The organism is Gammaproteobacteria bacterium, assembly GCA_013214945.1.
In the GTDB taxonomy this organism is placed as follows: Bacteria; Pseudomonadota; Gammaproteobacteria; order Enterobacterales; family Psychrobiaceae; genus Psychrobium.
Window position 1 is genome coordinate 1 of the sequence record JABSRT010000003.1, and the last position, 57,671, is coordinate 57,671.

General features: G+C 41.2%; 31 protein-coding genes, 1 tRNA gene and 2 pseudogenes (1 of these 34 running past the window's edge). 4 read left to right on the forward strand and 30 right to left on the reverse strand.

Features of this window, described 5'->3' with window-relative positions; translation table 11 throughout:
• The 6 genes from HRU23_02115 to HRU23_02140 form a co-directional block, all read right to left on the reverse strand.
• A partial coding sequence (locus HRU23_02115; GenBank protein NRA52917.1) for a non-ribosomal peptide synthetase occupies nucleotides 1-1,599 on the reverse strand: 1,599 nt, incomplete at its 3' end.
• Between the two features lie 89 nt (nucleotides 1,600-1,688).
• The gene (locus HRU23_02120; GenBank protein NRA52918.1) at nucleotides 1,689-8,309 is read right to left on the reverse strand and encodes an amino acid adenylation domain-containing protein; all 6,621 of its coding nucleotides are present in this window, start codon (nucleotides 8,307-8,309) and stop codon (nucleotides 1,689-1,691) included.
• Nucleotides 8,310-8,588: 279 nt separating this feature from the next.
• Entirely contained in the window at nucleotides 8,589-9,332 is a 744-nt protein-coding gene (locus HRU23_02125; protein ID NRA52919.1) for a thioesterase, read from the reverse strand.
• Between the two features lie 2 nt (nucleotides 9,333-9,334).
• A complete protein-coding gene (locus HRU23_02130) occupies nucleotides 9,335-9,595 on the reverse strand; it encodes an MbtH family protein (GenBank protein NRA52920.1) in 261 nt (86 codons plus the stop codon).
• 111 nt (nucleotides 9,596-9,706) lie between these two features.
• Entirely contained in the window at nucleotides 9,707-11,104 is a 1,398-nt protein-coding gene (locus HRU23_02135) for an aspartate aminotransferase family protein (GenBank protein NRA52921.1), read from the reverse strand.
• A gap of 195 nt (nucleotides 11,105-11,299) precedes the next feature.
• Entirely contained in the window at nucleotides 11,300-24,847 is a 13,548-nt protein-coding gene (locus HRU23_02140; protein ID NRA52922.1) for a non-ribosomal peptide synthase/polyketide synthase, read from the reverse strand.
• A gap of 413 nt (nucleotides 24,848-25,260) precedes the next feature.
• On the opposite strand from HRU23_02140, the gene HRU23_02145 reads away from it, so the two are divergent.
• Nucleotides 25,261-25,776 (forward strand): sigma-70 family RNA polymerase sigma factor, encoded by a 516-nt coding sequence (locus tag HRU23_02145; protein ID NRA52923.1) that lies wholly within the window; start codon nucleotides 25,261-25,263, stop codon nucleotides 25,774-25,776.
• A 233-nt stretch (nucleotides 25,777-26,009) separates the two neighbouring features.
• On the opposite strand, the gene HRU23_02150 is transcribed toward HRU23_02145, so the two are convergent.
• From HRU23_02150 to HRU23_02180, 7 genes are all read right to left on the reverse strand, one after another.
• Nucleotides 26,010-26,867, reverse strand: coding sequence for a N(5)-hydroxyornithine transformylase PvdF (locus HRU23_02150; protein NRA52924.1), 858 nt, complete (start codon nucleotides 26,865-26,867; stop codon nucleotides 26,010-26,012).
• Between the two features lie 264 nt (nucleotides 26,868-27,131).
• Nucleotides 27,132-27,926, reverse strand: a complete 795-nt coding sequence (locus HRU23_02155) for an outer membrane lipoprotein-sorting protein (GenBank protein NRA52925.1) — start codon at nucleotides 27,924-27,926, stop codon at nucleotides 27,132-27,134.
• Nucleotides 27,927-27,957: 31 nt separating this feature from the next.
• Entirely contained in the window at nucleotides 27,958-28,584 is a 627-nt protein-coding gene (locus tag HRU23_02160; protein ID NRA52926.1) for a GNAT family N-acetyltransferase, read from the reverse strand.
• Nucleotides 28,585-28,686: 102 nt separating this feature from the next.
• Complete coding sequence (locus tag HRU23_02165; protein NRA52927.1) at nucleotides 28,687-30,975, reverse strand: MMPL family transporter; 2,289 nt, start codon at nucleotides 30,973-30,975, stop codon at nucleotides 28,687-28,689.
• Nucleotides 30,976-31,068: 93 nt separating this feature from the next.
• Nucleotides 31,069-33,768 (reverse strand): aminotransferase class III-fold pyridoxal phosphate-dependent enzyme, encoded by a 2,700-nt coding sequence (locus tag HRU23_02170; protein NRA52928.1) that lies wholly within the window; start codon nucleotides 33,766-33,768, stop codon nucleotides 31,069-31,071.
• A gap of 625 nt (nucleotides 33,769-34,393) precedes the next feature.
• Nucleotides 34,394-35,602, reverse strand: a complete 1,209-nt coding sequence (locus HRU23_02175; GenBank protein ID NRA52929.1) for a beta-ketoacyl-[acyl-carrier-protein] synthase family protein — start codon at nucleotides 35,600-35,602, stop codon at nucleotides 34,394-34,396.
• Entirely contained in the window at nucleotides 35,599-35,889 is a 291-nt protein-coding gene (locus HRU23_02180) for a hypothetical protein (protein ID NRA52930.1), read from the reverse strand. The genes HRU23_02175 and HRU23_02180 overlap by 4 nt, the downstream gene beginning before the upstream one ends.
• Before the next feature lie 766 nt (nucleotides 35,890-36,655).
• Between HRU23_02180 and HRU23_02185 the strand changes: the two genes are divergently transcribed.
• Complete coding sequence (locus HRU23_02185; protein NRA52931.1) at nucleotides 36,656-38,980, forward strand: hypothetical protein; 2,325 nt, start codon at nucleotides 36,656-36,658, stop codon at nucleotides 38,978-38,980.
• A 263-nt stretch (nucleotides 38,981-39,243) separates the two neighbouring features.
• On the opposite strand, the pseudogene HRU23_02190 reads toward HRU23_02185, so the two are convergent.
• Nucleotides 39,244-39,543 (reverse strand): annotated as a pseudogene (locus HRU23_02190) (hypothetical protein).
• Between the two features lie 211 nt (nucleotides 39,544-39,754).
• Between HRU23_02190 and HRU23_02195 the strand changes: the two are divergent.
• Together HRU23_02195 and HRU23_02200 are read left to right on the forward strand one after the other, a co-directional pair.
• Entirely contained in the window at nucleotides 39,755-41,299 is a 1,545-nt protein-coding gene (locus tag HRU23_02195; protein ID NRA52932.1) for an IS21 family transposase, read from the forward strand.
• An 11-nt stretch (nucleotides 41,300-41,310) separates the two neighbouring features.
• A complete protein-coding gene (locus HRU23_02200; protein NRA52933.1) occupies nucleotides 41,311-42,066 on the forward strand; it encodes an ATP-binding protein in 756 nt (251 codons plus the stop codon).
• Between the two features lie 80 nt (nucleotides 42,067-42,146).
• On the opposite strand, the pseudogene HRU23_02205 reads toward HRU23_02200, so the two are convergent.
• The 16 genes and pseudogenes from HRU23_02205 to HRU23_02280 all read right to left on the reverse strand — a co-directional run.
• A pseudogene (locus HRU23_02205) lies at nucleotides 42,147-42,329 on the reverse strand (hypothetical protein).
• Between the two features lie 476 nt (nucleotides 42,330-42,805).
• Entirely contained in the window at nucleotides 42,806-43,726 is a 921-nt protein-coding gene (locus HRU23_02210; GenBank protein NRA52934.1) for a hypothetical protein, read from the reverse strand.
• A gap of 65 nt (nucleotides 43,727-43,791) precedes the next feature.
• Nucleotides 43,792-44,445, reverse strand: a complete 654-nt coding sequence (locus HRU23_02215; GenBank protein ID NRA52935.1) for a hypothetical protein — start codon at nucleotides 44,443-44,445, stop codon at nucleotides 43,792-43,794.
• Between the two features lie 69 nt (nucleotides 44,446-44,514).
• The gene (locus HRU23_02220; GenBank protein ID NRA52936.1) at nucleotides 44,515-44,976 is read right to left on the reverse strand and encodes a hypothetical protein; all 462 of its coding nucleotides are present in this window, start codon (nucleotides 44,974-44,976) and stop codon (nucleotides 44,515-44,517) included.
• An 84-nt stretch (nucleotides 44,977-45,060) separates the two neighbouring features.
• Nucleotides 45,061-45,321, reverse strand: coding sequence for a DnaJ domain-containing protein (locus tag HRU23_02225; GenBank protein NRA52937.1), 261 nt, complete (start codon nucleotides 45,319-45,321; stop codon nucleotides 45,061-45,063).
• 870 nt (nucleotides 45,322-46,191) lie between these two features.
• Nucleotides 46,192-46,282 (reverse strand) — tRNA-Ser (locus HRU23_02230).
• A gap of 106 nt (nucleotides 46,283-46,388) precedes the next feature.
• Entirely contained in the window at nucleotides 46,389-46,823 is a 435-nt protein-coding gene (locus HRU23_02235; GenBank protein NRA52938.1) for a glyoxalase, read from the reverse strand.
• A gap of 42 nt (nucleotides 46,824-46,865) precedes the next feature.
• Entirely contained in the window at nucleotides 46,866-47,504 is a 639-nt protein-coding gene (locus HRU23_02240) for a LysE family transporter (protein NRA52939.1), read from the reverse strand.
• 23 nt (nucleotides 47,505-47,527) lie between these two features.
• Complete coding sequence (gene nlpI, locus HRU23_02245) at nucleotides 47,528-48,472, reverse strand: lipoprotein NlpI (GenBank protein ID NRA52940.1); 945 nt, start codon at nucleotides 48,470-48,472, stop codon at nucleotides 47,528-47,530.
• A 233-nt stretch (nucleotides 48,473-48,705) separates the two neighbouring features.
• Nucleotides 48,706-50,814: a polyribonucleotide nucleotidyltransferase gene (pnp, locus tag HRU23_02250; GenBank protein ID NRA52941.1), complete on the reverse strand. Its 2,109-nt coding sequence runs from the start codon at nucleotides 50,812-50,814 to the stop codon at nucleotides 48,706-48,708.
• A 226-nt stretch (nucleotides 50,815-51,040) separates the two neighbouring features.
• On the reverse strand, nucleotides 51,041-51,553 hold the full coding sequence (locus HRU23_02255) for a nitrous oxide reductase accessory protein NosL (protein ID NRA52942.1): 513 nt from the start codon (nucleotides 51,551-51,553) through the stop codon (nucleotides 51,041-51,043).
• A 10-nt stretch (nucleotides 51,554-51,563) separates the two neighbouring features.
• Nucleotides 51,564-52,382: an ABC transporter permease subunit gene (locus HRU23_02260; protein NRA52943.1), complete on the reverse strand. Its 819-nt coding sequence runs from the start codon at nucleotides 52,380-52,382 to the stop codon at nucleotides 51,564-51,566.
• Nucleotides 52,382-53,302 (reverse strand): ABC transporter ATP-binding protein, encoded by a 921-nt coding sequence (locus HRU23_02265; GenBank protein NRA52944.1) that lies wholly within the window; start codon nucleotides 53,300-53,302, stop codon nucleotides 52,382-52,384. The genes HRU23_02260 and HRU23_02265 overlap by 1 nt, the downstream gene beginning before the upstream one ends.
• The gene (locus tag HRU23_02270; GenBank protein ID NRA52945.1) at nucleotides 53,299-54,690 is read right to left on the reverse strand and encodes a nitrous oxide reductase family maturation protein NosD; all 1,392 of its coding nucleotides are present in this window, start codon (nucleotides 54,688-54,690) and stop codon (nucleotides 53,299-53,301) included. Before HRU23_02270 ends, HRU23_02265 begins: the two co-directional genes overlap by 4 nt.
• A 145-nt stretch (nucleotides 54,691-54,835) precedes the next feature.
• Complete coding sequence (locus HRU23_02275; protein NRA52946.1) at nucleotides 54,836-56,725, reverse strand: nitrous-oxide reductase; 1,890 nt, start codon at nucleotides 56,723-56,725, stop codon at nucleotides 54,836-54,838.
• 40 nt (nucleotides 56,726-56,765) lie between these two features.
• Nucleotides 56,766-57,671 carry the end of a regulatory protein NosR gene (locus tag HRU23_02280; GenBank protein NRA52947.1) on the reverse strand. Its footprint extends 1,224 nt past the window's final position, so the window shows 906 of its 2,130 coding nt (coding positions 1,225-2,130); the start codon falls outside the window, past its right edge; the stop codon is at nucleotides 56,766-56,768.

Here is a 57,671-nt window from a genome sequence, read left to right on the forward strand (position 1 = left end):
TGGCTGAGCTAGCACTTGTGCTTCAAAACGCTGCTGAATACTTAATTTAGCTGCTACATCTGGATAAGCAGGGTTTCTGTGAAAAATAAGCTGCTGGCTTTCTTCTTTACTTAGCATGCTTAACTCACCCAAAGCTGTAGTTGGGTTATTACATAACTCGCTAAGAAGCGTTAACCAATGTTTCGTCATTGATTCAATAGTATTAGTTTTAAATAGATCAGTGCTAAAAGTAAAACAAGCACTAATTCCTTGTTCATGTTCAGTTGTGTCAAGTGCAAGATCAAATTTTGCCGTTGCTGTTGAAGACTCCATTTGCTCGATGGCTAATCCGGATATTTCTGACAGGATGTTGTCATTAGCCTCTGTTTTCGCCTGATGATTAAACATTACTTGAAATATAGGACTACAGCTTAAATTACGTTCTGGTTGCAAAACTTCAACTAATTCTTCAAAAGGTAAGTCTTGATGTGCTTGTGCAGCAAAAACTTTATTTTTAACTTGCTTTAGTAAATATCTGCCATCTTTATCTGCATTAAGTTCGGTACGTAAAACTAACGTGTTAACAAAAAAACCAATCAAGTTTTCTACTTCTGTACGATCACGATTAGCTGAAGGGACACCAACACAAATATCCTTTTGTCCACTATAGCGTTGTAGCAATAATTGAAATGATGCCAACAACAACATAAACAAAGTACAACCTTCCCTTTTAGCTAATTGATTTAGTGTTACGACTAAATCGGCAGCCAACTCAAGATTGATTGATTGTCCATTTTGGCTAGGAATAGCTGAGCGAGTATGATCTGTAGGTAGCTCTAAGACTGGTAATGCGTCACTCAACTCACCTAGCCAATAATCTTTCTGTCGTTGACGTTCGCCGGAATCCATCCATTGCCGTTGCCAAGCCGCATAATCTTTATATTGTATGACTAAGTCTGGTAAGTTTTTCGAATTCGGAGCATCAAATTGATCCTCTTCATTTTTAATAGAAGCGGTATAGTTATGAATTAGTTCATTAACCATAATTTGCATTGACCAACCATCAGAAACTATATGGTGTTGCGTAATGATTAAGATCCACTCAGCATTAGGTTTCTGATCTTTGCTATTAGTTTTATTGTCTAATCTTAATAAACTTACCCGCAATAATGGCCCATGTTCTAAATCAAACTGCTGCTGGATTTCTCTATTAATAATGCAAGTAACGGCTTCATCATCGGTAGAACTTTCCACCTTTAATTCTTTTATAGATAATTCCATCGCCTCATGAATACATTGCTGGAGTACACCATCTTGCATTACAAAAGTAGTGCGTAATGTTTCATGGCGGATAATGAGCTGATTAAAACTGCGCTGTAAAGCGTCAACACTTAGATTGCCCGTAAGTCGTAACACCACCGGCATATTATAAGCAGTGGTGTCAGGATCTAATTGCCATAATATCCATTGTCGCTGCTGTGCATAAGACGTTATCGGAACCGTTTCTTTAGGCATTGGGACAACAGGTAAACTAGCAGGGTCTATGCCTTTAGCAGATAATAGTTCAAATAAGGCTTGACGTTTAGCTGCATTAAGCGGCTTTAAACGTTCAACTAACATTTGTTGATTGGGTTTATTTTTATTGACCATAGATTTAGTATTCTTTGATTTAGCGAGTTCGTTTTCATTCGATATTATTGACATGACGATTAATCCTCTTCGATTGCTGCAAGTTCGTCTAATGCTTCGAAAATCAAATCCAAGCCGCCTTCGTTTTGTTCTTGTTGTGTTTCGATCAATAACGTAATATTTTCTATTGTCACGTTAGTGGCATAGAAGTCTTTTACTGCTAATTCAACATTGAAATTGTGCTTGATCTGACTGACTAGTTGGATCATTAACAACGAATGTCCACCCAAGGCAAAGAAGTTATCGCTTAAACCAACTTGTTCAACACCCAGCACGTCTTGCCAAATTTGCGCTAATTGCTTTTCTAGCTCAGTAGTTGGCGCAACATAGGTTTGTTGCAGTTGGCTGGCATCAGCTTTGGGCAATGCTTTGCGGTCTAACTTGCCATTGGGCGTTAACGGGAATTGCTCAAGCAACAACATATGCGCTGGTACCATGTATTCAGGCAAGGCTTGTTGTAGTTGATTTTTAATATCGGCTCTAAAGCTGTTTTGTACTTCATTACCCGCTTCAATTAGTCCGCTATCATTGGGGATAACATAGGCGACTAACTGCTGACCCGCATTGCCTTCTTGGGCTAAGACCACCGCATCGCGGATAGCGTCATTACCTTGCAACTGTGATTCAATCTCACCCAGCTCAATACGGAAACCACGGATTTTAACTTGATGGTCAATTCGGCCAACATATTCGATGGTGCCGTCAATTCGGTAGCGTGCCAAATCGCCAGTGCGGTATAAGCGCCCGCCTGATTTATTGAATGGGTCGGCGATAAAGCGCTCGGCTGTTAATTCTGGACGACCGTAATAACCGCGAGCTAAACCAACTCCGCCAAGATATAACTCCCCAGCAACACCAACAGGAACAGGCAGTAAATCATCAGCTAGGATATACGTTTGCATATTGGCAATAGGATGCCCAATAGGCACACTATCAAGGCCTTCTTCAACACATGTCCAATGAGTAACATCGATTGCAGCCTCAGTTGGGCCATAAAGATTGTATAAATTAGCGTGCGGTAACGTTGTTAACGCTTGTGTTTGTAGCTCTGCAGATAACGCTTCTCCACTGCAAATAACACGTTGTAAACTTGTACAACCAACAACTGATTCATGCTGTATAAACACTTGCAGCATTGATGGCACAAAATGTAGCGTCGTTATATTTTCTTGTTTAATTAACGCAACGAGTCGCTCAGGGTCTTTTTGGTCATTCGGTAAAGCAACAACCAAACGAGCACCTGTCAATAATGGCCAGAAGAACTCCCAAACGGATACATCAAAGCTAAAGGGTGTTTTTTGTAATATGCGGTCTTCATCGGTTAGTTGATACGCTTGTTGCATCCAATTTAAACGATTATGTAATGCTTGATGCGTATTTCCCACCCCCTTTGGTTTCCCCGTCGAGCCCGAGGTATAAATCACGTAGGCTAAATTACTTGAATTATTGTGATTTAATACGTTGTCTATGCTGTAATCGCTTAAGGCGTCTTCAGTTAGAATGTTATCAAGCAGGACAACTTCAATACTATTCGCTATGGCTAGTTGTTGTTCGATATGGCTTTGCGATAACAGTAGCTTAATTCCACTCGCTTCAACCATATACGCCAAACGCTCTTGCGGGTAATCAGGGTCTAGCGGCACATAAGCACCGCCCGCTTTAAGAATAGCCAAAAGGCCAACAATCATTTCTAACGAACGTTCAACCGCGATACCCACTAACACATCAGGGCCAACACCTTGCGCGCGTAGTTTATGTGCTAGCTGATTAGCCTTTTGATTTAGTGTTTGATAACTCAGTTGCGTATCGTCAAAAACAAGCGCGGTGTTATCTGGATTGATTTTCGCTTGTTGCTCGAACAACTGATGAATACAAATCTCAGTATCGTAACTAACCGCTGTATCATTCCAGTCTTCAATAATGTGTTTTTTCTCAGCCTGGTCAAGCAAAGGTAATTCAGCAATGCGCTCATTCGGCTTAGCTACTATCCCCTGTAAAAGCTGCAGCCAATGTTTGGCTAATCGCTCAATCGTGGATGGCTCAAATAAGTCCGTCGCATAGTTGAATGATGCTGAAATACCGCCTTCGTACTCACTAATATCCAGCGTTAAATCAAATTTCGCCGTATGGCTGTCCCAGCTTACGCCTTCTACTTCTAGGCCTTCTACACTGGCCAGTTGGGACTCTTTATTTGAGCCTTTCTCACTCAGGTAGTTAAACATGGCTTGGAATAACGGCGTATGACTTAAACTACGTTCAACTTGTAACGCTTCAACCAATTGCTCAAAAGGTAAGTCTTGGTTGTCTTGCGCGTCTAACGTCGTTTGTTTAACTTGTTGTAAGAATTCATTAAAAGTTAAGTCATCTGAAAAGTCAGCACGTAACACTTGGGTATTAACAAAGAAACCAATTAAGTTTTCAGTTTCTAGTCGATTACGGTTTGCTATCGGTGTGCCTACCCGTATTTCTTCTTGACCACTGTAACGATGTAAAAGCGTTTGGAATGACGCAAGCAACAAGGTAAACAAGGTTGTGCTTTCTTGGTTTGCTAGCTGTGTCAGGTTATTGATGAGTTCGCTGTCTAGCGCTACGCTTTGACTTGCTCCGGCATAACTTGCTTGCATTGGACGTGCATGGTCTGTCGGTAATTCCAGTACCGGATGCTCTGTCCCTAATTTTTCACGCCAATACGTTAACTGACGTTCTCCTTCCTCGCCTTCTAAACGCTCACGTTGCCATACGGCATAATCGGCATATTGAATCGGTAAACTTGGTAGCTCTGGTGTTTGATGTTGGCTAAACGCACTATACGCTTGCACTAATTCACTCACCATTAACTGCATTGACCAAGCATCAGACACCACATGGTGCTGCACAAGTGCAAGTACATGCGCTTGCGCTGATAAACTAATGAGCTTAACCCGCAGTAGTGGCCCCTCGGCCAAGTCGAATACTTCATCACCTAACTGTTGCAATACTTGTTGTAACGCAGCGTCTTGTAATTGCTCTTTACTATCACCGTCAATAGTCTCTTGAGTAAACGATAACGCTTCTGCGTTCAACGTAATCGATACTGTATCTTTAATGACTTGGTGTAACTGACCTTCATCACCTTGGGCAAAGTGAGTACGCAACACTTCATGACGCGCAAACAGATAATCAAAACTGTCACGTAGTGCTTCAATATCCAGTTCACCCGTTAATCGAAGCGCTGAACTCATGTGATAAGCCGTGCTTTGTGGCTCTATCTGCCACAAGACCCACTGGCGCTGTTGCGCGTAAGAAAGAGGTAACTCTTGCTCACGTGATACAGGCAAGATAACTTCAGACACAACCCCTTCGCTTTGCGCGACGCGTACAGCAAAGTCACGCAAATCGCTCGCTTCAAACATCACTCGCATTGGAATTTCCGCTGACAATGCTTGCCTAACCCGAGAAACAACCTGAGTCAGTAATAGTGAATGTCCACCCAAGGCAAAGAAGTTATCACTTAAACCTACTTGCTCAACACCCAGCACGTCTTGCCAGATTTGCGCTAATTGCTTTTCTAGCTCGGTATTTGGCGCAACATACGTTTGTTGTAGTTGACTGGCATCAGCTTTGGGCAATGCTTTGCGGTCTAACTTGCCATTAGGGGTTAACGGGAATTGTTCAAGCAACAACATATGCGCCGGTACCATGTACTCAGGCAAGGCTTGTTGGAGTTGGTTTTTAATATCAGCTCTAAAGCTGTTTTGTGCTTCATTATCGGTTTGAATCAGACCGCTATCGTTAGGAATAACATAAGCGACTAACTGCTGACCGCCATTGCCTTCTTGGGCTAAGACCACCGCATCGCGGATAGCGTCATTGCCTTGCAACTGTGATTCAATCTCACCCAGTTCAATACGGAAACCACGGATTTTAACTTGGTGGTCAATCCGGCCAACATACTCGATGGTGCCATCCGCTTGGTAGCGTGCTAAGTCACCAGTGCGATATAAGCGGCCGCCTGATTTATTGAATGGGTCGGCGATAAATCGCTCGGCCGTTAATTCTGGACGACCGTAATAGCCGCGAGTTACTCCCTCACCACCAATAAAAAGTTCACCTATTACACCTGTTGGTTGTGGTGCAAACTCATCGTTCAGTATATGAATAACAGTATTGTCTATCGGCGCTCCTAAATAAGGTTTTTTATTGGCTTTATCAAGGCGGTAACTTGCTGACCAAACCGTTGTTTCGGTCGGCCCATAAACATTCCAAATACAGTCAGTGTGTTTAAGCATATCATTGGCTAATGAATCAGAAAGTGCTTCACCGCCTGATAATAATTTACAACGCTTAAGTAAGTCACAAGCGTCTGCCTCCATTAACATTTTCCATGTCGATGGCGTCGCTTGAACAACCGTAACACCTGCACGCTCGACAATTTCGCTTATTTCGTGTGGGTCTTTACTGGTTTTAGAACCCAATAAAACAATGCTCGCACCAGTATATAAAGGGAGGTAAAGCTCCAGTACTGCAATATCAAACGACAGTGAGGTTAAAGCCAGCACCCTGTCATTAGCATTAATGCCAGGCTGCTTTGCCATGCTCGATAAGAAGTTAATAACGCTTTGATGAGGAACTGCCACCCCCTTTGGTTTCCCCGTCGAGCCAGAGGTATAAATCACGTAGGCTAAATTACTTGAATTATTGTGATTTAATACGTTGCCTGTGCTGTAATCGCTTAAGGCACCTTCAGTTAGAATGTTATCAAGCAGGACTACTTCAATACTATTCGCTATGGCTAGTTGTTGTTCGATATGACTTTGCGATAACAGTAGCTTAATCCCACTGGCTTCAACCATATACGCCAAACGCTCTTGCGGATAATCAGGGTCTAGCGGCACATAAGCACCGCCCGCTTTAAGAATCGCTAAAAGACCAACAACCATTTCTAACGAACGTTCAACCGCGATACCCACTAACACATCAGGGCCAACACCTTGCGCGCGTAGTTTATGTGCTAGCTGATTAGCCTTTTGATTTAGTGTTTGATAACTCAGTTGCGTATCGTCAAAAACAAGCGCGGTGTTATCTGGATTGATTTTCGCTTGTTGCTCGAACAACTGATGAATACAAATCTCAGTATCGTAACTAACCGCTGTATCATTCCAGTCTTCAGTAATGTGTTTTTTCTCTGCCTGGTCAAGCAAAGGCAACTCGGCAATGCGCTCATTAGGCTTGGCTACAATCCCCTGTAAAAGCTGTTGCCAATGTTTGGCTAATCGCTCAATCGTTGATGGCTCAAATAAGTCAGTCGCATAAGTAAAAGCAGCATAGAGTTGACCGCCCTTTTCCCAAGTATCCAATTTCAAATCAAACTGTGTTACTTTTTTATCCCACTCAAGTGGCTGTAACCGTAAGCCTGAATCTGTCACGATTTCTTCAATATCGGTTATTTCAGCTTGATGATTTATCATCACCTGAAATAAGGCGTTATGGTTAAGGCTGCGCTCTAATTTAAGTGCGTCAACTAACTTTTCGTAAGGTAAATCTTGATGTGCTTGAGCATCTAGCGCCGTTTCTCGAACATCTTGTAGTAGCTCGCTCACCGTTTTTTGACCATCGATAACGGTACGTAATACTTGGGTATTAATGAAACAACCGATCAAGCCTTCAATTTCGCTACGATTCCGATTAGCAATAGGGGTGCCCACGCGAATATCTGCTTGGTTGCTATAACGATAAAGAAGAATTTTAAACGCGGTTAACAACACAACAAATAAAGTTGTATTGTTTTGTTGGGCAAATGTTTTTAAATTTGCGAACAAGGTCGCATCGATACCAAACTCACGCCGTGATCCAGCGTAACTCGGTGTTAATGGTCGCGGATAATCAGTGGGCAGTTCAAGGATCGGATGTTCGTTACCTAGCTTTTGTTGCCAGTAACTTAACTGTCGGTCTAATTCCCCAGCTTCAAGCCAGCTGCGTTGCCATAATGCATAATCACGATATTGAATAGGCAAAGGCGTTAACTGGGGTTTATCACCACGACTATATGCGTCATAAAAATGAATAAACTCTTCAATCATGACATTCATTGACCAGCCATCAGCAATAATATGATGCATCGTTAACAGCAATACATGCTGTTGGTCTGCTAATTTTAATAATTTAACCCTTAACAATGGCCCTTGGCTTAAATCAAAAGGCAGTAAAGATTCGTTAACGGCTTCGTCTTTAGCCATTTGTTCACGCGCTGCTACTGGAAAATCAATGAGATCTTGTTGAATAATTACCAGTGATTGTTCTTGAGCAATCTGTTGAGTGGGCTGTTCGTCTGCCGATAAACAAAAACGTGTTCTTAATGATTCATGACGTTCAATTAAGCTATTAAAGGCTTGGTTCAGTATGGATAAGTCTAAATGACCATTAAGACGAACAGCACTTGGTAAATTATACGTTGCACCTTGTGGCTCAAGTTGCCACAGAAACCACATTCGCTGCTGCGCATATGATAATGAAAACCGTTCTTCGACATCTGCATTAGCGATGATAGGGAAAAGGCTAAAATCTAAGCCCTGCTTTTGCAGCGCCGTCAAAAAGACCTTTCTTTTATCTTGCGGTAAACTTATAAAACGACTCGCTAACTTTTGGGTATCGCTAAGATTCATATCGACTATTGCATCCGGTTAAATAATAAAAAACTGAAGAATTAACCTCTATAAAACGAATGTAAACACGGATAATTTAAGAAAATTAAAATCTATTTTAAATACACAATTGTTGGTCGGATCTTTTTTGTACTAATTGTAATTTAAGAATTTTTTACTGGATAAATGAGCTGTAAATATACGGGAAGTGACTAAAAATACTTTAATGAAAGCTCAGTCGATTAGGCTGAGCATTTGAAACGAGATTAGTATTAGAAATTAAGTGCGTGGCATAAACTATCACGCATATTTGTAAGCACGTACATTAGGTAACGTGGTTAAAACAAGCTTAATGTGAGCCAGTACTTTGTCTTCATGCTGCTGGATAAAAAAGTGCCCGCCATCAAATTTGGTTAGGCTAAATTCAGCACTGGTTTCTTGCTGCCAAGCATTTAGCTGCTCATCCGTTGCTTTATCGGTACTGCCAGCCAAAACATGCAATGGGCAAACAAGCCTATCACTATGATGATAACGATAGCCGCCACAAAGAAGATAATCAGCGCGCATAACCGGTAAAATCAATGCCATTAATTCTTTATTGGCCAAAGCATCTTCTGATGTACCCTCTAGCGTACGAAGATCATCAATTAATTGCTCATCACTTTTCGGTTCGCTTAACTTTTCTTCATACTCTTCACGTCGAGTAGGGGCCGCTGTTCCTGATGCAAACAATACAACAGGCGCTGAACAGCCCTTTTTGACTAACGCATGTGCCAATTCAAATGCCAATAATGCGCCTAAACTATGGCCTAAAAATGCATAAGGTTGGCTTGGGTTTAAACTTATATCATGGCTAATTTCTGTTGCTAATTGCGCAACTAAAGCCGACATATCTTGCTGCAAGGGCTCAGCCATGCGCAGCCCGCGTCCTGGTAACTCAACCGGATGAATCGCTAACCATGCCGGTAATTTTCGACGCCAGCGACTATACACCATGGCGCTAGCGCCAGAATGGGGTAAACAATATAATTTTAAACCTAGCATCATTAACCTGCTACAAGCTGAGCGTCTTCAACTTCTTGCTCTGCTTTTTTCTCTTGTGCTGCCATATGTTTACGTAAACTTAGCGGGCGCATATCGGTCCATACTTCTTCAACGAATTCCAAACAGTCTTTTTTTAAGCCGCGTTTGCCCGCCTTGGTCCAACCTTTAGGAATTTCTTTATAAGCTGGCCAAATAGAATATTGCTCTTCATGGTTTAAAACCACCTCAAAATCAATGTCTTCACGATCAAATACTGATGTCATTTTTATCTCCTAAATTAGCGTCAATACGCTAATATAATTTTGTTATCAAAAATCAAAGTTATTTGCTACTTACAATAACGTTTGAAGCAGCAAAAAAGTTAAGCTAACTTATCAATTTGTTATGGCTACCGCCGCAGCAACTGCCCGAGCAAAAATTTCCGCCACGTCGTCTACTTGTTCAGCAGTAATAATTAACGGTGGCAGAAAACGAGCCACGCTGCCATAACGACCACCTAGCTCAACAATTAAGCCACGTTTGAGAGATTCTCGTTGCACTAAGCTGGCGAATTCGCCACAAGCTGGTGAGTGGCCAAGTTTGTCCGGCTGGCCATTAGGATCAACCAGCTCAATTCCTATCATTAGTCCACGACCACGCACATCACCTAGTTGCGGATACACACGTTGCAATGTATAAAAGTGCTCAAGTAATCGCTGGCCCATGTTGGCGGCATGATTTGCTAAGTCATTCTCTTTAATGTAATTAATTACCGCTGAACCGGCGGCCATCGCCATTTGATTGCCGCGGAATGTTCCTGCATGAGCCCCTGGCTGCCATGTATCTAACCAGTCTTGGTACAACATTACTGCCAACGGTAAACCGCCACCAAGTGCTTTAGACAACACCACCACATCAGGTATTATGCCGGCTTCTTCAAACGCAAACATTTTGCCACTACGGGCGAAACCACTTTGAATTTCATCAACAATTAAAGGCACTTTGGCTTTCTTGGTAATTTCACGTAAACCTTGCAACCATTTTATATCAGCGGGTATAACCCCACCCTCACCCTGAATAACTTCAACAATCACTGCGGCAGGTAACAACACGCCACTTTCAGGATCAGTTAATAGATTTTCTAAATAATTTAAATTAGCTTGTACACCTTGCTCTCCGCTTAAACCAAACGGACAACGATAATCATAAGGGTATGGTAAAAAGTGTACACCGCTATTTAGCAAGGCATCTAATGGCTCTTTCGGTGAATGGCTGCCCATCAGGCTAAGTGCCCCTTGGCTCATGCCATGATACGCGCCCTGAAAAGAAAGTATCGTGTTGCGACCAGTTGCCGTACGCACCAATTTTAATGCGGCTTCGACCGCATCAGTGCCAGTAGGACCGCAAAATTGTATTTTGGCTTGCTCTGAAAATTCACGAGGGAATATCGAGAATAAGTCTTGAACAAATTGATCTCGGGTTGGCGTGTTAATGTCTAGTGTTAATAGCGGCGCTTCGTCGGTTAACAGTTGTTGAATAACATTCGTTATCACCGGATGATTATGACCCAACACTAAGGCACCAGCCCCTGCTAAACAATCAATAAATTGTCGACCTTCAACATCTTCTACGTACACGCCTGACGCTTTTTTTAATACTAACGGCAAGCGACGCGAATAACTGCGAGCATTAGACTCTTGCTGTTTTTGTCTAGTCAATAAAGCACACTCGTTAAATTTGTAAAGTACTTCATTTTCAGAAATATGACTTTCAGAAACATCATTTCTGATCACCGATTGTTCTTTAACGTTTGCAATAGCTTCCACTTTAATCTTCCTCGAAAAAATATACAGTTTAGTCAATTTAAAGGTTAGGTTTTTAACCTCTAAAGTTATTATTAATAACGAAACCAATGCCGTTAAATTTAAGCCTTTAGAGATAAAAAATACCTTTTGTAGCGATTCCTTTCGCTACTTGTTAACAGCGTGCTAAGAATCCTCAAGCTCGGTCATAAAGTCATTTAGCCAAGCCGTTTTTTCTTCATCGATGGCAATGCTATTTAACGAATCAATTTGGATTGCTAATTGAGCTACGGTGCTACTTTCAAACATCGCGCGTAACGGAATATTACGTTGTAAGACTTGTTGTAAACGAGATGCTATTTGGGTAGCAAGTAATGAATGGCCGCCAAGCTCGAAGAAATTATCATTAACCCCAACCTGCTCAACTTTTAGAATGTCGATCCAGATGTTTGCAATCGTCTGCTCTAGCTCACTGCTTGGCGCAACATAAAGGGTACTTTGTTGCTGGCCTAGTTCAATATCAGGTAAGGCTTTACGATCAATTTTACCGTTAGCGTTACGTGGCATTTGTTCTAATATTTGCCAATGCAGCGGCACCATATAGTCTGGTAAGGCTTGCGCCAAACCTTGCTTTAATTGTGCAATCAAATCGGCTGAACTTGCCTGTGCGCTAGGGCCACAAGCTGTGATATAACCGACCAGGAAAAGACCGTTAGCGCCTTTTTTAGCCAGTACAACCGCTTCGAGCACTTCAGGTAATTGATGCAGTTGTGCTTCAATTTCGCCAAGTTCGATACGGTATCCGCGTATTTTAACTTGTTGATCAATTCGGCCCACGTACTCAAGCAAGCCATCGCTGCGTCGGCGCGCTAAATCACCACTGCGATACAAACGCTCGCCTTTATCACTAAATACATCGGGAATAAATGTTTGTGCGGTCCGTTTTGGATCAAAGCTATAACCTCGACCAACCCCCATACCTGCGACGCACAATTCGGCAATTGCACCGCTTGGTACCAGATCAAGACCGTCATCAAGCAGGTATAAGCGGTTATTGTCGGTCGGGCTACCAATCGGTAAATAATCGCTGGCTGTTGATGCTAAATCGATATTGAAAAACGCCACATCGTCAGAACATTCAGCAGGGCCATACGCATTAATTAAGCCGATATTCGGATAACTCTTTAACCATTGCGCTGCCAATACTGGAGGCATCGCTTCACCTGTTGGTAATAACCAACGTAAATTCGGCTGCAAGCTTAGCGCTTGATCTTGCGCTGCTTCATCTAATATTCCTTGGATTAATGACGGCACACTTTCTAATACGGTAATGCCTTGGTCTTGAATATGTTTAAGTAGTGCTTGTGGGTTCTGAGATATTTCATTGGGCACGATATCGACTCTGCCGCCAAATAGAGGCGCAGTTAAAAACTGCCATACTGAAATGTCAAAGCACTGTGAAGCGGTTTGTGCGATAACGTCATTTTCACCCAATTGCATGTAAGGTATTTTACTCAATTGATTATTAAGCATGCCTTGCTGCTCAACCATCACACCTTTTGGCACACCAGTAGAGCCTGATGTATAAATGACATAAGCAAGGCTATTGGCGTGGTTAAACCGATTAAGATGATTCAAGCTCGGGTTGAGAACATTCTGACTAGCATCAACAGGAAACTGATGATTGTCTTGTTGCACATCTTCCCATAACAACAATACTGGGCGATTATCACTCGACAATTGCGGCAGTAATGTCTGAGCTTGCTCATAACAAACCTTGTCGCAGACCAGTATCGAAATACGACTACTATTCATCATTTGCAGTAAGCGTTGTTCGGGATGGCTTGGATCAAGTGGTAAATAAGCGCTGCCCGATTTAAAGCACCCGATCATCATTGCTAATAAATTGAGCCCACGCTCTGCTAATAACGCGACTGGCTGATCAGTATTGTCGCCTTGTGCCAAGATGCGATGGCTTAAACGGTTAGCATATTGATTTAAATCGTGATAATTCCACTGCTGACTTAAACAACTTGCTGCAATGCGCTGTGGGGTAGCTGCAACTTGCCCCTCGAACAATTGCACATAACTTTGATATTCGGTATCGGGTGTTTGCTCGGTAACAGCAGCCTGGTTGCAATCTTTAACCAGAAACTGATGTTCACGATCACTCAATAATGGCAGCGCTGCAAAGGGTTGATCAATATTATCAACCAGTGCAATCAATAGTCGTTTAAATTCGCCGAGCATATGGTCAATGCTGGTTTTATCAAAATAACGTTGATCGTAAGAAATATGTAAACCTAAGCTATCGCCTGGATAACACACCGCCGTTAACGGGAAGTTCGTGTGGGTACGACCTGAATCTGAGCTGGCATTAAAATGGCGAGCACTGTCTAAAACTGAAGAGTCGACTGGCGCATTTTCAAAAACAAATAAACTGTCAAACAATGGCGCGCCCTTGGGCAATTCACTGCAATTTTGAATATCGACCAACGATAAATACTCGTGCTCACGTAAATCAAGATTGTGGGCCAGTAACTGCTGCAACCAATCTTTAACACTCGCATTTTCATCGAGTAATGGCGTAGGCACTCGCAAAGGAATACTGTTGATAAACAGTCCGACTGTGCGTTGCATTTCTGGTTTTTCAATCGGACGTCCCGCAACGGTTACGCCAAATAATACTTCCCTGTCACCACTTAGACGGCGTAACACCAATGACCAAGCCGCTTGGGCAAATGTATTTGCCGTGAGTTGATAACGTTGTGCCAACTCCTGCAAGCGAGTGCTGTCATTGCTATCTAGATTAGTATAGCTATCACCAACAACCATACCGCCACTGTCACCGGCATGCTCGCGTAGCAAGGGTCTATCACTGGCAATTGATGTTGCTTGCTCAAACCCTTGTAAATTATCTTGCCACCACTGACGCGAACCATCGGCATTTTGTTGTTGTAACCAAACTATATAATCGCGATAACTTGGCGGCACAGCCAACTGTGCCTCACGTTTTTCACTTAACGCGGTATAAATTTCAAAAAAATCATTCATTAATATCGAACGACACCAAGCATCAATAAGAATATGGTGATTGCTCATCATAAACCAGTATTCTTCATCGCCAAGGCAAATCAAACGCAGCTGAAAAGGTGGCGTATTTAACAAATCAAAGCCAGCTTCACGCTCTTCTTTAAGCATGGCTTGCAAGCGTTGCTCGTGCTGACTTGGATCTTCTTGTCGCCAATCTAGAAAATCTACTTCAATTAAGCTTGGTTTATGGATCACCTGCAACATCGCTTCACCAGCATTCCAATTAAAGGAAGCTCGCAATGCTTCATGGCGTGCAACAACACCTTGCCACGCTGTAGCAAAACGTTGTGGATCAATCGCACTATGAATACGATAACGATCTTGCATGTAATAAAGCCCGGTGCCCGGCTCTAATAACGTATGCAGTAATAGCCCTTCTTGCATTGACGTTAATGGGTAAATATCCGCTATATTTTGTGCCGGTACCGTTAGCGCATCAAGTTGCGTTTGTGCCAATTGTGCTAACGGAAAGTCTGACGGCGTTAGCCTGCTGATCTCACTAGCCGCTAATTCATCGCTTATGCAATGTTCAATTAAGCTTTCTAATTGCTGCAAGTAATCAGTGGCCAACGTATTAATTGTTTGCTCGTTATAGCGCTTAGTGCTGTAAGTCCAACGTAAAACCAACTCATTGTTATACACTTGGCTATCAACACTCAGTACATTTGGCAATGCTGCTTGTTCATCACGGCTAACGCCTGTTGGATCATTTGATGGCTGGAACAAAGCATCGTTACCAAAGCTTTGATCAAATTGACCAAGATAGTTAAAGGTAATTTGTGCTTGTGGTAGCTGTGCCATTGCCGCTTGGCAATTATCATCTGCAAGATAACGCAACACCCCGTAACTGATCCCTTTATGTGGCACGGCACGTAGTTGCTCTTTGATCGTTTTGATATCATCGGCCAAACATTCGATGGTGCTTTTGCTGTCACCTTGTTCATTTTTCAATGAAGACGGGGTTAATCGCAATGGATACGCACTGGTGAACCAACCTACGGTACGCGTGAGGTCAATATCATCAAATATTTCTTCGCGACCATGGCCTTCTAATTGCACAAGTACCGATAACTGCTCAGACCAACGACACAGCGTTCGTGTTAATGCCGTTAATAATAAATCGTTTACTTGGGTGCGATAAGCCGCAGGCGCTTGCTGTAATAATTGCTCCGTGTGTTTGCTGCTTAACCGCAAAGTGATGGTGTTGGCGTCACATTCTTTAGAATTATCACTCGCGCTACTCACAGGGTAATCACTCGGTAATTGCTCTGTTAGCTGCTGCTCAGGGCGAGTTAACTGCTGCTGCCACCAAGTTAAGTTGTCTGTCAGTGATTCACTATTTGCATAACGCTGCAAACGTTCAGTCCAATCTCTAAATGCCGATGTTTTTGGCGCAAACTGTGCTTTTTTACCACTCGCTAGCTGCTGATAACTCCGTTGTAAGTCTTCTAGAATTATCCGCCAAGAGACTCCGTCGACCACCAAGTGATGAATCACTAACAATAAACGCTGTTTACCCTGTTGCTCGTTACTGTCAGCTTCAGTCACTAACATCGCGCGCAGTAATGGTCCATCTTGTAAGTTTAAACTGCGTTGCATCGCGTCGAATAAATCCGAGCACTGTGATGTTGACTGGGCAATATCATTAACAGTCGCCGTTTGTAATATTGCGCCGCTGTGTCCGTCTAACGTCTGGTGCTGTGCTTGCGAAGCTGATTTTTGGTTAAAGACTAATCGCAAAGCATCATGGTGTTGCAAAATTTGCTGTAGTACTTGCTCTAATAACTCAGGATCTAAATGCTGAGTTGGCTGTAATAACACCGCTTGATTCCAATGATCTCGATTAGGCACTGGCAGAGAGTAGAACCAATGTTGGATCGGGGTTAAGGCAGATTCCCCCGCTATTAGCCCTTGCTCAGCAACATATTGAACAGCGGTGTTGTCATCTCCTTGCTGTTCGCATAGCGCTGCCAGTGCTTGAATACTTTGATGTTGAAATAAATCACGCGGGCTAAAATTCAAGCCTACTTGACGCGCACGACTCACTACCTGAATAGATAAAATAGAGTCACCACCGAGCTCGAAGAAGTTATCATTGATACCGATGTTTTCTACTGCCAGTATTTCAGCCCAAATTACCGCTAATAACTGCTCCTGTTCGGTCGAAGGCGCAATATACTCTTGTTTGTTTTGTTCAATATCTGGTAAAGGTAACGCCTTACGATCAAGCTTGCCATTGGGACCAAGTGGTAAAGCAGGTAAAACAACCCAGTGTGCGGGTACCATATAGTCTGGCAATTGCTGTTTAAGACTAAGCTTTAACTGATTGATTAACAGTTCATTATCTTGGCTTTTTGTGTTTTTCTCACTCGAATTAGAGCTAGAAACATAGGCCACCAGCTGTTTATTACCCGCTAAATCTATTGCTAAAACTACTGTTTCATCAACCGATTGATGCGCTAATATTTTCGCTTCAATTTCGCCAAGCTCAATCCTAAAACCACGAATTTTAACTTGATAATCGGCACGCCCCACATATTCGACAAGGCCATCGATGCCTTGGCGTACTAAGTCGCCCGTTCGATATAAGCGCCCCGCTAGCTCGTCTGGGTGCTGATCAACGGTGAAAGGATTAGGAATAAAGCGCTCAGCAGTTAAGCCTTTACGGGCATGATATCCACGGGCTAAGCCTTTACCGCCAACATATAACTCACCAACACTGCCTTGCGGTACCAGTGCTAAATCGGTATCAAGAATATAGGCAAGCCGATCGCCAACAAGTCGGCCAATAGGCACACTCGCTACCTGATCGCCTAATTGCTGCGGCGCTAAACTGGCTAGCGGCATAACCACGGTTTCAGTCGGGCCATAAGCATTAAAGAAATATTCTGGTTGAAATGCGCCGCGAATTCGCTGTAAATGTTCGGCGGTTAAGACTTCGCCTCCGGTAATACACAAGCGAATAGGCAACGTCTCTTGACGACTTGTTAACCACTGCGCTAATTGACTGCCATAACTCGGTGTTAAACCTAAGGTGTTGACATTGTATTGACGAATTAGCTGGCAGATCTCCTCTACACCCCATTGGTTTTGTCCACGTAACACAAGGTGTGAACCACACAGTAGCGGAGCTAATAATCGTTCTGTTGCGGCATCAAAGTTGATTGAATAAAAATGTAATTCGCAATCATCACTGCGCATATCAAAACGTTCAATCACCGCTTGGCAATGCATACTTATTTCGCCATGAGCAACCATTACACCTTTAGGCTTACCTGTAGAGCCTGAGGTATAAATTAAATAGGCTTGGTGCATCGGTTGGTTAATTGAAGGTAATGCTGCCGTTGAATAATTCGCTAGCGCAGGGCCATCTTGTTCTAAACACCACGATTTAACGTGTTTTGGTAACTCACCAAGCGCCTCGAATAACGCACCATGGCTCAGTAATAGACAAATACCACTGTCGGTAATCATGTCTTGCAATCGTTCTATCGGATATTCAGGATCTAATGGCACATACGCACCACCAGCTTTAAGGATAGCTAATAAGCCAATCACCATGTCTAACGAACGCTCTAACGCCAAACCGACATAGTCTTCGGCACCAATGCCTTGCTCGCGTAAATACCAAGCTAGCTGATTAGATTTTTCGTCTAATTGGGCATAAGTAAGGGTGTTACCTGCAAAACTTAATGCTGGTGCATTCGGGGTTGCTTGAACCTGCTGGCTAAATAAATCATGTAAACAAAATTGCTTAGCGTCAGCTTCAGTTTGGGTTAAATTAAAATGAGACAGGCATAAATTGTTCGCTTCATCCGTTAAGGCACCGTCAGCCTGATCTTCATTATTAAAAAGCGCCAACTCGGCAATGCGTTGGCCTGGGTTATTAACCATGGCCGTGAGTAAGTTATTCCAATGACGCGCCATATTAGCAATTCGCGCTTGATCAAATAAATCGCAACTGTACGTTAAACAGCAAGCTAATTGGTCATTAAGATCGGTAACTTCTAGGTTAAGGTCAAACTTAGTTGCTTTAGCATCGTTGACAATGTAATCAACTGTCATGCCCGCTAGCTCTCGGCTTTGTTGGAAATTCCAACGCTGCACATTACACATTACTTGGAATAATGGATTATACGCAGTGCTACGAGGTGGCTGCAGCGCATCCACAAGTTGCTCAAAAGGTAAATCTTGATGTGACTGCCCTTCAATGACGGTATCACGTAACTGGCTTAATAATGTCTCAACACTCATTTGCCCATCAAGCTGACAGCGTAATACTTGAGTATTTAAAAAGGCGCCGATCAAACCTTCACTTTCTGGCCTGATCCGGTTCGCGATAGGCGCGCCAATACGCAGGTCATTTTGACCACTGTAGCGGTAAAGTAATACCGACAACGCTGCTGTCATGGTCATAAACAAGGTTAAGCCATGCTCCGCATTAAAATGTCGTACTTTCTCGGCTAATTCGTCGGTTACAGCAAAGCGATACAAACCGCCATTGTAGCTTTGTACAGCTGGACGCGGCCGATCACTAGGTAACGCTAATACCGGATGTTCATTACCGAGCTTATTGGTCCAGTAATCAAGTTGACGCTGACCTTCGCCTGACGCTAACCACTGACGTTGCCAGACACTGTAATCAAGATATTGCACTGCTAACGGTTTTAGTGGTGAGGGTTTATTATCGATAAATGATTGATAAAGTTCGCCAATTTCACGAGCAAAAATATCCATCGCCCAACCTTCGGTAACGATGTGGTGCAATGTTAATGATAAAACATGTTCTTGCTCAGACACTTTGACCAAACTGGCTCGCAATAATGGCCCTTGTTCTAAGTCGAACGGTTGGTGTGCTTCATCATCGGCCAGTTGCTGTAAACGCTGCTGGCACTCGTCATCGTCAAGGTTAGAAAAGTCCTGTTGCTGTAATTGGACACTTGAAGTCGCTGCGACTTGTTGTACAGGTACCCCATCAATACTTGGAAAAGTTGTACGTAGCGTTTCATGTCGCTGGATCAATGCTTGTAACGCCGCGGCAAAATGTTCGACATAAAATGGCCCCGTTAATCGCGCCATACCACTGACATTATAGGCCGGGCTATTCGGATCTATCTGCCAAAGAAACCATAACCGCTGTTGCGAAGAAGATAACGCGACCGGCTTGCTGCGATCAATAAGCTCAATAGCAGGCATTTTATTAAAGCGACCTGCTTGTTGCGCCTGTAAAATCTGCGCAACAAATGCACTTAATTGGCTATGTTCAAACAAGACTTTTAACGGTAATTCAACGTTACACTGTAAGCGAATACGAGAAACAATTTGTGTCGCGAGCAAGGAATGACCACCACATTGGAAGAAATCATCCGCCAGGCTAAAACGAGCAACTCCCATCACTTCTTGCCAAATAGCAGCCACTTGCTTTTCTAAAGCGGTTTTAGGGGCAATATAAACACTATGCTCGGTAAGTGTTGTATTTGGCTCTGGCAACGCGCGGTGATCCACTTTGCCGTTCACTGTTAATGGTAAACTTGTCAGTGCAATAAATTGCGCGGGTATCATGTAGCTTGGCAGAATTTTTTCGAGTGTAAGTTTTAATTCATCAGCGTGTTCACTACTATTAACCGTTGCCTGATTATTTTCCTGTTCAAGTACGTAATAAGCAATGAGTTGCGCATTGGCCTTAGCTGGTACATTCTTAGACTCATGCACGACAACAACCGCTTGTTTAATTATTGTTTGAGCTAATAACTGCGCTTCAATTTCTTGTGGATCAATACGAAAGCCACGTAATTTAATTTGTTGGTCAACGCGGCCAAGGTAGTCTAATGAACCATTAATACCCCAACGTGATTTGTCACCACTGCGATATAAACGCGCACCACGTTTAGCGCCCCGTTGCGTAGAACAAGGATCTGGTACAAAACGTTCAGCGGTCAGCGCTGCTCGGCCCAAGCCATGATTAATCGTTTTACGGTCAGATTCTTCGTTAATAGCGTTAGCATTGGTGCCGTTAACATTGGTGTCGTTAGCACTTAAATAACCTCGTGCTAAACCAGCGCCACCAATATATAACTCACCGGGCACCCCAATAGGTGCGAGCATAAGATCTTCATCAAGCACTCGGCAAATAACATTATTTAACGGCTTACCAATCGGAGAACGATGCTCATCACTTGCCTTAGTGTGCCAATGAGTAACATTAATAGCGGTTTCGGTGGGCCCATAACGGTTATGTAATTCAACATTTGGCAGTTGGTTTAAGATCTCGTTCCGTAAATTCACCGACAAAGCTTCACCGCCTGAGAACAGGTAACGTAAACTCGTGCAGTTTGTTACTTGCACCTCTTCGATAAATAACTGCAACATCGGCGGCACAAAATGTAACACTGTTACACCGTATTCCTGCACTAATGCCACTAACCGCTGCGGATCTCGCTGCTCTCCAGGTGCTGCTAGAATTAAGCGACAACCGGTTATTAAAGGTAAGAAACATTCCCACACCGAAACATCGAAACTAATCGCGGCTTTTTGTAAAAAGACCGCTTGGTGATCAAATTGATACTCTTCTTTCATCCATTGCAGACGGTCTCGCAACGCCGCATGGCTAATACCTACGCCTTTAGGCAAGCCTGTAGAACCCGAGGTATAAATGATGTAAGCGATATTATCGCCATGGACATTAACTGTCGGCGCACTGCTAGGCAGAGGGTCAATGTCGAGTTTATCCATCGCTATCAGCTTGCGGTTTACTGATAACTCAGCCAATAGCTCACTGTCAAAACAACTGTCTTGTGTCAGTAATATTTGAGCCCCACTATCTGAAAGCATATAAGACAATCGTTCGGTCGGGTAATTTGGATCTAAGGGTAAATAAGCGCCGCCCGCTTTTATAATCGCCAGCAGTCCTATCATTAACAGTGGTGAACGCTGAGCCAAAATCGCCACTCGAACTTCGGGTTTCACTCCTTGCGCTTGTAAATAATGGGCCAGTTTATTGGCTTGGGTATTTAGTTGTTCATAAGTAAAACTACCACCCTGCCATTGCAAGGCGGTTTCATGTGGAGTCAGTAGTGCTTGCTTATTAAGACTAACCGCTAGGCATTCTATCGTTTGTGGCTTGTTTGCTTTAACTGCCACTTCGCCCCACCGCGTTAACCGCTTTTGTTCACTAGCTGCGAGTAATTGGATATCGCCAATGCAAAGGTCTGGTTGCTGAACAACATGCTGTAATAAGTTAGAGAAATGAGTCGACAAGCGTTCGATGGTGTCAGGTTTAAATAGCTCAGTGTTATAATCAAAACTAAGTAGCAACTGCCCTTGGTCATTTTCTTCACTGTGCAATTGCAGATCACATTTCGCTGTTCGGCTATGCCAAGACAATTCCTCAGCAGTCAAGCCAGGTAAGCATTGGGCGTTCAAACCACGTTGTTGATGGTTAAACATCACCTGAAATAGCGGCGACTCATCTTGGTTACGTCTATTTGACTGTTGCTCATTGTTAGATAACAGCGCTTCTAGCACTTCGTTGATGGGAATGTCTTGATGCATTTGCGCATCTAAGGTTGTCGATTTTACCTGCTGTAATAACTGTGAAAAGGGTAATCGCGTTGTTACATCGGCACGTAAAACTAAGGTATTAATAAAAAATCCGACGATATTTTGAATATCGGCACGTTGACGGTTAGCACTTGGCACACCAACACGAATATCATGCTGGCCTGTATAACGGTGTAACAAGCTTTGAAAGCCCGCCAGCAATAACATAAATAATGTACTGTCTTGGGTTTGTGAAAAGCTGCGTAATTTTTCAGTTAATTGATGATCTAACGAAAAACTAAAACGTGCGGCGTTACTTTGCCTTTGCTCTTTGCTTGTTAATTGCGGCGACGTGTCTGCGGTTTCATTGATAAGTGTGCGTGGATAATCAGTCGCTAATTGCAATATTGGCAATTCACCTGCTAGTTGTTTTGTCCAATAATTTAACTGCTGGTTCGCGTTATCTTCAGCTAACCACTGACGTTGCCAACTCGCATAATCAGCATACTGCAAGGTCATTGGCGCAAGCGCTAAACTAAGATTCTGACCTTGGCACGCGGCGGCATATAATTGCGTAAATTCAGCCATTAGGAGGTCTAACGACCAACCATCAGCAATGATATGATGCAAAGTGATCAGTAACAGATGCTCAGTTTTAGCAAGTCGAATCAATTTTACTTGCAATAGTTCGCCGGCGGCTAAATCAAATATTTGTTGCGCTTCTTGCTCGCGCAAAATTTCAGCCTGAGCCTTACGTTCGCCTGCCTTAAGCAGACTAATATCACGGTGTTGTATAACAAGTTCAAGTGACGGTTCAATAACTTGCAACGCTACGCCATCTTTCTCAACAAAACGAGTACGCAATGATTCATGACGTTTAACCAACTGTTGAAAACTCGCATTTAATGCGGTTTGATTTATTTCACCTTTTAAGTGCAAACCAGCAGGAATATTATAAGCAGTACTTTGTGGTTCAAGCTGCCACAGGAACCATAATCGGCTTTGCGCAGAAGATAAAGGCAAGCCTTGCTCTCTTGACTGCACCACCATTGACAGCGTGTTGTCGGTCGCAACGCTTGGGTTAGCAATGATTTTTTCTATCGCCGCCACAAATGCAGCCAACACTGGCGCGTCAAAGATCACGCGCAAATCAATGGCCGTATTAAAACATTCCCGACATTTAGCAATAACTTGCACCGCTAAGACCGAATTACCACCAGCGAGGAAAAAATGATCTGCTGGCGTTATCTGATCTATTTGTAAAGCTTCGCGCCAAATTTCACTAATATCGTCGGTTATCGTCGAAGTTAGTTCCGGTGTTAGTTCTGATACTTGCTCGGTGTTGCCAGCAGCTGTTATGTCTTGCGCCGGAAACATCGCATAAGCTTCAATACTGCCATCGTCAATCCCTTGGCGACAGGCCGAACGCTGTAATTTCCCACTCGATGTTTTAGGTAACGAACCAGGGTTTAATAAGGCAACTTGTTGAGGTGCTTCCTGAAAAATGTCAGCAACCACTTCGCGAATGCTTTTGATCAATAACTCTGCCGGTACCAACTTTTGTAATTTTTTTCCTACTTCAGCAGCAATACCAATCCGGTCTTTACCATCAACATTTATCGTATACGCGGCGACTCGGCCTTTACGTACAACTTCTACTTCATCTTCAACAACACGTTCAATATCTTGCGGGTATAGGTTCTGCCCTCGTATAATGAGCATGTCTTTGAGGCGTCCGGTGACAAACAACTCCTGATCGCGTACAAAACCTAAATCACCGGTACGTAACCAAGTACAACCATCTGACTCAACAAACGATTGTGCTGTCGCTTGTGGGTTACGCCAATATCCCCGTGCAATACTAGGGCCTGTCGCCCAAATTTCCCCAATGGCATTATCATTCAATACTTGCGCACTATTAGGTTCAACAATACGAATAGCATGGCCAGGTTGGCTAAAGCCACAGCTCATGACCGTGCTTTTAACCGTACTGTCCTGGGTAACCAGTTGGGCTTTATTTTTCGATAAAGCCTCACCATCGAGATGTAATGCTTTAATTCCTTGATTTCGAACACTACCAGTAACAAACAGTGTTGCTTCGGCCAAACCATAACAAGAAAAGATCTGGCTTTGGTTAAAACCACAGTCTGAAAACTTAGCGCTAAAGATATCTAAACTATCTTGTCTAATCGGCTCTGAGCCAGAAAATGCTATTTTCCAACTACTCAAATCTAAACTTTCTAGTTTAGATTCTGCTATTCGCTCGCTACATAAACGATAGGCAAAATCAGGACCACCACTAATCGTCCCTTTATATTTACTAATAGCTTCTAACCAACGCACTGGGCGCTCAAGAAAATAACGCGATGACATCAGTACACATAAAACACCACTATAGATCGATTGTAATAAGCAACCAATCAAGCCCATGTCATGATAAAGCGGCAACCAACTAACAATAACGTCGTTAGCGCCAATGCCGAAACCTTTACGAATTAACTCTGAATTAACAGTTAAATTATGATGACTAACTTGCACCCCTTTAGGGGTAGAAGTAGAGCCCGATGTATATTGTAAAAAAGCAATATCGCTGAGCTGTATTTCAGGTGCTTGCCAATTTTCAATATCATTGTTGTCTAACGCGTCCACACATAACAATTGGGGGAATACCCCCAGACCTTCACCAAAAGACAATTGCTTGATGACCTGTGAGAGAGGTTCATATAAAAATGTACAGGTGAGTAATACACGAGGTTTAGCATCAGCAATAATAGACAACAATCGTTCTTGATGTTGTTGGCGAGTTGACTCAGGTGGATATGCGGGTACCGCAATAACCCCAGCATACAAGCAACCATAAAAGGCAGCCACATAATCTAAGCCACTTGGAAATAGTAGAATAGCTCTATCACCAGGGTCTGTTTGTTGTTGTAATTTAACCGCTATCGCACGGGCGCGACGGTCCAATTCGCCATAACTAATCGTTTCATTGTTATGTTCTTCTTTACTGAGAAAACGTAATGCTAATTTATCAGGTTCCGCCATTGCACGTTGTTGCAATAAATGGACTAAGGTACTTGAGCGTTCAGATTCATTCATTATATATACTCGCTTACATTCATCACTATTTTGAAGTATTCAACATCATTGAAGTAAATAAAAATCCATCAGATTCAAGTGTTCGTTATGTCACGCAACTCATAAACTGAAGGGCAAATAAAATTGCTTAATTATTAATACCGATACAGTAGAAACGGATGAGCTGGATAAATAATTAATCAATTAGGAAACAAAAAAATGACGAGTATTAAACGGGCTAACAAATGAAATAAAACGCCCTAATAACCATATTTCAAACGGCATGAGATGGGGTAAATTAAACAAATATAAACAAATATTTTATATCTCATTGATTAATCTGAGATATACAAAATTCGTTGTTGATAATAGTTATCATTGGTATTAGTATACGCGACAGATTCAAGGCATTCATTATTTGAAAAAGGAAGACGCACATGTTGGAAACGGACACTACTTGCACCTATGAAACCCCTTTATTACAAGTATATGAGAAGAATATTCTTAATCTCACTAGGTTCGCTGTTCGTCTCACCGGGTGTTACTCATACGCCGAAGATATAGTTCAAGAAACATTCTTTAGATTGCCTTCTACGCCAAAAGCGACCTCTTCACCGAAGGCACAACTTAGCTATATTTTCCAAATCGTGCGTAATTTATCGATCGATCATCATCGCAAGCAGACTCTGATCAATAAAACTTTCGTGTTTAAAGAAGCTGATGTCGCAATCGATAAATCATCTCCTGAAGTAATACATAATGACAGCCAAGCGTTGAGTCAACTAGATGTTGCATTGGCACAATTACCCGCAAGAACCCGTTATGTATTTGAACAACATAGAATCTACGGCGTTGCACAAAAAGATATTGCCCTGGAACTTGGCGTTTCCAAGACCTTAGTTAATTTTATGGTGCGTGATGCATTGAGTCATTGTTGTAAATCGATGGGATAACTCCCCATTGGTCTAATTCCCCTTTGCCCTGGTATAACCAATAAAAATAACAGCAAAGGTCAGACTATAAAGCGTATCAGTTAAGAGCTGATGCGCCTTTTTTGGTTGCCGCTAAGTCTTTATTTCAGAATTTAAAACCATTTTATCGATTTGAAAATCGTATTAAATCATCGCTAAAAGGCATAAAAAACCGATGATTGCAATCATCGGTTTTTTATCTCATTTGCTAAAAATTAGGCTATTTCAGTTTCAAGTTGTTTATTTTTCTCTTTGTTAGCAAGAAATAACAAGCCCTGCTCAATAGCAGGAAATAAACTGAGATTAAAATTATTCCATCGTAATTCTAAGATAGTATCTTCTGGTTCAATGTCAGTTTTGAGTACATCAACGATCACTTCGCCTGAATCAATCCCATTATCGACATAATGGAACGACGCTCCGGTTTTTAATAGAGTGTCCACTGGCGTTGTTTCCATGGTATTCCAATTGATAACTTTTTTACCGCGAGCACCATACAACGAGTCTAATGTTCCATAGGCGCCACGACGTTCATAAGGCGACTCTAATCTGGTGATCCCGGGATGAATATTGACAACTTTTCGACAAAATAGGCTGCCAGGGCGGATCAGCTCATCAAGTATAATAAGCAGGCCATCCAACAGCACGACATCGGCCTTTAATTCAATGAGTTTATCTTGCAAACGCATTTCAAAATCACTTTTCCCACTAATACGCTGCGGCGCATCCATCGGAAAACGTCGATACGACGACGGCACTGAGTAGGTTATTTCTGCAAGTAGTTTTCCTTGAACCTTTAAATCGAGAGGATAAAACCAGTTTTTGTCTTGTTGAGGAGAAAATCCATAATCTTGGATCTTTTCACAATCGGTAGCTAAGTTTTCATCGTCGTCAAAAATGATACCTTCTAAAGAATACTCGTCTCCTAACGACGTTTGATTTAGCGATTCCACTAAATACTCAAGTGGCGACTTCATGTACCGTTGCTGTCCCTTGTAATCAATATGCTGCCCTGCTTTGTCTGCAGCAGCATTGCGTAAAGAGCCAATATAAACTAGTTTTCTTTTCGTCATGTCGAATCTACCTATCAATCAATATCGCTGAAATCGTACCCCATTTGACGCCTCGGTCATTTATAGGGCTGTTAAAGAAATAAACGAGTTCAAGCGACAATTATTTAGTCTGTATTATCAATTGATAGTAAAGTACCAGTGAAAGGCTGGCATCAAGTTATCAGTAATCCAACCCTTACCGATGCCTTAATCATATCGACTAAATGTTTAAATTCAGTAGTATGGCTAATGCAGCTAACACGATAGTGTATTTAGCGTTGATCATTAACGTGCTCTTTTTAGTGCGTTACGACTAAAATCGCTGTTTTTCAAACCAGTTTTAAAGGCATAGTTTGTCCATTTCAATTCTGTACTTTTTCCGGTTTGGTGGTTAACCATTACCATGCTATCAGCGCGCCAGAATTTCGATAAATACTGTTTATAACCTACGTAACTTAGGTTTTTTAACAGGCTATTTTTTCGATCGTAAAATTCTATTTTCTGGATGCGATGCGCTTGCTTGTCAATCCAGACGATGCGTTTGGTATAACCCGAATTTTCACCCCGCGGATATTGCTCCACTTTAAATGTCGCCACACTATTAAGCGACTCGTCGCCAACATATTTATAGCTATATTTTTCAACTTCAAAAGAGCTTAGATCTTCAAAGGCAAACTCTGATCCCATAAATGGGCCTGATTTGTTACGCGAAGATATGCGTTTTACGCGTTTTAAAGCGGGTAAGTATAACCATTGATCGTCGTTGGCCTTGGGGTGGGAAAAAGTCAAAAAAGTGGTTCCCTTAACATCTTTTGGTTTGTTGAAAATGATTAGACTTTTATCACCATCGTTAAGCTGTTCTAATGACTTCATCTTAATTTTCCGAATGCTTTTTTGACCTTGATTATTTCGTAAAATCATTAGCATGTCGGCGGTAGAATCAATCCAGCCTAAGTCGTTTAGCTTTACTTGTTGCGATATTTCCAGCCCTTTTTCTTCAGCTGTTTGTGCCGCAACAACCTGACTGACTAAGGTCAGTGCAGCGGTGAGAACTAGGGTCGTTATAGACCTGTTTAACATGTATTTTCTCCATTATTTTGGCTGACCAAATTTATAGGCCACTGCTAACATTCATTATTTTTCGGTTATTTGGTTCTCTAACCATAGCTGTCAATCGTGGGGCATTTCTACCAAGTTTAATCTCATGAATTATCACAAATCCAAAACGTTGATAAAATAATTCGTTATCCGGATTACTATTCTCTAGATATATAGGTAAACCCTGTTGGTCGCATTCTTCAATCATATTAGAAAGCAAGTTACTGCCAACTCCTTTTCCTTGTGCGTTCGGGTTAACACCAATAAATAACAGGTACATATGTGGTCTTGTGATATGTACTTTATTCATTTGATATAACCCGTTAATCACTTTAGGTAATTGCTTTATTCCTGAAACTCTGCAAATAGAGCTAAAAAACCTCAATTGCTTGAAAAGCCCTATGGCCCAGCTTTCTGATGGTACAGGAAGCACTACTCCCTCATATTCAGTTATGTGATGAACTTTTTTGTATGGTAAAGCCATTACTAGTAATGATTTTTCAAAAAACTCCCGAATAGCATCATCCCTATATAAATCTTGTCTAATAAACCAATTTACAACAGGATCATCATTGAATGATTTGCATAGTGTTTTAATGATAAATTCACAATCTGATTGTTTAGAGTTTATAATTTCCATTTATTACCTTAAATTTAATGCATGAGTTGTATTAAAAAAATCAACGTAAGCTGAATAAAAAGTTATCTTATTGAAGATAAATAATAACAAACCAAATATATATTATTTTTCTGTAACAATATTTCTCTTATCAAAGTACAGTAAAAATGCGGGCAGCAATAAGAAGTCAACAACCAGCGCGAAAATTATAATGAGTGCAGTTAACAAGCCCATATCTGAACTTAATCGAAATGACGATGAAAATAGCACCATAAATCCAGAAGATAATACAACAGTAGTAGTCAATAGAGCCTGACCAACTTGTTCGAAGGCAAACTTTATTGATGCTTCCGGCAACAAATTCATTGAGTTACGCGCATAGTTATACTTCAATAAAAAATGTACAGTATCGTCAACAATAATGCCTAGAGTCATTGTGGAAACAACGGATAATGCGAGGTTTATTTCACCTGAATACAGCCCCCATACTCCAAAGCCCATCATGACAGGCAAAAGATTAGGTAATATACTAATACATCCCATCTTCCATGACTTCAATGCAAAAACAAGTAACATAGATATTAATAGTAATGCTAAAGGGGTGTTTTTTAACATACTTTTCATATTTAGCTCGCCAATATGAGCAAACATTAATGCGGGACTGGCGGCAGTCAACCTTAACCCTTTAGTGTGCTTATTTACCCAACTAATTGCCCTTCCTTCAAATTCGGTAAACTCTTTACTACCCAAGTTTTTTAATGTAGCAACAATTTTAACGGTCGAACGATCCATATCTATCTGGTTAGTCAGGCCTAATCCGTAAGGTAATGACATTTCATATAACAACATATATTGAGCAATTAATTCCTTACTGTCAGGCAGTTGATAGTGGTTTATGTCATCTCCATTCATATTCATATTCAGCTTTTTAAGAATATCCGAAATAGTCGAAACACTGTCCACCTCGGGTTGCTCTCTTAACCAAGCACTGAACTTTTCAATTTTACCTAATACTTCAGGATTATTAATACCGTTTGAAATCCCACTATCAAGAGCAAAATCAATTTGTGACATTCCTGAAATATTGTTCTGTATAAAGTCTGTTGCTTCTCTAAATTCATGGCCTTTTGAAAAGTACTTTGTTGTTTGATCGTTTATTTTGTTAAACGACAGTAGGTAGCAAGAAATAACGATGATTACGAGTGTAAGCGGTAATAACTTTCTATGATTTTTAATTACCCAAGTTGCAATTCCATTGAAGGTGTTAGGCTGAGTATTAACGGTCTTAATAGGTAGGATAAATAATAATGTAGGGAGTAATGTTATCGAAAAAATGAAAGCTAACATAACACCTATAGCCGTAATATTCCCTAAATCTTGAAGAACAGGGACCTCAGAAAAGTTTAACGTCAAAAAACCAACTGCCGTTGTCAAACTTGTAATAAGTATTGGTAAAATATTTAACTTTAAAGAATAGGTAATGGCATCTTTTTTATTACTCCCTTTATTTAGTGCAAACATCATTGACGAGATTAAATGAACACAATCAGCGACGACTACAGTCATAATTATTACAGGTGCATTCACTGATGCTGTACTTAAGAAATATCCTAACCAACCCGCTATTCCCATTGTCGAAACTAGCACGGAAGCAACAATACATGAGGTTGAAAATGTGGCGAATACCGACTTTAAAAGTATGATTAAAAACACCACTATGACAAATGACATTATCGGTATTAATGTAAAAGTATCTTTTTTAGTTTCTGTTAGAACATAATAATCCATTGCAACAATACCGGCGTGATAAAATTGGGTATCTGGATATTTCAGTTTTAAATTATCAGTAATAGATCGTACAAAGTTTATCACTTCAAATATTTTATTACTTTTATCTTCATTAGGTATATCAACGGTTATATTGACTAGTGCGACATGTCCTTCTTTAGAAACTAACCGGTTTAACAAAATCGGATCGTTGATAGCTATTGCCTTAACGTCTTTCAAAAATTGAGCATTAATATTTGAAAGAGAATAGACTAAATCACCAACAATCAGATCTTCACCATCAGACTTGGAGTGTTGATAATTAGTGATCGAATCTACTCGATACGAATAAGGTATTTGCCAAGATTCATCTGTTAATTCCTTGATAATACCAAGATTATCTTTAGTGAAAATATTTTTATCTTTGGGGGCAAAAACGATAATGATGTTATCATTTACTCCAAAATCCGTTTGCATTTTTTCATGCTCAATTAGTTTTTGAAAATCATCTTCAAAAAACACTTTATAGTCCCCTCTAAAATACAGATTATTAGCCCCTATTCCTGATATCGCTACAAATAGTATTCCTACGAGCAAAACAGAGAAAGGGCGGGAAAATAGCATGTTAGTCCAGTTAATGTTCAATGTTCTTGTCCTAAAATAAACACATAAAAAGTCGTTGATAAAAACAGCCGTTATTGTCTGATTTTATCAACGATATTTACTCGATAATAATTGTTAATTGCTGTTTATAACATCGTTCGCTAGCACACTGCTGGAACAACAATCAGGTAAATTAAAGCCAAATTCACAAGCTGTTTTGTAGATTTCTCTTGCTTGAATAATGCTAAGTTGCTTTCCTAAACTAAAATCACCTTCAGCTTTACTCATTGCAAGTACAATGGTTTCAGATAAGCAAGCTAAATTTACCGTTGAATCAAACCCTAATATGTTTGGCTTCCCAAATGCTATTGGGTGTGGCAACTTGACCAAACCTCCTTCAAATGAATGAATATCAGGCCTATCAATTGATAATGAACTGGAAAAATCAGGAGGTCTTGCAGCATCGCACACGACTGAGTTAAGCGCGATAAACTCACTTTCAATGAAGTTCTTACCATTAGAAGTCGCTGAAATAATCGTGTCACATTTAGGAAGGTCGTTCTCAAGAGAAACCGATATTGCAATCACGCTTTCAAGTGCCAATGAATGCTTTGATTGAATATAATCAGCTAAGTCGATATAGTTTTTTTCGCAGGCGTGCTGCAAAAATTGTCTAATAGTGGTGTCTAATACCGATCCGATTTCTTCAATTAACCGATCATAAATGGCATTATTAATACCGTTTGCTTTATCATCTAAAGCTCGCCAGAGTATTTCACCTCTAACTTCTTGTAAGCCATCTAATGCAGTAGGATTACTTGGATTCCCAAATAAAATAATACAACCAAAATATCTCGATGCTTCAATAACGGAAACTCGTCCAACAGCGCCAGCAGCACCAACAACAGCTAAGCATTTATCATCACAAGAACCCCAACGGTTAAATGTTGCGGCAATGGCACCTTTAGCACTTACCATACCCGTTAGACTATTCCCGGTTGTAACGGGTGTAGTATGCTCAGGTAATCGTGTTCCGCCATAAGTAATTATTGATGTAAAAGCCCCTAAACCAACTCTATCTACCCCTATTGATTCTGCTATAGCGAAATATTTTCTAATCAATTCTTCTCTGTCTTTTTTTCTAAGACGCATCATTTTTTCTGGTGTTAATGGGCAACTAATTAACCAGCCTTCAACATAGTCTCCTTGAGCATTAATAACCGCTGGAATCTTTAGCACTGGAGCCGGATCGTAATGTTTACTCGTCCATGAGTTCATCCAGCTCTCCCACTTGACTATATGTTCTGGAGAAAGGTTTCGTATTGCTTGAGGCATTATATCAATGCAATCTTCATTGGTGGTGGGGTGAATAAAAAAAGCAAATCGTCCTAAACACTGACCATCTAATGGCTTAGAAGGTAAAATGGGATCTTGCGGTATATTTTTTTCTGCATAACTAACGTCTACATTATTAAGACCAACCATTGATGAACACAATGTCGCGAATTTTTTATTAGTTATAATTTCTCCGACATCTTCTAAAGAAAAAATAAATTTGTCTATCTGCTTCTTAGATACAGTCAAATTCGGCTCAATTCTTAGAACACTTGCATGATTGAAAACTGGTGCTGTAATAATATGGTGTTTGTTCATCAAATAACTACACACAATAGGGACAACTAAGCCATGAAAATTTGTAACACCAAAAAAATAGCTATGTTCTTCAGGCCATGCTTTAAGCTTCAGTCCTAGCATTAAACCTGTTCCATTAACGCATTCAAACACTTCACTATAGTTATAAACGATGCGTTCAAGTTCATTTGATAAATAAGAACTCATGGCGTTAACATTATTGATAATTCTTAGCTCATCAGATAGAAGTTCTGTTAAAACGCTATTTCCGATGGCACAACTAAAATTATTGTTTGCAAAAGTAGAGCTATGGTACATTCCAAAGTCATCAGTCCATACTTCGCTTTTCGATAAAATTGCGCCTAAGGACACAAGTCCTCCTCCCAAAGCTTTAGCTAAACAAATAATGTCTGCGTTTACTTCAGGGTATAAACTTAGTCCGAAAAGGCTGCCTAAACGTCCTATTCCCGTTTGAACTTCGTCAATAATTAATAAAGTACCGAACGTTTTACACAGTAATGAAACATTATTTAGGTAGTTATTACTCAACACTTGCATTCCACCCTCTCCCTGAACTAATTCAAGAATGACGGCTGCCGTTTTTTGTTCGCTTAAAACAGTTCGGATTTGTTCTAGATTATCTATTTCAACATGAGAAAATTCACTTGTATCAATATGAAATGGTTCACTATATTGTTTATTCCCAGTGGCTGAGGATGCCCCTAGAGTTTTACCATGAAAGCCAGTAGTTGTAGCGACGATATGCTTTCTACCAGTAAAAGAACGTGCTAGCTTTATTGCAGCTTCTACGGCTTCAGCACCACTATTACAAAAAGTACAGAAACCATCATCTAGGGGAGATAATTGTATAAGTCGACGGCCCAACTCCTCAGCTTCAGGAGCGATTAATGGTTGTACTAAACTGGGTTCATTTTCACTAAAAAATGTGGAGATTCTTTTTATCAGAAAATTTGGATTATGCCCAAACGGTAATGCGCCGTATTGAGAAATAAAGTCTGTGTATTCAATGCCATTTTCATCAGTCAAAGTAGATCCATTAGCTTGACAAATCAAATGATCGTAACCTAAATGACTTAACATAAATTGACGTGTAGGGTTTATTTTCGAGCTCTGTCTTTGTTTAATATTATTTAGTTGACCTTTGACTGGGGCGAAGTCAATATTACCTGAACGGTTTGCCATTCAATAAATTCCTTTAATGGTAAATTGGGGTTACAAATTCTAATGTAACTAAATTGTGTATTGTCGTTTTCAGTTTTCTTTTCTGTAAAGACTAAACAACCACCGACTCAATGCCGTGGGATATTTGGGGTCTGCCCGCAAGTCCGGTACTTACACATAAATAACCTTCTGCTCAAAAATATTGGCCCTAGTATCTTTTGTTGAAACTCGGGAGCTATTGAAGTAATTTGGTCGTAGTCCTTTGATTCATTTATTATCACTGACACGAATCAATTGGGTGGTACCAAGACCAAAGGTGACCATAATGGTTGCTTACAGCTCTTCGTTAAATTTCAACTTCCAGATACTCAAAAGTTTGCCTGATTAACTTACGTGTTTTCAGTCCAAGATCACCAGTAAGGGCCTAATAACCATACTTAGTTACCCAAACAAAGTGATATTAATTTTGTGTTTTATATGCGATCCATGACGACATTTCATTCAAACACGTAAAAGGCAACGCCAATTTAAGCTCCCCCCTAATGATGGGGCTTTAAACTTAGAGTCAGGAAAATACAATAACCTTTCGATAAGTTAAGTGCTTTATTGATAAGCAGGACCGAATCATTAAGTTTGTTGTCTTTCGTTATGTTGTTTTTCTAAAAATTAAACTGGCATTTAATCCGCCAAATGCGAAAGAATTGCTCATAACATACTCAATAGGCATGCTTCTAGAAACATTGGCAACATAATCGAGATCACACAAAGGATCTCCAGGCACAAAATTAATTGTTGGTGGAGCAACTTGATTCTTAAGTGCTACGATACAAGCCGCTGCCTCAACAGCACTTCCTGCGCCCAAAACATGACCATGCATTGATTTGGTTGAAGATACAGCGAGCTTATTCGCATGATCTCCAAATACACTGCGAATTGCCGCTGTTTCAACAGAATCATTCTGCAATGTGCCTGAGCCATGAGCATTAATGTATTGGATATCTTCAGGTGTGATTTTTGCACTAAGCAATGCACTCGTCATCGCTTTTTCCATACCATTTATACAAGGAGCAACTATATGATAAGCATCAGAACTCATTCCAAACCCAACAAGTTCAGCGTGTATTTTTGCGCCTCGATTAATGGCATGATCAAAGTCTTCTAACACAAGAGCCCCACTTCCTTCCCCTAAAATAACCCCCCCTCTTCCTGCAGAAAAAGGTTGGCATTTCTCTTTAGACAAAACACGTAAAGCTTCCCATACTTTTATGCCTCCTAATGTAAGCGAAGCTTCTGAACCACCACATAAAGCAATTTTCGTTTGCCCTGTTTGCAATAGCATTGCACCAATGATCATGGCATGGCTCGAAGACGCACAAGCACTATTAGTACCAATAGTTGGGCCCTTTATGCCGAGTTCAAGACTAATTTGACTTGCAGCAGCACTGCCCAACCCTTTAGGTAAGGTAAAAGGTGGAAAGCGTGCTTCTTCTTTTTGAAACAAAAATTTATACGATTCCTCCATAGTGGTTAAACCACCAACTCCAGTACCAAAGCAGATGGATGCATCTTTGAGACACGGGTCTCCAGTTAGACCTGCATCTTTAACAGCTTCACGTGCACTAACAACTGAAAATTCCGCAAACCGATCCATATATGGTAATTGTTTTTTTACGTGAAAATGATCTTCTGAATGGTAGTTTTTAACTTCTGCTGCAAATTTTCGGCTGACAGTTTCTGTATCAAAATGGGTAATCGCTGCAATACCATCCACACCTTCGATTAGGTTATTACTAAACTCTTCAAAATTCAGCCCAATAGAAGTAATACAACCTACTCCTGTAATTGCAATTCTCATACTGGGGTACCTATGTTTTCTGTTTGAAGCTCTATTTCTTCTAAAATTCTGGTAGACAAATCACCAATAGTACCCAAATTCATACGCTCATTAAGATCATCTGAATCTTCTAACTTTATATTAAAAAAGTCCTCTATCTCAAAAAGTAAGGTTACTACATCTAATGAGTCAAGCTTAATATCCTTGATTAGCGTTCCTGACTCGATTGAAGATATATCATACCCTCCATCTAATTCTTCTATTATCTCAGATAACTTAACCTCTACATCTGTTTTTTCTAATGCCATCCTTTTTCCCCTTCCCTATAATGTAAATTACCTAAGATAAACTCGAAGGCTCGTTATGCTACTTCAAAAAAAATCTTATTCCCTAACGACGTTTGATTTAGCGACTCTATTAAGTACTCAAGTGGCGACTTCATGTAACGTTGTTACCCCTTGTAATCAATATGCTGCCCTGCGTTGTCTGCAGATGCATAACGTAAAGAACCAAGATAAATTAGTTTTCTTTTCGTCATGTCGAATTGACCTATGAATCAATACCGCTGAAATCGTACCCTATTTGACGCCTAGCTCATTTATAGGGCTGTTGAAAATATAAACGTTTGCAATCGACAATTATTTAGTCTGTATTATCAATTCATAGCTAATGCTTAAGCTAATTTACCGCACGAAACTAGCTTATTAGTGCTCAAATAAAGCCCAGTTAATAAAGCCTTTCCCTGAAAACAACTCTCTGCTGAAACCGTAACTAAGCCAACTGATCGCTAAAAATAAGCCCAGCAGTAAATGAAGGCTTTAGGTTCTGCTGTCTGCTATTGAGGATAAAACCTATTTTTTGATGCTCTCGTTAACCTGAAATATAATCACAATATAATTGCACGGACTTCCCGAGCATTTATTCATCCGATAAGCGATTTTTAATATAATAGGCGAGAATAAATATGAGATGTTGATCTACGTCATCTTAAAATATCATAAGTTGTTGATTTAATTTACAACTGTTACAGTATGTAATGTAAGTTAAATTAATATAATGTAATAAAGGATTATAATGCCAAGACTAAGTTATTTAAGTATGTTGCTCATGGGCACGCTCGTTGGCTGTGGGAGTTCAGATACTGAAGTTGGAAATAACGTTGAAATTACAGCTTTTGATGGGTATTTAAAAAATGCGCTTGTTTTTCATGATGTGAATAAAGATGGTAGTTTTAATGTCAATGACGATACCATTTTCGGCTTAACCAATGAACAAGGTAAGATCTTAATTGGTAAGCCGACAGAAGGCTTTATTTCTGTTGCAACGATTACGCAAAATGGTCCATTAAGTGATGCCCTAACCCTGTATGATTCAACCTTGTATAGCGGTATTTATACGGTGGACCAAGATTTCCCAAACCAGTCTGTTGCTGCTGATGTTGTTTACAGTGCACCTGTTTCATCGTCGGTGATCTCTCCTATTACTGATTTAGTTGTCCTTGAAATGGCTAACGGATCTAAAACTGAAATCGAGGCTATTGCAGCGGTTAAAGTATCACTAAATGATGATTCGTTAGAGTTGTATCGCGATTTCGTTGCTCAATCCCTCACCAATGATTCTGATGCGAGATTGCACAAAACAGCACAAATCCTTGCCGCATCAAAAGCGAAAAATTTAACACAGTATAAAAACAAACCAATGCAGATGGCTAAAGAAGCCGCCGACTTAGTTACCGCTATTGTTAACGATACAGCGCTCGACATTAGGGATAATGATGTCGTGGCTATAGTAGATGGAGATGACACGACAGTAAGCGTCATAAACAATAAGCTAAAAATAGATCCTAGCATTTATGCCATGATCGTCAAAAGTCTACCTCAAAACCTCACATCTGATGCTGCTGGTATGATCGTAATCCCAACAAACCAATTATTTACTGATAAAGATAACGACCAACACAACATAGTAACCCGTTTAACGAGTGAGACATTAAAGCAATTAACTGAGTTTGGGTTTACTGCTGATATATCGGATGCAGAGAGTTTATTCAATAGCAATGAAATCTTAAAATCTGGCGTTCTTACTATTGCAGTCGAGGGCGTAGATGTTGATGCCAATGATAGTGAGGTAGGTCAGGTAGTTGCAACATTTACTCTTGAAATAAACAATGCAGTAATTAATCAAAAACCACTGGTTAATAGCGCTAAACTTGCAGAGATTCAAGCTCAGGCTAATGAATGGAAGATTCAAGCAGGCGTAGATTTTAATTTCACCATTGATCTAAGCGAGTTGTTCACTGATCCCGAAGGCGATAGTCTGAGCGTTACATCGCGAGTGCTTTACTCTGATGGCGTAAAAGTTGTTATTGATGATTACATCGCATATTTTGGTGGCTCTGCCCATAATACTTATAATGATAAAACAGGTCGCTTATACTTCTCTGCCATTGATGATAAACATGGTGACGATAATGATGCTTGGGTTGATGCATGGATAGACTTACCCATCATTGAAGCTGGCGTATCAGTAGAACCATCAACCAATGTTCTTGTTGGTCCAACTCTCTTTATCTCAGATGTTGAGTTCATTGCTAGTTTTTACGGACCAACGGAGGCTCTTGCTCAATGCCATAGCTGGCAGTTTATCGACGGCCAGGCTTTTTATGGTGATTACTCTGACGCTAATACAGCCCGTTGTTACCCTGGCGATGCTGAACGAACGTATTTAGGCACCTACGTAGAAGACGGTGATGATGTCGTTGTGGTTACGCTAGATGACGGTGGTAGTATGACATTTTCTCATCTAAAGACATTATCTGAATCCTTTAGCAATGAAGACAAGTTATTAGTCAAAATAGACAGTTCAAAAGTTAACGATCAAATAAGAACGGTCGAAATGTACACGGCCCATGAAGATATTAAAGGACTAGATCTCTATTCAGATGCTCCGTGTTCAAACGATGTTGAGCAATGTTTTGGCAATATTTCCCAACATGTTACTAGAGTGATTACGGCATCTGGTTCAAATGAACAAGTGAGTGAGCCATTAAATATTAAAGTAGGTTATTCAATTAGCCAATTAACGGCTCAAAGTGGCTATCATGTCGAATTAAATTTATTTGATTATCCTGCAGATTACGCGGTTACTTGTGAGGATATTACAGCAGTTTATGGCGGCCAGAGGTTTGTACGCATTAAGAGTGAATTTAATCAAGGAGCGTTAGCGCCTCCTCACATGTCAAACAATTGTCAAGTTGATAATAATGGTGTTATTTTAGCGTTTGATATTGGTGCCACAGTTATCCTTGACGATGTTGTGGGGATTACGCTAGTGCCAAGCAATCTATACGCTGATAAAATTCCAAAAATTTCATTAAACATGACATATGTTGGTGATTAATAAAGCACAGTAAATCGAATGATGTAATGTAGCCCTATTAATGATCACTTCGCCTTGAAGTGATCATTACTTTTTGAAAATAGAACACTCATAACAATCCACTTGATATTTATACGGATATTAGCGCCCATCTCAAACCGTAACTAAGCCAATTACCCGCTAAAATATAAACCCAGCAGTAAATGCCGGGCTTTAGTTACTGTTGTCAGTTACTAACAACAAGCGTGGGTAAAAATCTAACTAATTCATTAACGCGTTATTTATTACTTAGTCATTTGTTGATGCATTGCTTTAACTAAAGCCACTAGTGCATCTTTTGATAACTTATCAGCTTTTTCAACGGTATCAGCAAGACTCTTTGTGTCAGCAACAATTGGCGTGAAATCAATAGTCGGTTTAAGTACCTTCTTGATTAATTTCTTAGCCGTTTCTGGGTCGTTATTGGCAATAATCTCTAACACTTGTGCTTTCATGGCTGCATTTTTATCGAGCAGTAACTTAGAAATATGCGTAAAACCAACTATTTCACATTGCTCTAATGTGTCAAATTTAGCCAGCATACGCCTGCATATTCCGGCCTAACATGAACACCCAATCCGGCGCATCGTGAACACCCATTCTGGTTTATCGTGAACAGTGATTCTGGTTTTATCGTGAACACTTTTACCCTAATTTCCGGAATCAGTGTTCACCATGAACCGGAATCATTTCAATGCATTGATTATTAATATCTTTCAATGCCATATTTACCCTTTTAACGATTAAGGAAGGGTTATGGCTACAAAGAGGATCACAATGCGTAAAATCAGAGATGTTTTAAGGCTGCGTTTAGATGCACAACTCAGTGTTCGCCAAATCAATGCCAGTACAAAAGTTAGTGTTGGTGCCATCCAAAAATTACTCACCAAGGCTAGCCAGCTAAGCCTTTCTTGGCCGTTACCTAAAGAACTAGACGACACCGAGTTAGCTCGGCTCTTTTATCCCAAAGCTGATACTCGAGCATCCAAGCGTTTTCAGATACCCGACTGGCCCACGTTGAGCCAGGAGCTAAAAGGGAAAGGGATGACTAAGCGATTGCTCTGGGAAGAATACTGTCAGCAGTATCCAAATCGTTGTTTAAGCTACTCACAGTTCTGCGATCGCTACCTCAGTTGGGCTAAGAAGAAAAAGCGCTCGATGCGCCAGACACATAAAGCAGGCGACAAGTTATTCGTCGATTATGCTGGTCAAACGATGCCAGTGGTGTCGCCATCAACGGGTGAAATCCGGTTTGCTCAGATCTTTGTTGCCGTGCTTGGTGCCTCAAATTATACCTATGCCGAGGCTACATGGAGCCAGAGTCTACCGGATTGGTTGGCCAGTCATGTCCGCACCTTTGAGTTTTTAGGCGGCACGCCTATCATGGTGGTTCCTGACAACCTTCGCAGTGCCGTTAGCCGATCTTGTCGTTATGAGCCTGAGTTAAACCCAAGTTATCAGCAACTTGCTGAGCACTACAGTGTTGCTGTTGTGCCTGCTAGACCCTACAAGCCCAAGGATAAATCCAAAGCTGAAGTCGGCGTTCAAATCATTGAACGTTGGATATTAGCTCGGTTGCGTCACCACACCTTCTTCTCGCTAGCGGAGCTTAATAGGTGCATCGCGTCGTTACTCACCGAGGTTAACTCAAAGCCATTTAAGCAGTTACCCGGTAATCGGCAGCAGTGGTTCAAGCAACTCGATCAACCCTTATTAAAAGCACTGCCTGTAAATCCCTATCAGTACGTCGATATTAAAATGGCCAAGGTCAACATCGATTATCACATCCAATACGATCAGCATCTATACTCGGTGCCGCATCATCTAGTTGGCGAGAAAATTGAGTGTCATGCCAGTGATAAGTTAATACAGATTTACTTCAAAACACACCTGCTGGCGACCCACGTTAGAAAGCATTATCCAGGCACGACCACCGAACCTGGGCATATGCCGACAAAACACGCCAAACATCTGCAATGGAGCCCCGGCAGGCTAAAGAACTGGGCGAAAGATATTGGTCCAGATACATTAATCTGGGTTGCCGATCAGCTCGACAGAAAGCCTCATCCAGAACTCGCCTACCGTGTGTGCTTAGGGCTGCTGAACTTAACCAAATCCTATCCAACAAGCCGGCTCAATGCCGCTTGTGCCATCGCGAATGAACAATCACTCGTTAAATTGAAGAACATCAAATCGATCTTACTGAGTAACCAAGACAAATTACCACGAGATAAGCAATGTGTTGACTCAACACTTCCACAATTCCATGAAAATATCCGCGGCCCTAAAAGCTTCCATTAAGGAGAGTAAAGATGATCGACCAGACATTATCACAGCTTCGCCAGCTGAAACTTAGCGGCATGGCGATGGCGCTACAAACTCAATCAGAACAGCCAGGAACCTATGAGGGCCTATCTTTTAACGAGCGATTACATTTGCTCGTCGACAGCGAAAAGTTAGAGCGCGATAACCGAAAACAACAACGTCTGATCCGCAGTGCAAAGTTCAAGCTAGGCGCAAACCTTAGAGACATAGACTACCAGCACCCGAGAGGCTTGCAGCAATCTCAAGTGGCTTCTCTGGCACAATGTGACTGGCTTACCAAAGCGCAAAATCTACTGCTAACGGGACCTTGTGGCACGGGTAAAACTTATATCGCCTGCGCCTTTGGCCACACGGCCTGCTTAAAGGGCTTTAGCACACGATACTACCGAATATCTCGCTTGATGCTTGAATTAGCACAATCTAAAGCAGACGGCACGTATCAGAAGGTGCTTAAGATGCTAGCAAAAACTGATCTGCTGATATTAGATGATTGGGGGCTAGAGCCACTAAACACAGCCCAACGTAATGATCTGATGGAAATAATGGATGACCGTCACGGATGTGCCTCGGTTATCATTATCAGCCAATTACCCACCGAACAATGGTATGAAACGATAGGAGATAACACGTTAGCAGATGCCATATTAGATCGAATAATGCATAACTCTCATCGGATAAAACTACGGGGAGAATCGATGCGAAAAATACTAAACAACTTGACCCATGGTGAACACTTAAGTTAAAAAAGAGGTCGGGCAATGCATTGAATGATTAGGTGTTCACGATGAACCGGAATCAGTGTTCACGTTCGCCGGAATACGCAACGCCAAGAAATTAACGTATTAGGCGTCACCTCTTCAATATCAGCTGAACATTCAGCGATAACGTTTGACCATACCCAATCAAGAAAAGCTTCATCGCTACAAAGGATCTCTCTGGCTTTATTGCATGCTTTACCAATCTCATACTTAGCTTCTAACTTGTCTTCTGCTTTTGGCGCATTAGCAATGACGCTATTGACTAAACACATAAAAGTCATCGCTATCTATAAGGCAATCAGTCTCTATCTGAGCACTAGCGATATGCGAGTTGATTAGATTAGTCTCTGATGAACGCCCAACCCCGGTCATGGAGACTTTAGAAAAGACTCCCCTAATCATCAAAAATAAAGGAAAAGGGCCAATAACAAGTACTAGGAACATTAGAAGGATTGTTCAAACATGTTTTGATAATTATTATCAAAACATGAAAAATGATGGCCTTGGAGACGATGCAGGTCATTCATCTATGGCAACAACATACCGACACATTGATTCTGATTCAAAAGATAGGCATCAATAAGGAAAACACAAAAAAGTAAAAATACTATTAGAAAATAGAATATTGCTTCACTGGGTTAGCCGAGCATTAAGAGTGCTATACCCGTGACCATTGATTATGGGTATGTATGACAATGCCCTTGCACAGACTAGACTTCCTATCTTATGGAGTGTCAGGTTTTAAATAAGCCATATCATTCAGATCATCATCATGAAAGTCGTAGCCACCCTCAAAATCATCATTCAACTCATTGGCAACGGTTATAGGAAGTTCTAATATTTCTGGGATAAAAATAGAAATATCAACTTGTTGATTAATAATTACCTTTAACTCATTGAAATCTAATAAACCTACGTCTTGCAGGTACTCTCTAGTAAATAGCGGTAGTTGTTTGGTGAAGTTCGCAATACAGATTTCTACCTTAGCAAGCAGGTGGTCTTTCTTTGTATTAGTCAGGTAAGTGGTCAACTGCTGATATAGAACATTTGTAAATATCTTTTTGTCACAATCAATGAGAAGCAATGCAATTGCAGTATTAAGAAATTTTTGCAATTCAAAACTCAACACTTCTTCATCATCATCAATAAGCAGGGTGTTTGCACAATAGTTCGCGGCAATACTTTTATAACTTTGCAAAAGCATCGCACTTTGATAGCCTTCACTCATTAATGAAGCATGCATAAGCTTTATATCAGAAGTGTCATTAATTGCTAAAGCATAACTACTAATAGAAATGCTATTAAAGTATGAGGGTGATATTTTCTTTAATTGAGTATATTTCGCCCAACCTGCTCTAAAGCAATAAACGATACCTTCATTTTTTAGAATGTTTTTTGCTTTCTCTGTATCGTTATCGCAAAGATTTAATAAACCTAAGTTGCACAGTCCAAGTACAATTTCACACCCTTTTCTTATCTGATCAGCGTAAATTATTGATAGGTTGTCAGAGGCTATCCTCAAAGACATATCTGATAATTGTTGTTTCGTTTTATGAATAAATTCTGGCGAAAAAAAGCCATCACTTTCTCCATCTTTTAAGATCAAAAGTAAAAACGGATGATTTCTTAACTTTGCAATTTTCATTGATGAATCCCAATCAATTAAAGCTGTTCATATCGGTTATATAAATATGGGCTGGTCTTTGTAAACTAAAGTGGCGCAAACATATCGTCGGTATCCATTTCAACAGCGGTCACTCGTTGTTTATTGGCATTTTGTTTTAACGCACTTTCAATGTTATCCAGTGTGCCATTAGTACTAACCGCCATCACTTCACGATAAGCTTCTTCGCTTAACGTTTTGATTTTAATTAACAACTCTTCAATGCTGCCAGATATTTGTTCTTCATCTTCATTTTCTTCTAATTCCGAAAAATCGTGACCAACAAACGGCAAAGATAAATATAAAAGACCAAAATCGTCTTCAACAATGGCTTTTAATACTTCTAATTGTTTTTCTTCATCATCATAAGAGAGAAAAATTTGTGTTAATAAACTGTGTGCTTCAGATTGCGCACAAAACACCTGATCTTCATCCATATTTTGCCAATATGACGGTTCAACATTTAACAACTGCTTAATTGAATCCGCGTCCATTAGCCATGTGGCTATTGAAGGAATGGTGGCGTCGTGTTCTCGAACAATTTTAGCGACGGTTAAAATATCCATTTCTGTTAACACAGCAAGCATCGTCTCATCACCTTGTTCAGAGGCAATTGCCTCTAATGAGGTACCCGCGCGTCTACCGCTATGCTGTGCTTGTTCAATAATATTGCTAGCAAGAATTAATGCGTTTTTTGTCAAGGTGATTCCTTAAAACTTATACTTTTAATAATTAGATTGATTAATGAGTAAATCCAGAGTTTATAAAATCTAGTAGTTCTCATCATAGTCATGAGATTCATAATCATCGAACTGATCATGTTCATCTTCTATAGCTTTTAAAGGTGTAGCATCATAGCCGTTATAAAAATGAATGAGCAAAATGGCTATTTTAAATTCCCGTTCTGTGTGAGTCATTATTTCAGTAATACAGCCTCTAGCATCTGCATGCACTCCCACAAAAGGTTTGATCTCGGCCCAACTAGGTTCTTCTGTCAGCTCGATTTTTGCCAAGTTTTTGCTATCGATTCTTATTTTGGTTGATATAGCCATTGCTAATTGATCAACCATGCCATTAAATAATAAAGGCATTTGCTTTAATTGTTCGAATAAATTAGATAAATAATTTGATAATAAATCAGGGTTTTCAGGTTCATCTAATGAGGTCATATTCTCTAAATACATAGAGAAATCACTGGTTAAATAATCAGGTAAGTTTGTTGCATGTTGCATTCATTGTTTCCAAATGGAGGGCCTAAGGAAAGGTCTAATTGATAGTGTCAGGCAAAGCCTCGTTAAAAGCGCTAATTCAAAGCACTAATTCAAAGCGCTATGCCAAAAAGAATCAGCAACTTCTCGGGGATCAGTTATTAAGGTATAGTTACTTTTTAAATATAAAGAGCGCTTTTTCGGATCAGAAATAACATCATAAGCCTGTTGAATTAGTTGAAATTTTTCTATGGCATCCTTACTGTCATTTCTATCGGGGTGATACTTATTAGCGAGTTTTCGATAGGCTTTTTTAATCTCGATGGTCGTCGATACTCTACTTACACCTAACTGTTCAAAAAAATCCATAAACTTACTATTACCTTTTGCTAGACAACTTAAAAATGACTGTTGACATGATTTACGCGATTCTACCTACGAAAGGACATTATTCACATCATTATTTTCACTTATTTATCGATTAATCAGGGCAGGATCATAGATTGAATAATTTAAATTTTATTGAGCTTATTTGTGATTCTCAGATCTGATCAAGAAAATTCCTAAACGATACAATACCGATGACCTTTTTGACCACCTTGAAACGATTGAATATACCCGAAGTGACATTAATTTTAATCGTCTCATCTGCCTCTCCTGTTGCCTTGTAATCAGTTAATTGTTCGACACTAGGCATTGGCATGGTTTAATGGACTCGACCAACCCTGTTAAGAGATACTCTCTGAACAGGAGAAAAAACACTCGAAAGAATTCAAGCTTGATGCAATTAACTTGGTGCTTGAACAAAATTATACCCGCGTAGCCGCTTCTAAGAGTTTAGGAAGACCCGAATTCATGTTCTAGAAAAAGATGGGACACACATAAAAATACAATTGAAAATCAATAATTTTTTCGTCCTATTGATAAATTAATCTCCAAACAGCAAAAAGCCCGTTAAATCTTTCAATTTAACGGGCTCTTCTAAATGTCGCGGTGCCAGATAAAGAGTGGATTTCAACCCTGCTTTAAAATTAGTGTTATTAATCGAAAGTTTAATCTCTAAAAAGCAAAAAGCCGCTTATTCTTTCGAATAAGCGGCCTTTCTAAATGTGGCGGTGCCAGATAAAGAGCGGATTTGAACCCTAACTTAGGAGCTGTGCTATTAACCCGCAGTCTTGATAGACACCCAAACAGCAAAAAGCCCGTTGATAAATTAATATCAACGGGCTTTTCTAAATGTGGCGGAGAGATAGGGATTTGAACCCTAGATGGGCTATAAACCCATGCCGGTTTTCAAGACCGGTGCATTCGACCACTCTGCCATCTCTCCACTGAAGTCGAAGCGAATAATAGGGACTTATGTACCGATTGTAAAGCATGCTTTATAAATTAATTATCGTTTGCTTTAAGATTAACCAACATGGGTATATTGTCGGCTATTTTGCAAATAACTCTTGCTCAATATCTTTAAAACCTTTGAATTCTAGTGCGTTGCCTGAGGGATCGCAAAAAAACATTGTGCCCTGCTCTCCGACCTCGCCTTCGAAGCGTACATAAGGTTCAATCACAAATTGCTCAATAATTTTTTTAGCGGTAACAGCAAATGCTTGCCATGTTGCATAGTCCATAACGACCCCAAAGTGAGGTACTGGTACACCATGACCATCGACACCATTACAAATAGTCGCGACTTGGCCTGTTTTGCCTAATGCACGATTGACATGAACCACCAGTTGATGGCCAAACATATTAAAATCAATCCAGTCATCGCTGCTTCGGCCTTCTTCAAAGCCGAGCTTAACACCATAAAATTCGCGAGCTTCGGTTATATCACGCACTTGAATCGCTAAATGAAAAGGTGTTAAAGCCATAATTGTAACTCCTGAAATTTGAGTTGTGTAATTAGCGATAAATTAGAGTTCGGCAATCGCTACTTTAATGCCCAACAGCACTAATACGGTACCCATGGTACGGTTAAAATATTGACCTAGTTGAACAAATTTGGTCCGCACTGCTTCTTTACTAAAAATAAACGATACCATGCAAAACCATAGTGCCGTTGCTATCGATAAATATACCGCGTAAAAAACCAACCATATCAATGGGGTATTTGCATCGACTATTACCGAAAATATTGATAAGAAAAACAAGGTCGCTTTCGGATTAAGCACATTAGTCAAAAAACCCAACATAAATGACTTATTAACACTTTGCGCGGTTTTGTTAGTGCTACTAGCGAGATCTAACTTAGCTGGAGGTGGTGCTCTAAAAGCACTAATACCCAAATAAATTAAATAACCAGCACATAGGTACTTTAATGCACTAAATAAAGCAACCGATTGCGAAATGATTAAGCCGATACCCAGGGCACTATAGAGCACGTGAATAAGGATAGCGCTGCCAATACCCAAACTGGTGTATATGGCATGGCGCTTACCGCTACTGATACTTTGCTTAATTACCACCGCAAAATCGGGCCCTGGGCTGATAACAGCTAATAAATGCGCCCCTGCTAACAATAAAAATTGATTAAGATAAAGTGAGTCCAACATATCCTCCTTGCCTATAAATTAAATTATTGTGTTTTGGCTGCTGATTTTTTAAGTGCTTGTTTTTGTAATTTTTGTTGATGGATCACAAAGCGATTTTCCAATAGCTCTCGCCGTGCGTATCTGTGCTCAACAAATTCAAAAACATTGGTTGCCAATGATAATTTGAAATAGTTAATCGCGCGCTCAGGCTGCTGATAAATGCTGGCGTATACTCCGAGATAAAAATACGCTTCACATAACCGCTCTGCAAGTTGTTTTGGTGTTTCAATATTTTTGGTTAATCCGGCGACAAACTGGGCTTGTGACAAATTCATTAAAAACAGTTCACCAATTTGTTTGGCCCAGCTTTCGTTGTCAATTTGTTTTTGGTGACGCTTAAGGTTTTTTAGTGCCATGGTTTTATCAAGCCGTTGTTCAGCAATATAACGCCAGATCACGCGATACGGATCGCTTAAATCAAGTTGATGAAAGGTCACTAGATCTTCAACCGCCAATTTGGTCAAACCACCATAATACAACGCTATACCACGATTTAAATACACATACTGATGTTTAGGTGCTAATTCAAGCGTGGCGTCAAAGGCTTCATACGCTCTAGTAAACTGCCCGGCCATGGTTAAATGAATACCTAAAAAATTATAAACATCAGGCATTTTTGGATTAATACGCAAGGCGCGATTAAAATCTATTCGGGCTAAATTAACCAAGCCAAAACTGTCAAATAAAACCCCTCGCTCAAAAAAAGTCTGAGCACGCTGTCGAGGTGTTAATTCTGGGTGATATAGTAGTTCACTGAACCGAGCTAACCGGATCTCACTTTGCAAACTGACCGCCAGTGGCTCTGCAATAACTAATCTCCCCAAATCCACTTGAGGATCTTGCCGTGAATTATTCGTCGTTTGACACCCAGCTAACAGCAATAATAATATCGCGCCAAACAGACTGCGTTCAAGTTCAAGCTTAAACATTGATAATATCCCGTAATAATATTGTTAGTAATAATGCCACAGCGTTTTCTTTTAGGCTATAACTATCAAACGTTAGCCTTCATATCAGTCTAAGCCTAAAACCAAAACTATGCTAAATAAAGTATAGCTAAAATCCCTTAATTTTGGATCGTAATTAGCGCTAAAAATAATAATTCTCGCATAAAAAAAGCCTGCATAATGCAGGCTTGATACAACAAGATTAACGAGAAAAATTAATCTTCAGATTTTGGCGCTTCAGCGGCTGGCTTAGCATCTTTAATGCTTAAACGAACACGGCCTTGACGGTCAATTTCTAGTACTTTAATGTCAACCATCTGACCTTCTTTAAGGTAGTCGGTAACTTTCTCAACACGCTCTTCAGCGATTTGAGAGATATGAACTAGACCATCTTTACCAGGTAGCACTTCAACGAATGCACCAAAGTCAACGATACGCTTAACCGCACCGTGGTAGATTTTACCCACTTCAACTTCAGCAGTAATCGCTAGAATACGCTCAACGGCATGTTGTGCTTTATCGTTATCAGTAGAAGCGATTTTAACCGTACCATCGTCTGCGATTTCGATTACACAACCAGTCTCTTCAGTAAGGGCACGAATTGTAGCGCCGCCTTTACCGATGATGTCGCGAATTTTGTCTTGAGCAACTTTGATCGTAGTGATACGAGGAGCGAACTCAGAAACGTCATCACGAGCAACAGAGATTGCTTCGTCCATTACACTTAAGATATGAATACGAGCAGCTTTTGCTTGATTCAGTGCAATTTCCATGATGTTGCGTGTGATGCCTTCAATTTTGATATCCATCTGCAATGCAGTAATACCATTAGTTGAACCAGCAACTTTAAAGTCCATGTCACCTAGGTGATCTTCATCGCCTAAGATGTCAGAAAGAACAACGAACTCTTCGCCTTTCTTAACTAGACCCATCGCGATACCAGCAACAGATGCTTTGATTGGAACACCAGCATCCATAAGCGCTAGTGAAGTACCACACACAGAAGCCATTGAGCTTGAACCGTTAGATTCTGTAATTTCAGATACAACACGGATTGAATACGGGAATTCTTCAATCGTTGGCATAATAGCCAATACGCCACGCTTAGCAAGACGACCGTGACCAATTTCACGACGCTTAGGTGAGCCAACCATACCAGTCTCACCAACACATGAAGGTGGGAAGTTATAGTGCATCATGAAAGTATCAGAGATTTCGCCCATGATTGAATCAATGCGCTGTGCGTCACGTTCAGTACCAAGAGTTGCAGTCACTAATGCTTGAGTTTCACCACGAGTAAACACAGCAGAACCGTGAGTACGTGGTAATACGCCTGTCATTACGTCAAGAGCACGGATCATTTCAGGATCACGGCCATCGATACGTGGCTGACCTGCAAGGATACGTGAACGTACCACTTCTTTTTCAACATCGTGAGCAATTTCAGAAACAAGCTTAGTATTCACATCAGCATCGTCTGCTACTAGTGCAGCAGTAACATCGCTAGTGATTACGTCGATTGCGTCTTTACGTGCCATCTTATCGGTGATTTGATAAGCTTCAACGAAACGCGCTTCACTTAGCTCAGTGATTTTAGCCACTAATGTAGCGTCAACTTCTGCCGGTGACCAATTCCAAGCTGGCTTGCCCGCTTCGGCTTTAAGTTCTTTGATAGCTTGGATAACAACTTGCTGTTGTTCGTGACCAAAAGTAACCGCGCCTAGCATTACGTCTTCGCTAAGAATGTCAGCTTCTGACTCAACCATTAATACTGCATTTTCAGTACCAGCAACCACAAGATCTAGCTTGCTTGTTGCTAGTTCTGTTTTAGTTGGGTTAAGTACGTATTGACCATCGATGTAACCAACACGAGCACAACCGATAGGACCATTAAATGGTACACCAGCAAGTGAGATAGCCGCAGAAGTACCGATCATAGCTACAACATCAGGGTTTACTTCAGGGTTTACTGAAACAACAGTGGCAATAATTTGCACTTCGTTTAAGAAACCAGCTGGGAATAGAGGACGAATTGGACGGTCAATAAGACGACAAATCAGGGTCTCATTTTCACTAGGACGCCCTTCACGCTTGAAGAAACCACCAGGGATTTTACCAGCAGCGTAAGTACGCTCTTGATAGTTAACTGTTAGCGGGAAAAAATCACGACCAGGGATCGCTTTCTTTTTCGCTACACAAGTAACCATTACTACTGTGTCGTCCATGTTTACAAGTACTGCGCCGTCAGCTTGACGGGCAATTGCGCCAGTTTCAATGGTCACATTATGTTGACCATACTTAAATGTTTTAATTGTAGGATTCACTGATTGAATTTCCTTTATCTTTTAGTCGTCTTTGAATTTTCAGAGCACAGTATACGGCTAGAACTACTGATTTAAAAGACACGATTGATGAAAGGTTAAAATTACTCAACTCGTTCACCATCAAGTCAACTGCTTTGCCTATTTAATGGGAGTTTTTATTGAAAAACGCCATTTATACCTATTTTATCAGAGCTCATCACTGGCAAAGACTCTTGATTGGATTCGCTTAAAGCGACTGTAAATTAATGGCGTTAAAATCTAACGTTTCGCCACCAAACTCTACCGCGAACGCCTGTGCATCTTGTTTGCGCGAGAAGCTGGCCAGAGTTTTGCCCATCGCGCCTTTTTTCGATGAATTAATCACAAACCAAGCCGTGCGTGCATCAATAAAGTGCTGATCGTTTAAGCTGCCCCACGGCATCTTGCTCATGTCGTGCACTAAAATTGAGGTGACATTGCGTTTATTTTCAGGGTCAAGATAATAACTAAGCAGGTCACGGGTCGAGCAGAACTTTTTCACCACATTGCCATCGGCTTGGGTAATGCCTTTGCGAAACAATTCACCTTTGGGGCCGGCAAAGTTGCTGATAAGCATACCACACAGATGACATTCATCAGACGTTTCGATAGCAACGGCCTGATGCAACATCCGTTGCTGTTCTGTTTCTTGCGAGCAAGCACTTAGGCCAATAATCGCGGCAAATAAGACCGTGGATAACAATTTATGACGACAGAACATAATAATAACCTTATATTTTTTTATATTTGAATACAAATGAAGTAATCATCAGCGGAATAACAATCCAGCTGATTAATAACGCAAAGAGTTGGCCTTGGCTCATATGAGCCTTAATCGCAATAGCCAGCGCGCCGTTAACATCACTGGGGTCTAAGCCGGCAAGGTTAACCAAGCGAAAGATATCGGCCGGATTAAGCATCATTAATTGGGTCAGCATGGTTTGACTTAAACTTGCCTCGGTACCCACTAATAGTGCCAATAAACCAAGGTCAAAAACCAACGCGAAGAAGAACCACGTGATTAAGGCCAAACCGGCCGCTTTTGATTTTTCATTCGACGACAAGCTAATGAGATAAGCAATGGCAGTAAAACTTAAACCGAGCAACGTCGCGCTAACAATAAAACTGCCAAAGGTCTGCAAAATGGCTAAATCGGCATGTTTGACATAAAGCAGCAACGCCGATGAGCCAAAGCCCAGAGTAGTCGCTAGCGCTATAATGCCGCCTTGACCGACAAACTTGCCAAGCAGTAATTGATTTTTACTGAGCGGATAAGTCAGCAGCAATAACAAGGTGCCGCCCTCTTGCTCGCCGACAAAACTGTCGTAGCTTAATAACAAGGCAATCAGCGGAATTAAGAACACCGCCAAACTGGCTAAGCTCGCGACTGTGGTTGACAGCGATGTCATGCCAACCGAGCCCGACGCCGCCGCGCCAAAATAAGTAAGCCCGACCGACAATACGGAAAAAATCAGAGTGATCGACACTAACCATCGGTTACGCAGGCCATCATGAAATTCTTTGCTGGCCACCGTCATTATTTGTCTCATTACGCTACTTCCTTCGATTGATCAGGCTGATTTGCTGGCTTTTTCGCTAAATAAAACTGATAAATCTGTTCTAAGTTCGCCGGTTCTACCGCCACGTCCACCAGCGATGGCTCGGCTAATAGCTGACGTAATACCGACAACTTATGCTGCTCTGGCACCGTTAAATGTCCAAGGGCATCGCTATACTGTTGCCATTGCTGGCTTTGCTCTGCAACCAAGCCTTTAGGCGTAATTTTAATCGGTAAATTAGCCTTGGCGCGCAACTGCGATATCGTGCCAAGTGCTAGGGTATTGCCGCCAGAAATAATCATCGCGCGATCAATATGCTGCTCAACACCGGGCAAAACATGAGAACACAAGATAACACTGGTACCTTGGGCCTTTAACTGGTCAACGCTGCGATAAAAATCGCTCGTAGCATTAGGGTCAAGCCCTACTGTTGGTTCATCGAGCAGCAATAATTTAGGTTCGCCAATAAAGGCTTGTGCCAGACCCAACCGTTGACGCATGCCTTTAGAATAGGTTTTTACCGCGCGGTGCATGGCATGCGCTATGCCGACTTGTTCAAGCAATGCTTTGGCGTGCTTTTTATTTTGTCCTTTAAGGCGCGCAAAATACGTTAATACTTCAAGGCCAGTTAACTGTTCATAAAACATCACGTTTTCTGGTAAATAACCCATCTTGGCTCGCATGTGCCACGCTGACTTACTGTCTGGCGCCATGCCCATCACCGAGACTTGGCCGGCGGTTGGTGAAATGATGCCTAAGATAAGTTTCATCATCGTGGTTTTTCCTGCGCCATTATGACCAAACAACCCAAGCACTTCGCCTTGCGCCAAGTTTAGATTGATGCCGGACAACGCGTTAACCTCGTCATAATGTTTATCGACATTCGCTAAAGAAACTAATGGTGTGTTCATGGGTGTTGGCTATCCTTGTTCGTCTGTGCGACTAAATGGGGCTCGTTACTATTTTTCAATAATGGCTGCGATGAGGGTGATGCTTGCGATGATGCGTGTTGAACCGTGCTAATGGCTGGTGTGGGGGCGCGCATCAATGGATGGCTGTCTTTAACACCAGGGGGTTTTAACACCGGAAACTCCTTTTGCACCCAGCGTAAAATGATCACCACAGGGCTGTCCATAATCATTTTCATTTCTGGATATTGCCACGTCAGTTTGTCAATGCCGTCGTTGGGCTCAAACGCGACATCGCCGATGTCATCGCCATTGATATCCCAACCCAAATAATTGCTCCAGTAATTGCCCTTTCCTTCAAAGCTCCATTCTTGCTTTTTGTTCGACACATATTTGACCTGCACCGGATTATTGATAAAACTATTACCATAGACCTTGGTTTGTTCAGAACCTGCCGTTAAATGAATACCAATTTCGGTGGTATCGATACGGTTACCTTTAATGGTGTTATACGCTGAGTTATAAACGAACAACCCCTTGCCATCACGCCCTAACACTTTGTTTTCAGGCTTGGTCCAGACATTTTTAATCTGATTATTACTAATAACAGACGAGGTAATAAAATTCATTAAAAAGCCATAATCTTCACTGCCGTCAGTCGAATTACCATCGACAATGAGGTTGCGAGAGCTCATTAACGCGTAACCAGCGCGAGTCTTGTAGGCGATATTGTTAATCACTTTGTTGTTGTGAGAATACATATAATGCACGCCATAACGCAGGTCGTGGATTATATTACCGTCGATGACATTGTGCTCACTTGAAATAATGTACAGGCCATCGCGGGTATTAAATATGCGGTTATTTTTGACCTCAACATGCTTAACTATCGACAGTTGAATACCATTGCCGCGATCCGATGATCGCAAGCTTGGGTTACCCTGCACCACATTGTCGAGCACTTGAATATGCTGGCCTTTTTGCAGCCAAATACCAAAGCCATCACCGCGTAAATGGTTACCGCTAATAAGCAGGTTATTGGCGTTTTTAACGGCATAAATGCCTGAGTCTTGCGCGGTTAAATCATCGCCCCAATTAATGATATTAAGATTTTTTATCGTGATATCACTTTGCGTGAGGGTAATAGCATGATGCTGGCCATTGGCGTCGATAATCGCTCGATTACTACTATCTTCGCTGATTAGGGTGATTTGATGGTTGAGAACAAAGTTACCGAGATAGGTGCCAGCCTTGAGTATGACGACATCGCCGTCACGGCTGCTATCTAATTGTTGTTGTAAGTTATCACTGGGCGATACGACAATTGTTTGAGCGATGGCAGCGCTTAGCCCGCCAATTAGCACAAAAACAGCAATAACAAATTTTAATATAATAGGTTTCAAAAACTTAACCTTTACTAACCAAAATGCGGTAATAGCATGATTACCGCGTTATCTTACTAAATACGCTAAACACCACACCGGTGGGGTTTAGCTATTGGTTTGGTACCTAACGCTTAATGTTTAAGCGCAGCAATTACGCTTCAACCAACATCCGGCCACGCATTTCCATGTGCAGCGCGTGACAGAACCAGTTACAGTAATACCATTGCACGCCAGGTCTGTTCGCGATAAAGGTAATTGATGCCGTTGCTTGTGGCCCAATTTCCATTTGCACGCCGTGGTTAGTCATACAGAAACCGTGCGTTACATCTTCAACCTGATCAAGGTTGGTCACGATCATGGTTACTTCATCGCCTAGCTTGACCTTGAACTCGTTCATGCCATAGGTAGGCGCGACCGATGTCATGTAAACACGTACTTTTTTGCCGTCGCGGATAACTTTGTTTTCTGAATAAACATCAACGCCATCTCTTTTAGCTTGCGCGAACGTTTCAGCGGCAAAGGGGTCATTACGCGGCCATAGTTTTAGTGGCTTTATTTTACTGCGATGCACCATCATGCAATCGTGCGGTTCAGCAAAAGTTGGGCCATCATGTACCAGTATCATTTCATCGCCAGAAATATCAATCAGCTGATCGTTTTCTGGGCGCAGTGGTCCTACTGGTAAGAAACGGTCTTTTGAAAACTTACACAATGAGACTAACCATTTGCCATCGACATCACGGGTCTCACCTTGCGACGTATGGTTGTGGCCAGGCTGGTAATGAACATCAAGTTTTTGACGAATGTAATTTACTTTTTTGCCGTTATGCGCCGCAATGGCTTCCTCGACATTCCATTTAACAATCTGGCTATCAAGGAACAAGGTAGTGTAAGCGTTGCCTTTGTTATCGAACGCGGTATGCAATGGCCCTAAGCCAAGTTCTGGCTCGGCAATTACGGTGTCGCGCGGCTTGATTTTGTCGGCAAATAAGTCATCGAGCTTGTCAATTTCGATAATAGATACAGTTGGTGATAACTTACCGTTAGCGATAAAATATTTACCATTGGGTGACGTATTTAAACCGTGCGGAGATTTTGGTACCGGAATGTAGCGCGTTAATTCAGAACCTTTACGGCCATCTAATACCGGAACATTGTTACCGTTGTATGTCTTAAACTTACCGGCTTTTAACGCCGCTTCACAACGCGCAAGGCTAAATACGACGACGTGATCGCGTTCAGACGTGATCATCTCACCCAAGTTCATGCCCATTTCTGAGTTGTAACACGTTGAAGCAAAGTACTTGCCGTCATAATCGGCGTCGGTATTGTCCAAGTTACCATCGACCATCACTTGGAATACCACTTCCATTTTTTCAGCGTCAATGACGTTATACAGCGAACGATAAGTGCTGACATCTTCCATGCCTTCTTTACCGTCGTTGTTCATTGGAATTTCAAACTCACCATTACACACAACGTATTTAGTGTACGGGGCTTTTTGAACACGCAAACCGTGAATAGCTTGCACGTTAGGCACGGTGATCATCTTGTCTGTTTTCATGACATCACAACGAATACGTGCAACACGTGAGTTGGCTTTATCATTAATGAAAACATATTTACCGTTATAACGGCCGTCGGTCATGCTCATGTGCGGGTGATGCGAGTCACCCGCTAGTAAATGGGCGCTTTCGCCCTTAATGTGCTTACTTTCGTTGGTTAAACCCCAACCCGTCGCGGCGTCGATATTAAATACCGGAATACGCATTAATTCACGCATAGACGGAATGCCCATAATGCGCACTTCACCTGAGTGACCGCCACTCCAAAAACCGTAATACTCATCTAACTCACCCGGGTGAACGAATGGGCTATTACCTGCTTCTGCTGATTTTGCCTTGGCCATCGATGCGAACATGGCCGCAGACATCGGCGCTGCAACAGCGCCCGCAGCGACTAATGCCGTTTTACCAAAAAACTTACGACGGCCTGAGTTTTCTAACTCATTGTGGTTTGTTTTGTCATCATTGTTACTCATAACTTACTCCCTAAATTACACATAGATATTTGGTGCGAAGTTAATCGACATTAACTGCTTCAATATTTCGCTCTTTGAATTTATTTTTCTTGTACACCTGTTTTTTAAGTGGCGGACATTTTTTGTCATTAAAATAAGTGACCTGACAATCGAGACAGTAATGACACTCACGCATATTGATTTCACCGTCAGGATTAATCGCTTGAATTTCACATTCAACGGCACATGTTTTACATGGCTTGCCACATTCAGGGCGGCGTTTAAGCCAGCTAAACAAACGCACGCTGTTACTGGTCGATAATGCCGCGCCTAGTGGGCATAAATAGCGACAAAAGAATTTGCGATTAAAGATATTAATGGTCAGTAACACAATGACGTAGAGTACAAACGGCCACTCACGGTCAAATTTCAGTAGAAAAGTCGTTTTAAAAGGTTCGATATCGGCAAATTGCTCAGCCAAGGCTAATGAGTCAAGCGACAACCCAAACAGTGCAAGCAGTATCAGATATTTAATCGCCCATAAACGTTCATGCACCGCCCACGGCAATTCAAATTGCGGAATTTTTATATAACGGGCAAACACGTTCATTAGCTCTTGCAATGCGCCAAACGGGCATAACCAACCGCAATACACGGCGCGCCCCCACAGCAACATGGTGACCGCTGCGGTGCCCCACAAAATGAAGATCACCGGGTCGAGCAAAAATAAATCCCATGAAAAATCGCCCATAAAGGCATGCAAGAATGTGAAGACATTAACCACCGACAGTTGTCCGCCCCACTGCCAGCCAATAAAGACGACAGTGACCACCAAGAAGCTATGACGAAAATGGTGCATAAAGGTTGGGTGGCGTACCAGAATGTCTTGCAAAAATAGCGAGGCGAGCAATAACACCATTAACACGCCTAATATCACCACTTCCATCTGCTTGTCTTGCCATACCTG

Bases quoted from the DNA above. Each gene is read 5' to 3' on its own strand.
- HRU23_02235 (NRA52938.1), bottom strand. From the start codon at position 46,823: ATGGCTTTAACACCTTTTCATTTAGCGATTCAAGTGCGTGATATAACC.
- HRU23_02240 (NRA52939.1), bottom strand. From the start codon at position 47,504: ATGTTGGACTCACTTTATCTTAATCAATTTTTATTGTTAGCAGGGGCG.
- HRU23_02225 (NRA52937.1), bottom strand. From the start codon at position 45,321: ATGGATTTTTTTGAACAGTTAGGTGTAAGTAGAGTATCGACGACCATC.
- HRU23_02145 (NRA52923.1), top strand. From the start codon at position 25,261: ATGTTGGAAACGGACACTACTTGCACCTATGAAACCCCTTTATTACAA.
- HRU23_02200 (NRA52933.1), top strand. From the start codon at position 41,311: ATGATCGACCAGACATTATCACAGCTTCGCCAGCTGAAACTTAGCGGC.
- HRU23_02150 (NRA52924.1), bottom strand. From the start codon at position 26,867: ATGACGAAAAGAAAACTAGTTTATATTGGCTCTTTACGCAATGCTGCT.
- HRU23_02195 (NRA52932.1), top strand. From the start codon at position 39,755: ATGGCTACAAAGAGGATCACAATGCGTAAAATCAGAGATGTTTTAAGG.
- HRU23_02220 (NRA52936.1), bottom strand. From the start codon at position 44,976: ATGCAACATGCAACAAACTTACCTGATTATTTAACCAGTGATTTCTCT.
- HRU23_02275 (NRA52946.1), bottom strand. From the start codon at position 56,725: ATGAGTAACAATGATGACAAAACAAACCACAATGAGTTAGAAAACTCA.
- nlpI (NRA52940.1), bottom strand. From the start codon at position 48,472: ATGTTTAAGCTTGAACTTGAACGCAGTCTGTTTGGCGCGATATTATTA.
- HRU23_02185 (NRA52931.1), top strand. From the start codon at position 36,656: ATGCCAAGACTAAGTTATTTAAGTATGTTGCTCATGGGCACGCTCGTT.
- HRU23_02160 (NRA52926.1), bottom strand. From the start codon at position 28,584: ATGGAAATTATAAACTCTAAACAATCAGATTGTGAATTTATCATTAAA.
- HRU23_02170 (NRA52928.1), bottom strand. From the start codon at position 33,768: ATGGCAAACCGTTCAGGTAATATTGACTTCGCCCCAGTCAAAGGTCAA.
- HRU23_02130 (NRA52920.1), bottom strand. From the start codon at position 9,595: ATGACATCAGTATTTGATCGTGAAGACATTGATTTTGAGGTGGTTTTA.
- HRU23_02120 (NRA52918.1), bottom strand. From the start codon at position 8,309: ATGAATCTTAGCGATACCCAAAAGTTAGCGAGTCGTTTTATAAGTTTA.
- HRU23_02175 (NRA52929.1), bottom strand. From the start codon at position 35,602: ATGAGAATTGCAATTACAGGAGTAGGTTGTATTACTTCTATTGGGCTG.
- HRU23_02155 (NRA52925.1), bottom strand. From the start codon at position 27,926: ATGTTAAACAGGTCTATAACGACCCTAGTTCTCACCGCTGCACTGACC.
- HRU23_02260 (NRA52943.1), bottom strand. From the start codon at position 52,382: ATGAGACAAATAATGACGGTGGCCAGCAAAGAATTTCATGATGGCCTG.
- HRU23_02210 (NRA52934.1), bottom strand. From the start codon at position 43,726: ATGAAAATTGCAAAGTTAAGAAATCATCCGTTTTTACTTTTGATCTTA.
- HRU23_02265 (NRA52944.1), bottom strand. From the start codon at position 53,302: ATGAACACACCATTAGTTTCTTTAGCGAATGTCGATAAACATTATGAC.
- HRU23_02125 (NRA52919.1), bottom strand. From the start codon at position 9,332: ATGCTAGGTTTAAAATTATATTGTTTACCCCATTCTGGCGCTAGCGCC.
- HRU23_02255 (NRA52942.1), bottom strand. From the start codon at position 51,553: ATGTTCTGTCGTCATAAATTGTTATCCACGGTCTTATTTGCCGCGATT.
- HRU23_02180 (NRA52930.1), bottom strand. From the start codon at position 35,889: ATGGCATTAGAAAAAACAGATGTAGAGGTTAAGTTATCTGAGATAATA.